This window comes from Methanobacteriaceae archaeon (genome assembly GCA_013403005.1).
In the GTDB taxonomy this organism is placed as follows: Archaea; Methanobacteriota; Methanobacteria; order Methanobacteriales; family Methanobacteriaceae; genus Methanobacterium.
On record JACBOA010000013.1, the window covers coordinates 1 to 57,671 of the forward strand.

The window sequence follows — 57,671 nt, forward strand, 5'->3', positions numbered from 1 at the left end:
TTCCCCGTTACACCTGACGCCTACCAAGCCAGCAACGCCGGGAATGTTGATGCTTTCATAACCAAGATCAACCCCACCGGAACCACACTACAATACAGCACCTACCTCGGAGGAACCAACTACGACTTTGGATATGCTATTGCCGTTGATAATAATGGCAACGCCTACATCACCGGATACACAGAATCCAACGATTTCCCAGTAACACCTGACGCCTACCAAGCCAGCTACGCCGGGAATGTTGATGCTTTCATAACCAAAATCAACCCCACCGGAACCACACTACAATACAGCACCTACCTCGGAGGAACCAGCACCGACTATGGACGAGCTATTGCCATTGATAATAATGGCAACGCCTACATCACCGGAAACACAGAATCCAACAATTTCCCAGTAACACCTGACGCCTACCAAGCCAGCGAAGCCGGGAATGGTGACGGTTTTGTTGCGAAATTTGGTTCTACTATTAAAACTGTAACTCAAAGTTTTAGTAAAACTGGTTTTGCTGGTAAAAATGTGGAGTTAACCGCGCAAGTGGAAGACGATAATGGCAACCCAATCAATGAAGGACAAGTACAGTTCAGTGTAAATGGAAACATAGTGGGAACCGCAAATGTGGTAAACGGACAGGCCACCTACACCTACCAGATACCCGGAACTTGGAAGGCTGGAACTTACCCCATATTAGCAGAATACCTAGGAACAGGAAACTATCAAGCAAGTTCAGCAACGGCTACTTTGACTGTGAATCCTACATCAAGTCTTTATCTGACCATCACATCCGATAAAAACAATCCAATAGCAGGTGACACTGTAACCTACACCATCAAAGTGGGTAACCGTGGACCAGACACGGCCAGTGATGTGGTTATGACCTACCAAATACCCCCGGGATTGGAATTTGCCAGTGCAAGTGTAGATAAAGGAACCTGGACCTACCAACAAGCAACACGAACACTCACCTGGAATATAAATGATGTACCCGTTGGTGACCCCTACCTATGGCTAGACCTAAAATATCTAAAACCCGGAACCTACCAGATTAATCCACGTCTATCCACCACAACCTATGACCCCACAATAGATGAGAACACAGAGAGCATAACAGTGAATGCCGCTGAAAAAATCGGCCCCAGAAGTGAACCAGTTAATGGTAAAACCGTGCCTATGCAAAAAACCGGAACACCACTAACAATTCTAGTATTAGCAGTGTTAATGGTGTTAGGCGGAATTGTCAGCACAAAAAAATAAATTCCCCCCCTTCTTTTTTTCTTTTTCGCTCTTACCCTTATTTTAGTGTAAAATTGTAAGTAATATAAAAACTAGAATATTATGTATGACAAGTGATGCAGTATTGGAATTGTTTATTCCAGATGAGGAAAAAGCTTTAGATGTTTTTAGACACATAAGATGGGCTGAAGGAGTTTATTGTCCCGAATGCAAATCTAATGAGATATATAAAAGAGGATATGTTATTAACAAAAAAGTTAGGCGATATTTCATGTAATAAATGTGGTTTGAATTTCACTGATTTTACTGGAACTATTTTTCGCCAATAAACACCTCCCCTTAGGTGAAATGCTTTATATAATATTGAACCAAGATAAAAAAAGCGTTAATCGATTATCAGAAGAATTAGGCCATAAATGGGAAAGTGTAAACAGAATATCTAAGGAATTTAAAGAATGTTTAGAAAATAATACAGAAGATCCTGTATTAGCAGGAGAAATTGAAATTGATGAAAAAAATTGAAATCAATGAAAATGTACCAATCCGCAGGCATTAAAGGCTTAAAAAAAACTTCCAAGAAAAAGGAGGCCTATAATTAAGAGGCAGATGGAAATATGTGACATAAGACAAACCACCAATAATCAGTTGGTTGAGGAACCAGAAACACCATTCTTAACTGTTTAAAAAAACTTATCCCAAAGATTTAGATACTCACAATAATAGAAACTCATTACAAAGGACCCATAATAGCTTTCACTGATGATTATACATTTTTATACATAATTTAGAAGAACAAGCAGATGTTAAAGAACATCATGTAATTAACCACTCCCCAAAAGAGTATGCAAACATATGAAAAACACGTCTACACATCTGATAACAGACATTCATCACATAAGACAATATTTAAGAATTTTTAGAGGAGTTTCAAAGAATATATCTCCATATGTACGTCAAATTCTTCCAATTTACATTCATCCATGGAGTTAATTAGATGGACGAATCACTACAAATAATTTGTACCTGCACTAAAAAAAGTATGGGTGGGAAAATCTAAAAAAAATACACTAGTTTATATAAGTGATCATAAATAACTCATAAAGATACTTTTAACCTAATCATGTATAATAGGTTTTTCAAAGGATTAGAGGGATCATATATGAGAAATATCATAGTGGAAGAGCTTATTCAGAAGCCCATTGAAGAGCAAGAGATAGAAATCGTGGAAAGGAAGGGTATCGGACACCCGGACAGTATCAGTGATGGAATAGCAGAATCAGTTAGCCGTGGCCTGTGCAATGCTTATCTTGATTATTTTGGTGGTGTACTTCACCATAACACCGATGAGGTGCAGATAACAGCTGGCGAATCCTCACCAGAATTTGGTGGAGGAGATATAATCAAACCCATGGACATCCTACTCACTGGAAGAGGAGTTCCTGAATACGAGGGCAAAAAAATCGGTGTGGACCGAATAGCCATCGGAGCGGCTAAAGAATACCTTAAAGAAGCGCTTATCAATCTGGACGTGGAAACCTGCACCGTGGTGGAGTGCAAGATCGGTCATGGTTCCGGAGACCTGGTGGATGTTTTTGGAAGGAAGGGAATGCCCTCCTCGAATGACACTTCCTTTGGAGTTGGATTTGCACCGTTTTCCGAAACTGAGAGTATGGTAATGGCCATTGAAGAACTCTTAAACTCCAAATCATTCAAAAAGAAATATCCTCAGGTGGGTGAAGACATCAAAGTAATGGGGCTGCGTGATCATGATAAGATCACCCTTACCGTGGCAGTGGCTATGATTTCCAAATACGTTGATGGCCCTGCAAGTTACATGGAAACCAAGGAAGCCTTAAAAGAGATTGTAACCAACCTGGCCCTGGAACACACCTCCCGAGATGTGGAAACTTTCATCAACACTGCTGATGATCCTACCTCAAAAACCGAGGAAGGTTACTACCTCACAGTTACTGGTACCTCTGCAGAAATGGGAGACGACGGATCCGTGGGTCGTGGGAACCGGGCTAACGGACTCATAACTCCTAACCGTCCCATGTCCATGGAAGCCACCTCTGGTAAAAACCCCATCAACCACGTGGGCAAAATATACAACCTCTTATCCACTCAGATGGCCAATGACATCATAAAAGAGGTGGAAGGAGTTAACCAGGCGCACTTAATGATTTTAAGTCAGATAGGCTCTCCTATAGACCAGCCCAGGGCCGCCAGTGCACAGCTCATCCTGGAGAAAGGTTATGAAATGGATCAGGTGAGAAGCGAAGTTCAGGGAGTTATGGACACCTGGCTGGCTGACATCAATCAGATAACTGAAATGTTAATTAAAGGTAAGCTTAGGACCTTCTAAGCTCCTTAATTTCTTTATTATTCTTTATTTTTCTTGTATATTTCTTAAATACCTTTTAATAATTTTTAATTATTTTCCTGGCTTTTTATACTGCCTTTTTATGTTATCATCACCAGAAGGACTCCTTCACCCGGTGAGATCAATGGTATAAAAGGATATAAAAGGCCTAGGAACAAAGTTTCTTATGAGTTGATCATCAAATATTTCACTAAAATATTGATCTTCAAGTTTATCAATGATATTTTACAAGGAGAATGGCAGATGGCAATCAAGGAAGCCCCCCGATCATACCAGTCCAAGGTCATAGAAGAGAAAGTGCAGAAATTCTGGGAAGAAAACCAGACCTATGAAAAAACACGTGATTTGAGAAAAAATCAGCCTAATTTCTCATTTTTAGACGGGCCACCCTACTGCAGTGGCCGGATTCATCTGGGAACCGCCTGGAACAAGATCATCAAGGACTCGTTTTTGCGTTTTAAATCCATGTCCGGATTCAATGTCCGTAGACAGGCTGGATGGGATACCCACGGACTGCCCATTGAACACAAGGTAGAAGGACTGCTGGGACTTAAAAGTAAGAAGGAAATAGAAACCAGAATCGGTATTGAAAACTTCGTGAACAAGTGTAAGGAGTTTGCAGTGGAAAATCAGGCCCTTATGACCCAGCAATTCCAGCTTTTAGGGGTTTGGATGGACTGGGATAAGCCTTACGTGACTTTTGACACCCAGTACATGGAGAGCTGCTGGTGGACCCTGAAAAGAGCCCATGAAAAGGAACTCCTGATTAAGGACCAGAGGGTTATTACCTGGTGTCCCCGCTGTGAAACAGCCCTGGCACTGGCAGAAATAGATTATGAGAACAAGGAAGATCCTTCCATATACGTTAAGTTTCCACTTAAGGGAAGGGAAAAGGAGTTCATTCTGGTTTGGACCACCACTCCCTGGACCCTGCCCGCCAATCTGGCAGTGTGCGTGCATCCTGATTATGATTACGCTTACATCAAAGTTGAAGATCCTGAAACCAAAAAGACAGAGATCTATGTGATGGCCGAAGCCCTGGTGGAGGCCACCTTCCCTGAACAGGATTATGAAATAATCAAAACCGTTAAAGGAAGTGAACTGGAGGGAACTGAATATCAACACCCCCTACCCGGAGAAATCCCATTCCATAAGGATTTCCAGCACCTTATACTGCCTGGCGATCATGTAACCCTAACTGAGGGTACTGGTTGCGTGCACACCGCCCCAGGACACGGTCCGGATGACTTTGAAATAGGTAAAAAATACGGTTTGCCCATATTCTGTCCCGTGGATGAGGCCGGACTTTTCACAGCTGAAGCAGGGAAATATGAGGGTCAGTTTGTTAAAGATGCCGATCCCCACATCATCGCTGATCTGGACTCTCATCACCTCTTATTTAAAGAAGGAATCATTGACCACCGTTATGGGTTCTGCTGGAGGTGTAAAACACCCATCATCTACCTGGCCACAGAACAGTGGTTTTTGAAAGTCACAGCCATCAAAGATAAAATGCTCAGTGAACTGGATAAAGTAGAATGGGTGCCCTCCTGGGCCGGGGAGAGCAGGTTCCGTAACTGGGTGGAAAATGCCAGGGACTGGACCATCTCCCGACAAAGATACTGGGGAATACCCATACCCATCTGGCTCTGTCAGGACTGTGGAAAAATGGAAGTAGTGGGATCCATAAGAGAGCTGCAGGAGAAAATAGTGGAAGGAAAACTGGAAGGAGATTTCATCCACCGACCACACGTGGATGAGATTAAACTGGGCTGCTCCTGCGGGGGGAAGATGAAGCGCACCCCTGACGTGTTGGATGTGTGGATCGACTCGGGAGTGGCAGGATGGGCTGCCCTGCATTATCCCCAGGAAAAAGAGATGTTCCAGGAATGGTATCCCTACCAGTTCATAACCGAGGGACATGACCAGACCCGTGGATGGTTCTATTCCCAGATGGGCTGTGGAGTCATAGCCCTGGACAGTGTACCCTACCAGAAGGTTCTGATGCATGGTTTCACCCTGGATGAGGATGGTAAAAAGATGAGTAAATCCCTGGGTAATGTGGTGGAACCAGATGAGGTAGTGGAAAAATATGGTGCCGATGTCCTCCGCTTCTACCTCTTATGGGGTAACAAACCATGGGATGACCTGAAATTCAACTGGGAGGAAGTGGGCACAGTTAACAAGATGTTCAACATCCTCTGGAATGTTTACGTCTTCAGCACCACCTACATGGCACTGGACGAATTCAATCCTACCATTCACTCTCCCCAAGACCTTAAATTCCGTGATGAAGACCGCTGGATAACCTCCCGGGTGAACTCCGTGGCCCTTGAGGTTACCAGTGCTCTGGATTCCCTGCATCTGCACAAGGCCACCCGCAGCTTAAACCATTTCATACTGGAGGATCTGAGCCGCTGGTACGTGCGCCTTATCCGGGGACGTACCTGGGTGGAAAAAGAAGATCCTGATAAGTTAGGAGCCTACTACACCCTTTACCATGTTCTGAAGAAATTAATAACCACTCTAGCACCTATATCCCCCCATATTACCGAGGAAATCTATCAGAATCTGGTGCGTGGTGGGGAAGAGAGTGCTCCGGAGAGTGTGCACATGCTGGACTGGGAGGTGGATGAAGAGGCCATTAACGAAGAATTAGAGAAAAACATGGAAATTGTGCGAGAAATCATCGAGGCATGTGCCCGTGCACGTGATGTGGCCCGTTACAAACTCCGCTGGCCAGTGAGGGAGATGGTGATTGTTACTGAGGATCCTGAGGTAAGGGGCTCAGTTGAAGCCCTCAAAGAGGTGCTCCTGGAGCAGGCCAACACCAAGGATGTGCGTTGTAGTGAGGAATTTGAAGGTCTTAAAATCCTGGCCACACCCAACATGAAAACACTGGGCCCTAAACTACGTGGAGATGTTCCCCAAGTAGCAGCGCACTTGGCAGAAAGTGACGGTGCAGCAATTCTTTCTACCCTGGAAAGTGAAGGAAAATATGAGATTGAACTGGAGGATAAGACCATCACCTTGGAAGAGGGTGATGTGCTGTTTGAAACTGAACTTCCTGATAACGTGGTCAGTTCTGAATTTGAGGGTGGAAGTGTTTTTGTGGACACCGAAGTCACTCCCGAGATATTATCTGAGGCCATGTCCCGGGAACTTATAAGAAGGATTCAGGATATGCGAAAAGACCTGGACCTGGATGTGGAGGCCACTATTAAGGTTAGCGTGGACTGCAGCCCTGATTTCCAGGAGCTGGTTGAGCCCCATGTGGATTTCATTTCTCATGAAGTACGAGCCGAAGAACTTGAATTTGGCACTGGTGAAGGATATCACAATAAAAAATGGAATATTGAGGATTTTGAATTATCCATAAGTTTCAAGAAATAACTTCAAGCAGGTAAAAAAACTGTAAAATTTTGAAAATTTCTCTATGCAGGCGAATAACATATGATCCTTGATGATTAACTCAAGTGAGGGTGAATGAGATGACTTTAACCGATGCTGAACTGGAATATATCAAAAATGAACTGGGACGGGACCCTAACCCCCTGGAAGAAGGTATGCTGGATATAATGTTCTCAGAACACTGCTCCTACAAGAGCAGCCGACCCATCCTGAAACTCTTCCCCACCGAGGGAGAGAAAGTCATACTGGGACCAGGGGATGATGCTGGTATCGTGGAACTTACCGATGAACTGGCCCTGGTCATGGGTATGGAAAGCCACAACCATCCCTCGGCAGTGGAACCCTATGGAGGTGCCGGTACTGGTATTGGTGGAATAATCAGGGACATCATATCCATGGGAGCCACACCAGTTGCCCTTCTGGACTCCCTGCGCTTCGGACCCATGGAAGACCAGCGCTCACGTTACATCTTTGAATACGTGGTTAAAGGAATCTCAGACTATGGGAACCGGGTGGGAATCCCCACAGTAGGTGGGGAAGTGGAATTTGAGGATAACTTCAAATTCAATCCCCTGGTGAATGTAGTCTGCGCAGGAATTGTGCGTAAGGATGAAATTGTACGAGGCATCGCCCCTAATGTGGGAGATGTATTCGTATTGATGGGTGGCCGTACTGGAAGAGATGGTATACACGGTGTCACCTTCGCTTCAGAAGAACTCACCTCATCCTCAGAACTGGAAAGCCGACCTGCAGTTCAGGTGGGTGACCCATTCACTAAAAAACAGGTAATGGAAGCCACCTTCGAGGCCCTGGAGAAGGTTGAGGTGCAGGGATTGAAGGATCTGGGTGGTGGGGGTCTTACCTGCTGTATATCTGAAATGGCTGATAAAAGTGGTAACGGTGCTCTCTTGGAGTTGACCAAAGTCCCCCTGAGGGAGGAAGGAATGACTCCCTATGAGATAATGTTATCTGAGTCACAGGAAAGGATGGTGTTCGTGGTGAACCGCCAAGATGTGGATAGCTTGCTGGAAATATTCGACAAGTATGAACTTCCCTATGCAGTGATTGGCCAGGTCACTGACACCCAGCGCATGGTGGTCACCAGGGAAGGAGAAGTGATAGCAGACATACCCACCCAGCTTTTAGCAGATCCTCCCATTGTGGAACGCGAAGCAAAAAAACCAGAACCCGATGAAAAATATTCGAAAGTGGAGGAGGGGCCAGTTGATGAAGCCCTTTTGGAGTTGCTTTCCAGTCAGAATATTGCCAGTAAAAAATGGGTTTACCGACAGTACGATCATGAGGTGCAGATACGCACTGTGGTCAAACCAGGAGACGATGCCGCAGTCTTAAGGGTGGATGATGAGAAAGCCTTCACCCTTACCAGTGACTGTAACAGCATACACTGCTACCTGGATCCCTATCACGGAGGAGCCGGGGCGGTGGCTGAGGCCATACGCAACGTGGTGGCCATGGGATCAGAACCCCTGTGTATGGTGGACTGTCTTAACTTTGGCAACCCTGAGAAGCCGGAAGTGTTCTGGCAGTTTTCAGAATGCGTGCAGGGCATGTCAGACATTGCCCAAAGGTTCAATTTACCAGTAATCAGCGGGAATGTCAGCTTCTACAATGAAACCGAGGGAGTGACTGTTAATCCATCACCAGTGGTAAGCGTGGCTGGAATCATGGATCTAAAAGACATAAGAACCATGGAATTCAAGAATAAGGGTGATAAGATCATGGTCATAGGAAGGACCAATCCAGAGATGGATGGATCCGAGTATCATAAGACCATTCACGGCTTAGTTCAGGGAGAAGCCCCCCGTGTAAATATTGAAGATGAATTCGCATCTGCCCAGGCTGTGCTGGGAATAATTAAAAAAGATGATGCTGGAAAGGTAACCGCAGCCCATGATCTTTCCGCTGGAGGATTGGGAGTTGCCCTGGCTGAAATGGCCATCAAGGGAAAAATTGGTGCCACTGTGAATCTCTCCAGTGTTCCTGGAGCGGAAGGTCTTTCACCATCAGAAACACTCTTTTCCGAATCACATGCCCGTTACCTGGTCACGGTTACTGAAGAAGCTTCAGAAAATATTCTTTCTACCCTGAAGGATATGAATGTTCCTTCAGCAATTATTGGCACTGTTGGAGGAGATTCTCTTAAAATAACCTCTGGTGAAGGTGTGACTGAAATTAGTGTATCCGAGCTTGACCATGCCTATCACGGAGTTATAGAAAAATTCATGGCCTGATCTTATGAAAAAAGAACTTTGGAGGCAGCTGATTCACGCATCAGGTGTCTTCATCGTTGTTTTAAGTTACTTTTTACCCCCCAACTTATTAATTATTCTGTGCATGGCCATACTGGTTTTTGTAGAAATAGTATTTCGACTGGATCATAACCACCACATACCCTTTTTTTCCACTATTTTAAGAGTTGCTAAACGCAAACATGATGAGAGAGGATTTGTCTATTTCTTCATTGGTATTATCATAACTTTGTACTTTTTCCAGTTTAACATGGCTATTGCCAATGCTGCCATTCTCATTCTATTGTTTGGGGATTCAGCATCCACCCTTATTGGTAAGAGGTTTGGAAAAATCAGGTTACCCTTCCAGCCCCATAAAACTCTGGAAGGAAGTCTGGCCTTTCTGGTGGTGGGATTTCTGGTATCCCTCACCCAGCTACCCCTGATCCCAGCATTTCTAGGTTCTCTTGCCGGAGCCTTAACTGAAGCCTACAGTCCAGTTGATGATAACGTGCCCATACCCCTGGTGTCAGCACTGGCCATGAGTTCAGTAGTTTATTTCATGATTTAAACCATAACCGAAGCCTTAAATTCTCAAAAATATTCCTATTCAGCAACTACTAGAAAAAATTCAGAAAAAATAAATCTATAACCTAATAGCCCTCTCATGTTTAAAAGATCTCACCGTGCCTACAAAAATAAACAACGAAACCACCAATGTAGGCAAAAGGTAAAGCATGATTTCAGGTTTAATTGTAGGGGATGAGGCCAGTCTCACCATTAAAACTGTGGGAATAAAGTTAAAAACTCCCTGAAAGATATCCGATTTGATGAAAAGGGGAATGAACAGGATAAATGTGGCAAAAACCAGGACCAGGGTTATAGCAGAGTTGGCCTCCTTGGTACTGTCCACCAGCATGGATATGAGTATCCCCACCCCTATAAATGCCAATCCCAAGAAAAACAACACTAAAACCATGAGTCCTGGATTGTATATAGGTACTCGAAGCAGGTCAAGCAAGAGGATCCAGGCAATGCTCTGTAATAGGGAAAACAAGAGTATGGGGATTATTTTACCCAGTATAACCATGTAGCTGGAGAGGGGTGTCATTAAAAGTACTTCAAAGGTTTTTCTCTCTTTTTCCCCCACCACACTATCAGTTACAATGTTACTGGCCAGGAAGAATGGCAATAGGAGTATAAATGGTACTATGAACCCATATATTAATTCCACAAAGTAAGGGCTGTCCAGAGCTAATTTAACCTCTTTGTTCTGATTGAGTTTTATTTCCTGGAAGTTTACTGGATTCTGAATGGCTTTTACCTGGCTTTCATTGAGACCTGCATTTTGTAGGGTTCTTTCCGTGTTGAACTTGTCAACGGCGTTATTGATTTTAGTAGAGGCCACTGGATAGAATACATTGGAAGTGTCCACCTGGACAGATACTTCCCCTGAACTGGAAATATCAACTATGGCCACTAATTTTTTACCCAACTGAGGTTTAGCTTCGGCTGTACTGTTATAATAGTTTAGAGTTAGTTTCTGTTCTTTCAAATATTTAGCCAGGCTGGAATCGTTCAAATCCTTACTTAATCCTATATTAAGGGTGGAGGTTGCCCCCAGCTGATCCAGAAGGGCGGGGTCACTGGCAATAGAGGCTACAGCCACCAAACCCACTGCCCCTATGATTATGAATACCTGAACCAGAACAACCAGTACATATATCCTGTTTTGGAGAATGTCTCGGGCTTCCTTCTTTGCCAGGGCCATTATTTTTCGGGTGGTGCTTGAGATCATGGTTTATTCTAATTTTTTCTTTTTATCCGTCTAATATCTTCCCATCTCTCATTTTAACAGTTTTTTGAGCGTATTCTGCTGCCAGTGGGTCGTGGGTGACAATGATGATGCTCCTACCCTCCTGGTTAAGGTCGGTTAACAGTTCCATTATCAGGTGACTGTTAGCAGTGTCCAGTTCACCGGTGGGTTCATCTGCCAGTATTAAAAGGGGATCATTGGCCAGAGCCCGGGCTATGGCCACTCTCTGTTCCTCTCCACCAGATAGTTGTGTGGGTAGGCGGTCATATTTGCCTTCTAAGCCTACCCGGCCCAGTATTTCCCGGGCCTTTTCCGGGTCTGGTTTCAGCATGGGAAGCATGACATTTTCTAAGGCTGTTAACTGGGATAGGAGGTTGAAACGCTGGAAGACAAATCCGATTTTGTTTCTCCTTAATTTAGCCTGTTTTTTTGCAGATAATTTTTTAACATTTTTTCCATTGAAAATGACCTCTCCCTGGGTTGGCAGGTCAAGTATTCCAGCCAGGTGGAGCAGTGTTGATTTACCAGAACCTGATGGTCCCATAACTGCCAGGAATGATTTTTCACCCAGTTTCAAGTTAACCCCTTGAAGGGCGTTTATTTCCTGGCTACCCATCCTATAAGTTTTCCAAGCTTCATTAATTTCAAGAATATCAGTCATAGCGAAGCGCCTCCACCACATTTAGTCTGGATGCTCTCCATGCAGGGTAAAGGCCTGCTAAAATACTTAAAACTGTGGCTCCACCCACCACTGCTAAAATTAACCAGGGTGGAAGCATGTAAAGTAGTGTTACGTCTTCCATTCCCAGTTGAGGTCCTAAAAAGATTATGGCCAGTTGCATGAGCACTGCCGCGAGAACCAAGCCTATCAGAGCCCCTATGAAACCTAAAAGTCCGGCTTCCATGAGGATGCTTCGCAGTACTTCGCCGTTGGTGAATCCTATGGCTTTTAGAACACCTATTTCTCGGGTTCTCTCGGTAACATTCACCAGCATTATATTCACAATGCTTATAACCCCTACGATTAGGCCTATGCTGGCTATAGCCCCTATGAAGAGCATTATTCCATTCATCATATCATCGATTTGTTTGGTGAAATCAGACTGAGTCATGGCCATGGTCCCGGGAATCTGACTTTCTATATCCTTTTTAGCAGTTTCTGGATCTCCTCTGGCACTGGCAGTTACACTGGTGACTTTATTCTCATTTAAAGGCAGGGCTTTATCAACATCTAAAAAGACAATTCCCATTCCCATTCCAGTGCTCTGCTGTGTGATTCCAGTTACGGTGAATTGTTCATCTTTAATGGTGATTTTACTTCCGATTTTATAATCAAATTTATCAACCAGGGATTGGTCAATAACCACCCCTGTTGACCCGTTTATTTTTACCTGATCCCAGTTGGATATTCCAATAACATAGAGGGGGGTTCTATTAAGGTCTGTGGTGAACTGGGTTTCTTCTTTGATATTATACAATATGGACATGTTTTTTATTCGGGATACTGTTTCCTGGTTAAGATATGCATCTCCACGGGATCCCATGAAAGCACCGCCAGAACTGTTATAGATGGACACATCACCCATCATGGTTTCTGTCTGGTCCTTCAGGTAGGATTTCATACCGGTGCCTGCGCCCATGAGAAGTACCAGGGTGGCCACTCCAATGATTATGCCCAGCATAGTCAGGGCGCTTCTGAGCTTTCTTCTTTTAAGATTTTTAAATGACAGTCTGTAAATGCTCATTTCTTAATTCTCCCCAAATATTCCACTAATTAATTTTTTTTATCTTTTCTTTATCCCTACTAGTTGTAGTGTGAGTTTTACTGGGCCGGGGCGTGGGCCGAATACCACATCATCCCTTTTAAAAAGCCAGGTGGCAATCCAGAAAGATAATGCACTTAAGATGATTACAAAGGTTACTGACATTAGAATTTCGGGTAGGGTGATGGTTTCACCGGAAAATAGTCTCATCACCGTGGTCATAGGGGAAATATTAGCCGAGTAACTTTTTCTGGATACATATGCCAGGGCGGGGACTATTAAAAATCCCACAACTATGATGTAGGCGAAGCTGATTCCTATACCTGCTTCTTTGTAATTTTTGGCATAGGCTGCGATGATGGATGTTAATCCTACTATGGGTATGGCAGTGAGCACCACCAGAAGATAAACCAGAACTACATTTTGTATGGTAAATCCTGCACCAACCAGTACAATCATCCACATAGCCACTTGCAGGGCACATATTCCTACCACGGCTAATCCTTTGCCCAGTAAGATTTCACCCTGGGAAATGGGCATGGCTATGAGTATCTCCCCAGTTTTTCGCTCTTTTTCCCCCACCACACTGTCAATTATTATATTTCCAAACAGGAAAAGGGGTAAAAATAACAGTACAGCCAGCATCACCTTTCTGATAAGCTGCAGGGGCAGAGGTTCCCCTGTTTTTTCTTCCTTTATCCCGGTTTGGGTGCTGGTGTTTTGAGAGTTAATAGATTGAAGGTAGTTCTTGGTTAATGCTGTGGAAACGGTTTTAGTGGTGGAGTTGACTTCATCCCTAATGACACTTTTACGGGGATCGGAGTAATCAAGGTATAAAACCGTGTCCACTACTTCCCCCTTCTGTATGCGCTGCAGTGAATCAGGAGAAACTGAATATAATCCACTGGTTTCGCCTTTTTCAATGCGTAAAAGTGAATTGTTACCATTTGTACTGTAAATATCTATTATTTCAGGATTCAGGGTCTTTTTAAACAGGCCTCCGGGGTCGTTAACATCCAGGGTGGCAAAATCAGTGAGAGAGGGGGTTAAGGATAATCCTTTATCTGATTCTATGTTTGCTGCAAAGGAATTGAACATTATAATTAACATGAAAAGTACGGATAACTGCATGCAAAATATTAGAAGGAATTTCCTACTCTTTAGAGTGTTTTTAAACTCCCAACGGGTTATTATACTGAAATTCAGGTTAAGTTTCATATTATTCTACCATTTAGATGAGATTTTGATTGATTTTTTACTATCCTCATTCCATGGTTTGGATGAAAACATCGTCCAGTGTGGGTTCTTTAGTGTTCACAGAAAATGCCTGCTCACCAAATATGTCTATGATGTTTGATATGTCATTTCTGGAGCGTAGGGAAATGAAAAACTGGTTACCTTCAATGTTTACACTCCTTACTGATTTAAAATTCCTTATTCTGTGTTCATCTATCTTATCCGGTTCATGTACTTTTATTTGTAGGATTAGATCACCATGAACCTTTTTCTTTAATGTTTCTGGTGTTCCCATGTCCCTGATTCTTCCCTGGTTAAGGATGGCCACCCTGTCACATAGGAGATCGGCTTCGTCCATGTAATGGGTGCATAGAATAACGGTTTTATCCCCTTTTAGTTCCTTGATGAAGTTTCGAATGGCTCGTGATGTGGCTGGATCCAGACCCATGGTTGGTTCATCCAGTATTATAACCTCTGGATCATGGATGAGTGCCCGGGCAATGCCTATTCTCTGCCTTAAACCCTTGGAAAAAGTGTTGATTGCATCATCAGCTCGCTTACTCATTCCCACCAGTTCCAGTAGTTCATCTATCCTGTTATTAATCCGATTTTTAGGAACACCATACAGTTCACCGAAGTATTTTAGAAGTTCCCTTGCCTTGAAACGCTCGTAAAGGTTGGGTTCCTCTGGCAAGTAACCGATCATGGATTTTATCTTGATCTGGTCATGGTGGATGCTGTATCCCCCCACAGTTACCTCTCCAGAATTAGGTTGTAATATGCAACAAATAATCCGGATGGCAGTGGTTTTCCCTGCACCATTCGGACCTATTATTCCCAGAAGCTCACCCTTTTCTATCTCCAGATTAAGATTGTCAAGTGCCTTTATCCTGCCAAAGGACTTGTTTAAAGACTCTATTTTAATCATGGTGTCATCTAAGCTCAAATCGTACATCTCCATCCAGGATTTAGAAAATAATATTTCACTTTTATTATTCTGATTCTACCCTCTTAATTTAGTTAACCAAAAACCAAAATCAGCAAAAAAATACTAATTTAAATCCATCCTCTTAAAATAATAACCATCCCTATAAATATCATCACAAATGGGAGAATTAAATGTCCATATTCTCGGATTTTATTACCAATAATCTCATTATTCACTAATTTAAATCCTAATAAACACCAAATTCCCACCAGGATCAAAAAGGTGACTATTATAGTTAGCAAAGATAAAGGATTGCTGGTGGCAAAAATAGGCATGTAAACCCCTAAATTGTCCCCACCATTAGCAATGGTTACTGCAGCCACGGAAAATATGTTATTATTTGTTATTCCCCCATTTTTTTCAAAAAATCCTTCATTTAAATTCTCAACAGGACTTTCTGGATTTTTAAGAGACATGAGATTTCTAATCCCAATAAGAATGGGCAATAACCCTAGAAGACTTATGTAAGCTGGTGGAATTATTAACTGTGCAAAATAGGCTAAAGAACTTATCATTAAAAGAGATATAAATCCCAAATACTGTCCCCACACCACTTCCTTTGTTTGGAACTGGGGATGAGCGAAAAATGCCGCTAAAAGGAACATGTCATCTAAATTAGTGGCTAAAAATGCAAGTAATGCAGTAATGATGGTGACGCTTTCCATTTAAACCTCTAAGATATTTGATATGATATGAATAAATAATGGAATGGTATAGACTATTATAAGTAAACTGTAGATATAAAATGAGATTAGATATTCCATAGAGGGATAATAATAATTTTTTTAAAGTTTTTTTTGAAAAAGTTAATTATCTAACATTTAATCAGACCAAGCAAATTAAAAACTTCTAAAATCAAATTAAAATTTTTAAAAATTTAAATGTGACCATAAATGTTCTTATCAAAACTCATGCCCACCCCAGATGCTAAAAAAATCATCCTTGAGAGTTTAAACCCTTCTGAAGTTGAAAAAATCCGGTTGGAAGATGCTTATAGGAGAGTGATTGCTCAGGAAGTTATTTCCACACTAAATTCACCCCCTTTTGATAGATCTGCCATGGATGGATATGCTGTAATAGCAGAAGATACTTTCGGCCACTCTGAGACTGATCCCCTTCAGTTGAAAGTGGTGGATAGTATAGGTGCTGGTGAAAGGTCACAATTCAGTGTTAAAAATGGTGAAGCTATCCAAATTGCTACCGGTGCTCCCCTGCCTCGTGGAGCCAATGCCGTGGTAATGGAAGAATATACTTATGAAGATGAAGGTAATTTACAGGTGGAAACTTCAGTGGTTCCTGGTGAAAATGTTTCCCCTGCTGGAGAAGAATTTCATACAGGAGAACTGGTTTTAAACCAGGGTACCTTATTAGACCCCCCTGAGTTGGGTCTTGTTGCATCAGCAGGATTTGATGAAGTTTTAGTGTTTAAAAAGCCCCGAGTTGCAGTGGTAATAACGGGCAGTGAACTGGTAATGCCTAAAAATAAATTAAATGGTGCTGAAGTAGTTAATTCCAATCATTTCACCATTAAATCCCTGGTAGAATCCTGTCTTGCTATTCCTGATATGTTTCACTCCATAGATGATGCAGGATTAGTCAAAGATCTGTTTAAAAACTTGCTAACGAATTACGATGCCCTTATCACCACTGGTGGAACTGCTATAAGTAAAGGCGATGTGGTGGTAGATGCAGCCTGTGAACTGGGAGAAGTTCTTATTCATGGAGTGTCTTTAAGGCCGGGCAAACCTTTTGGATTCGCACGAATAAATGGAAAGCCTGTTTTTATGTTATCTGGATTTCCTGTGGCGGCTATGGTTCAGTTCGATGTTTTCGTCCGGGAAGCTCTTTTAAAAATGCAGGGTTTGGATTTCGAACCATTGATTATTGGTAAAAAGGCTGCCCGGAATATACCCTCAACTCTGGGAAGGACTGATTATATCCGGGCTAAGATTGATAAAGATCTGGTTCATCCCCTGAAAATTAAGGGTTCTGGAATAATAAGATCCATGGTGGAGTCTGATTCTTATATTATAATCCCGGAAAATCAGGAGGGAATATCTGAAGGAGAAGAGTGTAAAGTTCTTCCCTATCAATCTCTAAAATCTTAAACTCTAAAAGCTTAAATCATGGGGAGTTTAATATTAATAGAAAGGTGATCCTGTTTGAATGTTTTATTGTACTACCTAATTTTCTTTGCTGCCCTCTATTTTGTAGGAGTTATCTTCAGGAAAAAATTAAAAGTAGATGTTTATGGTCCTATACTTATGAGAAGGACCCAGAAAATGAGGGGATGGATTGATTACCTGGCCAATTTAAGTCCCAGATTCTGGCGTTGGAGCATGAACATAGGCATACCCATATCTATTTTCTGCATGGGTTTCTCTATTTATGGCATTGTTTTATCATTACAATACATGTTTCAAGCCCCCCAGGCTGCACTTCTCCTACCGGGAGTAGACATCCCTGGATCTCCCATATTCATCCCTATTTTTGCCGGGATAATCTCCGTAATTATACTGATGATTGTTCATGAGTTTGGACACGGAATTGTGGCCCGGGCTGATAGGGTGGGAATTAAATCTATTGGTGTGGTTTTGCTGGCAGTACTTCCTGGTGCATTTGTGGAATTAGATGAGGATGATGTTAAAAAAGCCAAAAGATCAGTTAAGCTTCGAATATATGCCGCTGGTTCCATGTTCAACCTGGCAACTGCAGCCATTGCCTGGGTTACTGTTATAATTCTAACTGCTTCTTTTATTCCCTACGCTTTCCAGTCTGATGGTCTGAAAATCACCAGTGTAACTCCTGGCGGCCCCTCGGAAGGCGTGCTTAAAGAAGGGATGGTTGTAACCAGTATTAATGGAGTTTCGGTTAACAACCGGGAAGCATACACCAACCTAATTTACAAAACAAAACCCGGAGACCAGCTAACTTATGTTACAGATAAGGGTACTTACACCATTACCACCACTGCACAACCCTATAATGCATCCATTGCCTACCCCGGAACTCGTAGTGAAACTCATTTGAAGGTTAAACCGGAAGTAGCCAATATCTATGGTGACACCCTCCCCTGGTTCTTGTACAATCTGGCAGATATAGCTCGCTGGGTGTATCTCTTAAACTTGATGGTGGGATTGTTCAACCTCATACCCATGAAACCCCTGGATGGGGGAATAATATTAGAGGAACTCCTGGGATACAAAATGCCAGAAAAGGTAGCAGGTAAAATAGTTTCAAGCGTGTCTGTAATTATGATCGGAATTGTAGGCTTACTCATTATATACGGAACAATCCCCGGAATAATGAAGATGTTCTAGGCCTCAAATCCCCTACAGAATTTTTTTTTAAGCATGAATAAACTCCTAAGATCCACCAACACTTGCATGAATTCTTCTTTAAACTCTTATTCAATTTTCATAGTCTAAAGATACCTATGAGTTCCTATCTAAATTCAGATTGGTGTTAATATTCAAGAAAATATAAAATAAATCAGTTAATGTTTTCTTTTGAATTAAAAAGCGTCTAATTAAAGATAAAAGGATGGTGAATTAATTAGGAGGATGAAAGATTATGATCATCCTCCTGAGGAGGGGTTTGATTAAATATTCACCACAAGCCGAATTAAAGGCTTTGTGGAAATTGATGCTTAAATTCATGAACAAGCAAAAGAATAATCAGATTATTCATTTCATCTAGATAAGTGTCTTCTTTTAATTTTTTAATTTATTTGCCTTAATTAATGATTATTTACCTAAAAAAAGAGAGAATTAAAAGTATCTCTCCAAAATCCCTTTTAGCATCCTGGCGTGTCTGGCCTCGTCCCGTGAGCTTTCATCAAAAAAGTCATGTGCCGGGTCAATTTCACACTCTTTAGCCTTTTTTGCTGCTGCTTTTTTCTCATTGTTGGCCATGGTTTCACCCTCCAGCATCATTTCCAAGTTCTCCTTGAGGGTGGGTTTTATCACTGCATTCATTTCTCCAAACTTGGCTGCGTGTTCTGCCTCTTCCCAGGCAATGGTTTTTAGAACTTCAGCCACCTCCGGCATACCTTCTCTTTGAGCCTGCCTAGCCATGGCCAAGTACATTCCCACTTCCTGGGTTTCTCCATTGAAATTGGCCTGTACTGCTTTTTCCAGATCAGTTCCTTTACAAATTCCAATTTTATGTTCATTTATCAATTCCATTTTAAATTCCTCCAATTCTTGTTAAAACGGTTTAATTTTCTTAAATTTTCCTAATTTTTTAATCAAATATCAATGATTACTGAAAGCATCTTCTACTCTGGCCATTAATTCTGGGAAGTTTCCAGGGTAAGCATTATCAACTAAAGCAACCTTATTATTCCCAATACTAAATATACGTTGTAGCTAGTTTTCTAGTGTGTAACCATGGTATTTTCGGATATCCCAGTCAAGGGCACCAACCCAGTATATTCCTTCTTTGATTCTTTTCCACTCTGCTTTCATGCTTTTTCACCAATTGATCTTTGATCTTTCTAAAATTTTTTGTGGACTTGATACACATTGGTTCGGATGTTCCCGAACGTACGTTACTATACGAACCACCATTTATATATTTTACTGTTCGTATGAAAGCGAACGTACTTATATATGCGAACGTTTAATATAGTAAGTGTGCAAATTATCATCATTAAATGGTCAGACATCTCTAACTGGCCCTTATTATTTGAGGGATATATATGGCCCCTGTAGAAAGCAAAAGCGGAATAAAAATATTTTCCACCAATTCTGGGATTAACATAATTCAAAGTCCGATTAAGGCACAGATCCTATCCCTGCTCAAAGAGGGGGGAATGAGTGGATCCCAGATAGTTTCATCCACCAAAAGATCCAAATCAACCATCTCGGCACACTTGCAGGATTTGGAAGATAACGGGATAATAGACTGGGTTATAGATCCAGAAGATCGTAGGAGGAAGATTTATTACATCAATTCCCGGTATTTAGGTGATGTTTCCCCGGAAAACAAAATTGAAGACAACATTGACCACTACCTTCAACAACAGATTTTAGAATCAGAAGATCCGTTAAAATTCTTCAGGTTCATGTTCAGAGCTATAAGAGTTTCCCTTATGGATGAAGGTATAAATATTGACCCAATATTACGCAATGCAGGTTTCAAAGTTGGCGAAACTTTCTATGAGAAATTAGAAACCCCGGATATCAATCAATTTATTGAAAACATCATTAAATTCTGGGAAAAGAACCAGTTAGGTCGGATAATAGTTAAAAGTACTGATCCCCTTATTATTCAGGCCTATGACTGTTTTGAATGTGAAGATCTGCCGCAAATTGGAAGGCCGGCTTGTGCTTTTGATTCTGGTGTTTTGGAGGCCTTTTTCTCCCGATTCTTCCAGGAAAAGGTGGAAGTGGAAGAGGTTAAATGTTTCGCCCAGGGTGATGATTACTGCCAGTTCATGGTTAAAACACAGCCCTCAAGAACATAAATGATTTATTGCTGTTAATAGGTGGTTAAAAGAAATAAATGGCCAGAAATGATACTTCAAGAGCAATGATGAGTGAAACTTATTTATTGATTATTTATTTGATAAAAAAAACTTAAATTTTTGTTAGAAATTCTTTAATGGCATCTGAAGTCTTTGATATATCTTTTGTACAGCCGTAATGTCCCCATATAGAATTATAAAGGAATAGTTCTGAATTTTCTAATCCCTCGTGTAAGGGGTTGATGCTGTACTTTTCATCTACAATCTGATCCTGATGTATCCCCAGTATAAGGCAGGGAATTTTGATTCGGGATATTTTATCACCTAAATCATGTCCTAACAGGGCATAATTTCTCCATACCAGATCATTGACATCCCACTCTCTGGCATCAGCTTTTCTATCCCTCACTCCCTGGATGAATTCATCTCTAGAATCAAAACATTCTTCATAGTTTTCAGGAGATAATGACCAGAGGTAACTCAGATATGCTGCTTTTTCCAAGGCCTTAACTGGATTTTGAGCATAATTACAATTTTTATATTCACAATCTCCCATAATGATTTGATTCATTAGTTGGTAAACTCCATACATCCGGTTTGAAATTCTGTGACTGGTGCCATTGAGTATCAGGAAATCCATGAAGTCAGGATATTCCAGTGCCCAGTTTAGAGCTTGAAATCCCCCCATAGATGTGCCCATAATACCCCTTAGATGTTCAACCCCCAAACCATTACTTATTAACTGATAATGTGATTTCACCATGTCCTTGATACTGTATTTAGGGAATTTCATCCCCAAACCAGTGGTTGAAGGGCTGGCTGAACCTGGAGAACCAAAAGCAGTGGGACTGATAACAAAGAATTTGCTGGTGTCAATGGCCTTACCCGGTCCAATTACGCTGCTTAATCTTTCCACAGATGTGCAGTCCCCACTCCAGCCATGCAGGTATAGAAAAGCATTTATAATTTTACCATTCTCATCCAGTTCTTCAACTCCTTGGGTGGTATATTCAAGGTTTAAATTTTTGAGAACCTCACCTGACCCCAATTGAAAGTCTTCTAGAATGAAATTTTTGATTTCTAACATGAAAATGGCCTCTAAACAAAAGCATCTATCATGAACTTTTGATTGACTCTGACCTATTAAGCTGAGCTATAAGAAGCTGAGCTATAAAATTATTATATCTCATTGGAATCTTTAAATTTGACTATGGTAGTTGAAAGGTATTTTCCGTTCTTTGCAAAGCCTTCAAAAATTTTTTCATTATCCATTCCACAATTTTGAACCGAAATAACCCTTTTATCCCTTGGATCCTTACTGATAATTTCCTCAAGCATTTCTGAGTGACGTGAGGTTTTCATAATGACTGCGGTATCAGCATGATCCATTATTTCCTCCAGTCGCTGGTCCACCTTAGGCACCACCACCATTATCTCATCCTTTTCACCCAGAGTGATGCCTGCACTGGCTGCACATCCCGTGAATGAAGTTATTCCCGGTATCATCTCCACATTATAACCCTTATCCTTGATTATCCTGGCTACATAGGAAAAAGTGCTGTAAATTGAAGGATCGCCCAGTGTAATAAAGCAAACATCACGTTCCATTTCCAGTTCACTTATCATAATTTCTGCAGCTTCAGCCCAGTAACGTTCCAACTCCCCCTTATCCTCTATCATTGGAAATAAAGGTTCAATAACCACATATTCACCATCCCTAGCATCAAGAATACCCTGAACAATTGAAAGTGCCACACTGGGCTTATTCTCAGATGATTTGGGAGCGCATATGACCGGCACAGTTTCCAATGTCTTAACTGCCTTAACAGTGAGTAATTCAGGGTCTCCAGGACCCACCCCAATACCAATGAGTTTCCCTTTATTCATACTTAAACACCACTAATTAAAATAATAAAGCAAATGTTATTTCACATTTTAATGACTATTTTAAATCTCATCCCTATTATGATTCAAATATCCATTTCTTAATTACTGAAATCTTCAGTCCGACCAATTTGATGTAATCCTTGTGTGACTAAGATTCACGGGACATAAAAATATATGCTCATGATGAAAGAATGAAAGGCAATGTAATCAAGACTAATTAAAGCTTTGCTAATTCAATTGAAAATGCTACTTGAGACTAACTGAATCTTTATCATGACTTATTAATAACAATGATTGAATGAATAAATGATTGAATGATTACCAGTATAAATATAAATCATTTATAATTTTAATTTTGATTCAATTCATAGCTAATACTATTAATAACTTAATTTTATAGAGTATTATTAACAATGCTGGGAAATGAATCTTTTAAAAGGTATTATCTAGAATAAAATTAATATAAACCCTTTTAAATGATATTATAATGCTTTAACTTAAATAAACACCATTAAAGCTGGTATAAGATTTTAATTTTAATAGAACCTCTTTTAAGGGTTTTGAAACTTTACCTATTTATACCATTACTAAAATATAAATCACCATGGATAATGGCTTTTTCTGTAACAAGTGCGGAATGATAAAAGACCGCTGCATATGCCCTCCTGGTAACTATTCCCCAGTTGAAACACCCAAAATATCAACATCAAGACTCAGAGCCCTTAAAAGACAGTACCCTGATATAGATGAGGATATCATTGAAAAATTTCCCTTCGAATCACCTCGTGAGGGTCAGCTGGAGATAATCGCTGAGATCCGCGATGCTATTGAACTCGGTTATTCCCACATAATCCTGGAGGCTGGAACTGGAACCGGTAAATCCGGAGTGGCCACCACCCTGGCCCGGATCTATCAGCCTGCTTATATTCTAACCATGACCAAACAATTGCAGGCCCAGTATGCTGCAGAGTTTGGCTATCCCCTGGTTAAAGGTCGAGGGAATTTTTTATGCCAGAACGAGGGTTTGGAAGTTAGTTGTGATATGGGAACCTGTCAAACTGTCCCCAGCACCCAGAAATTCGTCTGTGACTATGGAATCAGCAAATCCCCCTTTGATGGCCAGATGCATGCCTTTCAGGATGCCTTCGGATCACCCATATATTTCCGTTCCAGTGACCGGTGCCGTTACTGGGACCAGAAGGCCCAGGCAGTGGAAAGTTCCATAACCTTGATGAACTATGACTACGCCCTCCTGGAATTAAACTATGTGAAACATTTCGGAAAACGCAACCTCATGGTCCTGGACGAGGCCCATAATCTGGAAGATAAACTTATGAGACGTTTAGAGGTGAATCTTTACAATCGTAGATTAGAGCGTGAAATCAAAAAGACCATTCCCCCAAGCATGATGTCTCTTAAAGACCCTGAAGAATGGATATTATTTGTTGAATCACTTTACGATGATTATCAGAACATAGACCTTAAAAAAATTCCTAAAAACAAGGCAGACCGTATAAATCGCACCAAGATGAATTTGAGTGAACTTTCACGTAACCTTGAGAACAATCCTGATAATTGGGTGGTGGACACCAGTCCAGGAGGAGTTTCATTCAAACCCCTGCGGATTCACACCTATGCAAATGACCGGCTTTTCAACCACGCAGATATAAGACTATTTATGAGTGCCACCATTCTGGATCAGGATCTATTCTGCCAGTGGCTGGGTATAGAACCCGAGGAAACATATCAATTGAAAATAAAGAGTGTTTTCCCACCATCATCCCGGCCAGTTCACCTTAAACTGGTGGGGAACATGTCACACCGACTGATTAAGCGCACCGCCCCTAAAACACTGCCCGTGCTTGAGAAAATCATAGCACACCATAAATATGAAAAAGGACTTATTCACACCCATAACTACAAGTGTCAGCAGTATATTATTAAAAATCTAAAAAATCCCCGTTTAATGAGCCATAACCCTAAAAACAGGGAACATGTTCTGGGGAAATTCGAGGTGAGTAAAGAGCCCATGGTCCTGGTGAGCCCATCCATGAGTGAAGGAGTGGATTTACCGTATGAAAAGTGTCAGTTCCAAGTTATCTACAAAATACCATTTCCTTATTTGGGCGATCCGCAGATAAACCAGAGAAAACAGCAGGACCCCTCATGGTATGCTTATAAAACAATTATGACTCTTCTGCAAGCTTATGGTCGTGGGATGCGGGCGGAAGATGATTATTGTGAAACTTATATCCTGGATGGTAACTTTCGCATGTTACTGCGCAGCCCACTTTACCGGAAACTGGTGCCCAGCTTCTTCAAAGATGCCATACAACGAGAATAAGTTCCCCCTGATTATATCCAGTAAAAAGATAGTTTTAATATAAAGTTTCAATAAACCATGAAGCATCATAGGAATAATCATCATTATTTCCCTGGCAATACTTAAAATGAGAGGTATAATTAATGTCCGAACTTTCTAAGGTGGACATATACAAACAGATTGATGTTCTAAGGCAAAGTTTGCTGGACCTTACCATGAGGAACCAGCTCTTGAACTTCCGACCCCGAAGTATGACCGTGGAAGTCAAGGACGGGGATCTGGCTGAGATATACGACCGTCTGGTTCTTAAAAAAACCAAGAGAAAGCTTTTACAGTTCATTCCACGGAACGAAGGCACAACAGATAAGATTACTCTTAACAGAGAAAAATCTGATTTTGAAGAAGAAAACATAAAGAATGACTCCCTTAAAACTCTAAGCGTATCTGAAACAACTTCAAGAGATGAGGAGAAAAATCTGGAGAGAGAAAGTGTTTCTAGTGTTGAAAATGGAACCATAAAAATAGATACCTCTGATTTAATAGATGGACCGGATTCAGCAACATCTCCTGATTCAGATGGGGAAAATATAGATGATGAAGGACCCATCAAACAAGAACATGATTCCACCGTAAGCACAGATTCTGAATATGTTAGCACGGAAAAATCACTGCTGTGGGATTCACCTTCACCAGACCAGGAAACCCTGGAAAAAAATAAAGAAATCTTCCTATCCACTAATTTAACTCCTTCCGAGCTTCAACGCCGACTCTTTTACATTAATCAACGTGCCAGATCAGTGATGGAAGAACAGGGTTACAACATTTTATACCTGGCCCTGGGATTTTTAAAATGGAAAGAAGAAAACGGGAATGGCTTTCGTGAAGCACCATTACTGTTAATACCCGTAGAACTGGAACGTAAACGAGTTAAGGGTTCTTTTAAGCTCCGATGGACTGGGGAGGATATAATTGCCAACATATCCCTGCAGGCCAAGTTACTGGATTACGGGGTGGAATTGCTAGATTTTGAAATGCCCCACACTCCTGAAGGTGTAGAAGAATATTTAGAACTGGTTAGAGAATCCATTTCCCATAAAAGCGAATGGAAAGTCTTGGAGAAGATTTTCCTGGGTTTTTTCAGTTTCACTAAGTTCGTGATGTACAAGGACTTGGACCCTGAAAGCTGGCCTGAAGACATGCCCCTGGAAGAAAACCCCCTTATAAAAGCCATTTTTGATCCAGTGGAAGAAGATTTGGAGGCAGGGTTTAAGGAAGAACATGTCGATGAAGAACTCTCATCTGAAGATGTTTACCATGTTTTAGACGCGGATTCATCCCAGATAGCAGTTATAGAGGATGTGAAAAACGGCCGGGATTTGGTGGTAGAAGGACCCCCAGGAACAGGTAAATCTCAGACCATAGTGAACCTTATAGCAGAATTACTGGCACGAGGAAACACTGTGCTCTTTGTAAGTGAAAAAATGGCTGCTCTTGAAGTGGTTAAAGGTCGTCTGGATAGTGTTGGACTGGGAGAATTCTGTCTGGAACTTCACAGTAAAAAGTCCAATAAAAAGGATGTTCTGGAAAAACTGGAAAGTGTGCTAAGAAAACCCAATCCCCTAGACCTGGCACTGGAAGAAGATCTGAGCACCATAGAAGAGTTAAAAACTGATTTGAATGAATATGTGGCTCTGATCCATTCACCCTACGGTGCCATAGAGTGGACTCCCTACCAGTTTTTTGGACTTAAAGAGAAAGCCCTACACCATTTTGAAAAAAAAGGAAATAAATTACCGCGTTTCACAATGGATGACAGTGAATATTGCACTTTAAGAGAATGGCAGCGTACATTAAACAAATTTAAAGAATTAGGAGAATTATATAAGTTAGTGAAGCCTGTGGCCTACAATCCATGGAATTCAACCAGTCCAGATCCCATATTACCTGCTGAAGAAGAAGAAATCGAAGCCCTTTTAAGTGAAACTATTGAAAAATTGAATAAACTTAATTTAAAAGCTGAAAAACTTTCCAAAATAGCTGGAATTAAGATACCTGTGACTCTGGAAGAGATGGAACACTTAATTGCGGCTGTGGAAATAGTATCATCTTTCCCCTCCCTGGAAAGAGATCTTATTCTAAACACCCAATGGGACTATGACAAACTCAAAGTATACAATCTTATTAAAAGCCTTGAGGAATTCAAATCCAAGGAAAAAGGCCTTAAACGATTTAAAAATGGTGTTCTGGACGAGGATATTATATCACTTCAGAGGAACTTCCAAGAACAGAAACCTAAACTTCTCAAATTCTTAAGTGGAGATTTTAAGAAGGCCAAAAAAAGAATAGAAAAACTTTACCAGGGAAAAATTCCTGATGATGATGAAATAATACTTCAGGATTTGGAAGAGCTCATAAGATGCCAGGAACTACTGCTTAAAATTAGAAAGCAGGATGAACTAGCCCGATCACTCTTTGGTTCCCATTGGAAAGCTGAGAAAAGTGAAGCTGAGAATCTTAAAAATATATCTGAATGGATCCTCAAGTTTCGCAAAGCCCTTGAAGAGGGCAGGATAACTGAAAAAATTGTGCTGATACTGGACTCTGCAGAACAGCACGAAATAAAAAGGATCATCCAGGAAATGCACCGGTATTATGACCAGATCCTTCAGAACATGACCCAGTTAGATGGCTTCCTCCACTTTAATCATGATTCAGTATTTGGGGAAAACCTTACCAAAAGCCCCATTGAATATTTACTATCCCCGATTTCTCTTTTGAAATTGGGATTATCCAGTTTGCAGAACTGGTCCCGTTTCAGCTCATCCCGACTGGAGTGCCTGGAAACAGTGGGCTCTAAACTGGTGGAACTGGTGGATAAAGATGAAATAGAATCAGAAGATATTATACCCTGCTTGGAAGGTAATTTTGCAGACTCCATGCTGCGTAATCTCTTTTTAACGGAACCCACACTCTCCCGTTTCGTGGGAGAGGTTCATGAGAAAAAGATAAAAGAGTTCAGAGAACTTGATAGTAAAATAATAAAACTTAACCGCTTCCGAATAGCAGAGAAACTATACGAAAACCGTCCCTCAATTTCGAGCACTGCCTCACCACGTTCTGAACTGGGAGTTCTGAAAAGTGAATTCTCCCGTAAAAGGGGACATATGCCCATCAGGAAATTGTTATCCATCTGTGGTGGAATAATACAAACCATTAAACCCTGCTTTATGATGAGTCCCCTTTCCATTGCCCAGTACCTGGATCCCTACAGTGTGAAAAATCTGCGATTTGATTATGTAATTTTTGATGAAGCCAGCCAGGTGAAACCTGAAGACGCCTTAGGAGCACTTTTAAGGGCCAAGAATGCTGTTATTATGGGAGACACCCGGCAATTACCACCTACAACTTTTTTCGACATCTTGATTAATGTGGATAGTGATGATTATGACCTGGCAGTTCTGGCAGATATGGAGAGCATATTACACCTCTGTAAACGCAGCTTTCCCTCGAAAATGCTCCGCTGGCACTACCGCAGCAGGCACGAATCACTCATTGCAGTTAGTAATCAGGAATTTTATAACGACAACCTACTGATTTATCCCTCACCCAGCCAGGACTCCGATGAGTTGGGGCTGAAACTGGTGCACTTGCCAGACACGGTTTATGATCGGGGTAAAACTGCCACCAACCGTGCTGAGGCCAAAGAAGTTATTAAGGCTGTTTTTGAGCATTACCAGAGATATGGAGATACCAAAAGTCTGGGGGTGGGAACCTTTAACGTGCGCCAGCAGCAAGCCCTCCTGGAAGAACTGGAACTGCAACTTAAACTCAACCCCAGAATGGAGAAATACTTCAACCACAACTTGGAAGAACACTTCTTCATTAAAAACCTGGAAACGATCCAGGGAGATGAAAGGGACGTTATACTGGTTAGTGTAGGTTATGGATTCGATGCCGAAGGACGTTTGAGTCATAACTTCGGACCGGTGAACCAGGACGGGGGTGAGAGACGTTTAAATGTTTTGTTAACCAGAGCTCGGGAAAAATGTGTTATCTTCTCCAACTTCAGAGGAAAAGACTTGCAGTTGACAAGTACCGCACCTTTTGGCTTGCGTGCGCTCAAGGAGTTCCTGGAATACGCTGAGAAAAAAACCCTTACTAGGTCTGACCCCATTCAAAAAACCGTTGATTCTGCCTTTGAAGATGGAGTTTATGAATTTTTAGTTGAGAATGGATATGAAATTCATCGTCAGGTGGGTTGTGCTGGATTCAGAGTAGACATGGCCATTGTGGATCCAGAATACCCTGGACGTTACCTGTTGGGAATTGCCTGTGATGGATATATGTATCAGACCAGCAGGGTGGCCCGGGACAGGGACCGGCTGAGACAGCAGATTCTGGAAGGTCTGGGATGGAGATTATACCGTTTATGGTCCACTGACTGGTACCGGAACCGGGCCGAAGCCCAGAAACGATTATTAACCACAATTGAAGAACTTCTTTCTGAAGAACGTAAAGAAGAAGAGACCATTCCTCCCATAATTATCCCAGAGACTGAAGAAATCCAAGAACTTGAATTTGATACCTTAGAATCAAAAACTGAAGATAAATCCGAAATTGAAGTTCAGGACCAGCCTCAGGATGAAATACCAGAATACCAGATGTGTGAGGATCCAGGTGTGAATGTAACTGGAGACCTGCACAGCCAACCAGTGGGTGATGTGGCCCGGGCAGTTATGCAAGTAGTTAAAGATGAAGGACCCATCCACTATGATGAACTTGTTAAGCGTGTGAGAACATTCTGGGGACTCAGTAGGGCAGGGCGACGTGTGAAGAGTGTTATGAAGGAAGCAGTTCATTTAGGTGTGTTGGATGGTCAGATAATTCAGAAAGGAGACTTTTTGTATTACAAAGATGCTCCAGTGGTGGTGCGCAGGAGAACTGGTAAACCTCCTGCCCGTATGGATCTGATAAGTCCCGAGGAAATTGGTATGGCCGTGAAAATGGTGCTAAAATCCCAATACGCCACTGAGATGGATGAACTGATACGTGAAGTTTCAAGGCTCTTCGGAGCCAAAGTAACTAGAGGTCCAGCCATAACTCGGATAAAAAGTGTGATTAAAGATTTGATCACCGCAAAGGAGATTGAAAAACGCTCTGATGGGATGATTGATCTTATAAGAGGATAAATTTTCATGGTATGGTCTTTGTTTAAGAGATTTGATTTAAAATTGCAAGTTAACCACCATTATGATGCCCCTTTTCCGAATCACTCTGCATTTTAGCCGTTTTAATGTAAAAATAGTCTTCTTACTTTAATTTTCAAAATTTTCAAAATTCTTAAAGGCAATATTCATCCTGATTAAAATGCCCTTTTTCAAATAAATGCCATTTCAAATCTTCAAGGAGATATATTATCTTAAAGATCATCTAGAAAATTCCATACAAATTCCACATAACCTCTTTCTAACGGCTTAAAGTTTGACTATTCCAGCAGGTTTCATAGCAAGTTTCTCCAATTTCCTTAAAAGTTCTATATTTAACTTTAAAAAGGCTTTAAAGTTTATAAGTGGTTAAATTAAATATAAGGACATTATTTTAAAACCATTAGTGTAAAAACATAAAATGAGTATTATATAGAAGATAACTAAATGAATTAAGAAGAATAAAGGGGATTTTGATTGATGGAACAGAAAGCACAACCCAACCGATTTACTGAGGCACTTGGTGAAGAAGTTGATTCTGCCTTTAAAAAATTAGCCGCTGAGATATTAAAAGATGGTGCCCTATCTTTAAAGGAAAAAAGCATCATTGCTGTGGCCTGTGCCATTGCTGTGCGATGCGATCAGTGCACCAGGGTGCATAAAAAACAGGCTCTTAAACTGGGAGCAACCAAAAATGAAATCCTGGAAGCTGCTGCAGTTGCTGGACTGGTTCGTATGGGTTCTGGATTTAATACAGCCTACACACTTTTAGAAGAAGATTCTGAACCTGGCAAAAAATTACATTTTAAACCTCCGAAAAAACATGGCAAAATGAATAAGGCCGAACCAAACCGTTCGAAAACTCCTGAAAGAAAGCCCGACGGATATCTGAGCAGTATTATAGAAAAAAAATCGTCAAATAAAATTGAAAAAGAATAAGCGGACCTGGGGGGATTTGAACCCCCGACCTTGGGATCCGAAGTCCCACGTCATATTCCAGGCTAGACTACAGGCCCATAATAAATATGGTATTTTAATAGGCAAGTGACTAGTTAGGTCCTTTTCACTTATAAAACTATTCCTATGATGCTATAATTACCATTATTTGGGGGCTTTTGTTCACCATTTAAAGTGTTCAACATTTAAAGAATAGAATAAACCCCATAATTAACCATATAAAACAATACATTGTAAGTATTTTAAAAAAGAAAAATATTATTACTGATTTGGAGGAAATTAGTTTATCATGCCCCATTTCAGTTTATCATGACTTATTTCACCCTTTCAGTAATAATAACCAATATATTTTATTTTATCCGTTTAATTTTTAAACTGGCAAAGATTCATCAGATATACCCACACCCTCCATCAGAGATTCTCCAGGTTCATCTATAGTTTCTTTATAGATTAAAGCATAAGCTCTAGCTATAAATAGATCCATGTAGGGACAAACAATTATAGAAGCTAAAAAAATTCCTAGAATAGGTATAACAGATAATAAAACTGCTGCAGCCGCCAGAAGAATATTGATAACTCCCAGAATAATCATTATCACTATGAGGTTTAACCATCCTATTTTTTTTATTTTACTTGTGATCTCGGCAAATTCCAGGGCTGCATCTATTTTCCCCTGATAGGCCATATTGGAAAGGCCAATTACCATGATTAAGGTAACCCCGAATAATAATATCCCACCCACAATCAGGACAAGGGCCCCTGAAATCTTCATAAGAGATGACCCAACAATTACCATGAAGAAACCAAGTCCTATTATCATGGCCGGGATAAATCCATAAATTATTGCCACTACGAATACTTTCAGCCCATCTAAAAGCATTTGAGACCATTTATTAAATGTCGGGGCTTCATTTTCTCCTTTTATAGAAGTTTCCATTGCCCGTAGTCTATATCCCATTATAATAAAGTATGCTATAATCCCCGGAATTATAAGAATTAAAAGCAGCACTGAAATTCTGCTAAACCGACTTACACCAATAATACAAAACTGGTAAATCAAAAAAATTAAACCAAAGATCAGCAGGCGTTTCCAGTTAGAAACTGGATACTTAAACGATTCTGATAAAATGTTACCCATTTCCACTAAATCAACTCCTTAATAGATAATACCAAATAGGTATTACATTAGGAGTTGAGTCCTTATCATTAATAAATGTTATTATAGAAACAAATAGTAATACTGTTTATATATGGAGTTAAAAAAAATTAGGGGAGTTCTGTAAGTTAAGGGGTGTTGGACAGTTCATCAAAAATTTAAATTATTTTATTATAGTTCTATCAACAAATAAATACCCATTAAGGCAAAGATTATTTGTAAATATCACTAGCCCTCCCCAAATAACTTTACACCCAGTTCTTTTCAAGGGAATAAAAAAAAATTAAATAACAAATTTAAATAACAAATTTTTCAAGAAATTAATACGTTTATAATGTGTTAGGTCATAATACATTAAATATTTCACCATCTATGCCTTCTTTGTTCTTTATAAATCATTTTTTGCCATAATATTCAATTTTTAAAGGATCTGCTATTACCGCACCAATCAATATCCCCATGGATATGGCCACAAAGGTTAGAACCACCATAATCAGATTACTGGCAGAGGCAGGATATGCTTCACTTGCCAATGCAGCCAGAGTAATGAATCCCAGGGATCCTGGAACTAGAATCCAAAAAGAAGGTATGATTGACACATAATAAGGAGTTTTAAGCCTTGAACGTTCCAAATATGTTCCCACTATAGTCATAGTGGCAGAACCCAAAAATGCACCAAAAAGACCACCCAGAAGGTAATTACCTACCTGAAGTCCTGCAAATGTGGAAAATAACACAATAAAAACCCCTAACATATCACGATTGCGGATAGACATTAAAAGGTACATTCCCCCTGTGAAAATCAGGACTCCCGCATATGGAGCCCACCAACCCAGAGGAACAGCTAGATATGCCACCATATAAGCCCCTGGAGAAAGACCTACCACTTGAATTCCCATAATAACTCCGAAAAGCAAAAGAAGAAGTATTACAACTCCCTGAATCAGTCGACTGGCCCCTGATATAACATTGTTAGCAGCCAGTTCGTACATACCAGTTGCCAGCACAGCTCCGGGAATAAAGTAGGAAAGAGCTGGAACCAGTATAGTGAGTGATCCTCTTACCATTCCCTGCTTCACACAGAAAAAGAAGATTGCAGACACCATAAACGCGGTTAAAACAGGTGAAATAAGATTAAGCCTGGGTTTATCCTCAGAATATCCGATTATTAACCCCACAATAGCCCCTAAACCCCCACAGAGCAGTAATTCATTGATTGTGGGCAATAGTAGCATTCCCAAGCCAATGGAATAAATAGCATACCCCAGAATGTGTCTTATGTAGTTATGCTGGCGTTCGGCGTAGATTATTTCTTTAATTCTGTTAATACCCTGTTCTGGAGATATTTCAGCTTTTTCAGCCCTGTATATTAACTCGTATAACCGTGAAACCTGGTCCAATGGTAGCATTCCTGGTTTCTGTCCTGTGACTGCCAGGGCCTTGGAACTCCCATCTGAGATCTTGATAAGCACAAAGGTAGGAAAATCAATCACTTCCTGAGCTTTTACACCATAGGCCCGGCATATATTCTTTAAAATAGTTTCAATAGTCATTACCGCAATGCCTGCTAAAGTCATAGCCCTGGCTATCTCGGTTAAAAACTCCAGAAGTTTAGGAGGAAATTCACCCTCACTGGAAATGTTAGAAGGATTTATATTAGACGAAGTTCTGTCTGGAACCATTCAGATTACCCACCCCATATTAACAGGATTAATATACATATAGATGTTTCAATACATCTAATTGTTTTTTAAAGGATTATATTTTAGTTATAATGTAAGACTTAGATATAATGTAAGATTGTAAAGTCCACCCTGAAATTGTATGTTGACCATTAGGGGATGTATTTGATTGTGAAGTGTAGATTTTTTTAATGATGGGAGATAATAGGTTACTGGTATTTCCTTCAGAATCAAATTGAACAGATATTATTAAATCACAGATAAAAAGGATTTTTGGAGATTATAATGCTGGCAAAACGCATCATACCCTGCCTGGACTGCGATCTTAACGTTCCGCACGGCCGGGTAGTAAAAGGAATTGAATTTAAACAAATCCGCTACGCTGGAGAGCCTGTGGAACTGGCCACCAAATATTACGAGGATGGAGCAGATGAAATCGTGTTTCTGGACATCACTGCCTCCCATGAACGAAGGGAGACCATGGCCCATGTGATAGAGGCCACCACCGAGAACGTGTTCGTGCCCATCTGTGTGGGTGGGGGAATCAGAAAGCCCCAAGACTATGTGAACATGCTCAAGGCCGGTGCGGATAAATGTTCAACCAACACCGCAGCCATACACAACCCAGATCTAATAAACGAGGCTTCCAAGGTGGTGGGTAGTCAGGCCTGTGTCATAGGTATAGATGCCAAACGGCGCTACGTGGATGACCCTAAAGAGAAAGATGATCATGTGATAGTTGAAACTCCACAGGGTTACTGCTGGTATGACTGCAGCATCTACGGTGGTCGCGAATTCACAGGTATAGATGCGGTTAAATGGGCTATGGAGTGCCAGGAACGTGGCGCTGGTGAGATCCTCCTCACCAGCATGGACCGGGACGGGACCAAGGACGGTTATGATCTTCCTCTGAACCGGACTATGAGTGAAATGCTGGATATTCCCATAATTGCATCGGGTGGTGGTGGTAACCCGGAACATATCTATGAAGCTCTCACCAAAGGCAAAGCAGATGCCGCTTTAGCTGCCAGCATCTTCCACTTTGATGAGTATCCCGTGCAGGTGGTGAAGGAGTACTTGAAGAATAGGGGTGTTGCTGTTCGAATATGAATTCCCTACAAATTAACTCTCACCACATATCTAAACCATCACCAACTGTCACCAACCATCACTTCCCTCAACAAACTCTACTCGAGGCGTAGAATTTGAAGAAACGAAAACACGTCTTCCTGGATGATAAGGCCAAAATCGATAGATTAAAGCGGAAGTTAAAAAAATACGAACGATATAAATCTTATGGTGAGAAAACCCCTGAAGAAGATTTCCGTCTCCAGGAGAAGCTGGCCATGCTCAGTGTGGTTGCCAGTAACTTCATGATGACCGGTCACAGCCCCACCATGGTCCTGACCAAAAGAGAGGACGGGGACGAGGTTATGATGCCTGTGGGTGGTGGTCAGAAGGACCGGGCCCGTGAGATCATCTGCCAGGCAGATTTCCGTAAACTCTACCGTGGGGGTAAAGGCCGTAAAACTGATCCTCTAATGATCATAACTGCCATCTGCATGTACGTCATGAGACAGGATAACCCACGAAGAGGCGATATAAGGTATTCCAACGATTTTATTAGGAAAGTTGGAGTAACCAAGGAAATATATCAGCATATAAGTCAAAAACTGGAAGATAATCAAAATTCGTGATTTTTGATGTGTCGCTCTATATAGTGAAGCAAAATTTTAGCAGTGCCTACTTCTTTATTTTAATTTACCACTCCAGCCCTGAAAAATTAAATAATATTGAAATTTTTGAAATTTTCATCTTTTCAGATACGCTCTTCTATATAGCGATATAAAATTTTGCCTAGTTCTTTTTCAATTGTTTTCAAGATTTTAATCCCTTGATAAATTATTTTTTCCATAATTATTTTTCCATCAAATTCCATATCTGAAAAGCAAACTTGAATTGTGATAATTGCTCTTACGGGTATGCTATCTGAAATAAGGTCACTATTAAGCGTTTACTTAATATTTTTTTCTGGCAAGATATAGTGGGTCCATAATTGCAATACGAAGATTGAATCTATTAGGGGGCAGTTTCAATTTTTATCATCTATACTCATTAAGTAATGCTAATAGTCATGATGCTTTTAAAGTTTGGACAGATTCAGCCTTTAAATATTTTTATTGTTTGTATAATGACACTTCTAATGTCCAGAATCTGAAAATTGACAAAAATCAGCCCCATAATATACATAAAGTTTATATATGGGTTAAAAAGATAATTATAATTCACACCAGGGGGACAATTGATTTTCCAAGAGTTCCTATAAAATGGGGGTTTACAGTTTAAATCCATGGCGATTACTGTAGAAAAACAAGGGACCAAATACATTGAAACTGATCTTAAAGGGAGTCAACTCCTTCAATCTTCTCAACTAAACAAAGGTACTGCTTTTAGCTCTAAGGAAAGGGAATTATTTCATCTTATTGGACTTTTACCCCATTCCGTGGAAACTTTAGATGATCAACTCCAGCGGGCTTATCAACAGTTCACAGAACAGGCTGATGATCTTCAAAAAAATATTTTTCTAAATAACCTCTACAACACCAATGAAACTCTTTTTTTCCGTCTTATCCAGGAACACATCCAGGAAATGATGCCCATTATTTACACCCCCACTGCGGGTCTGGCCATTCAACGCTACAGTGACGAATTCCGAAAACCACGCGGAATTTATCTATCATACCCAGACCGGGAGCACATCGATGAAATTATTGATGAATGGGATGAAGATGAAATTGACCTAATCATTCTAACAGATTCTGAGCAGATACTGGGAATTGGAGACCAGGGAGCCAATGGAATAGGAATTTCAGTTGCCAAACTGGTGGTTTACACCTTGTGTGCCGGCATCAACCCCCGTAGAATGCTCCCTATTATGATTGATGTCGGCACCAATAATCCCCATCTGTTGGAAAATCCACTATATCTCGGCTGGCGCCATCCCCGTATAAACCGTGAAAAATATCATAAATTTGTTGAAACCGTGATTAATGCTATAAAAAATAAATTCTCCCATGTTTTCCTCCAATGGGAAGATTTCGGTAAGAAAAACGCCAGATACCATCTGGACAAGTATCAGGATGAAATGTGCACCTTCAATGATGATATACAGGGTACCGGGGCTGTTGCCATGGCCGCTCTTCTCAATGCTTTGAAATTATCCGGTACCCCCTTATCTCATCATCGGGTGCTAATCTACGGAGCTGGGACCGCAGGATGTGGAATTGCCGACCAGATATGGGAAAATATGGTAAAGGCCGGGATGAACCACCGGGAAGCATACAGTCGTTTCTATCTTATGGACAGCCAGGGACTGATAACTTCCCACCGGGAAGGTATAGATTATTTCAAAGTTCCCTATGCCCGTGAAGATTTAGAATTTTTGAATGCAGAGATAGATCTTAAAAACCTGTTAGATGTGGTGCGCCATGTGCAGCCCACTATTCTCATTGGCACCAGTACCGTGCCCGGAGCCTTTAACCAGGAAGTTATAACTGAAATGGCTTCCCATGTGGAACGACCTATAATATTCCCCTTATCAAATCCAATAACACTCATAGAAGCCCTTCCCAATGACATAATCCGATGGACTGGTGGTAAAGCCTTGATTGCCACGGGAAGCCCCTTTGATGATGTAATATTCAATGAGGATAGTTTTCCTATTTCCCAGTGCAACAATGCCCTGATATTCCCTGGACTGGGTTTGGGTATCATCAGCTGCCAGGCGGAAAGAGTTACCTCTGGAATGATGGATGCCGCCATAGGAGAACTTGCCAGTGCAGTTGATTTGAAAGATTCCCGTTTGCTCCCTGAAATTTCCGAGCTCAGGATAGTTAGTAAAAAAATAGGCGTTGCTGTAGCCAGACAGGCTATCCTGGAAGGAGTAAGCAGCTATTCCCTGGAGAATGTTGAAAAAAGAGTGGAATCTAACATCTGGAAGGCAGCTTATGTACCTTACAAACCCCTTAATCTGAAAAATTCCAAATAATTTACAATTTTTACAATTTATTCTTAATCCCAACCATGTTCCATTTTATATTAGGATAGTATCAAAAACCTTTATTCATCTTATCTATGCCCTTTACTACACTCTATTCAATGTCCAAAAATAATTTACCTAAGGAGTATTAATTAAGAGAATCATAATTATCGATTGTATTCAATATTACCAATTCAAAGATTTATAAAATAATTGAGGCTATAAAACATGTCCATAGTTGTAAACACCACCACTCCTGAAGGAATTATCCTGGCAGCTGACAGCCGACAGTCATATAGAAATATGAAAGGAATGGCCCGCGTCGGAAGTGAAAACGCCGTTAAACTTTTCCAGATTAATAGTAGAATCGGTGCCGGCATCGCCGGGCTGGCCTTCCTAGTTGAAAATGGTGTTCCCAAGAATCTTAGCCAGTTCATCGAAGAATTTAAACACGAAGATGGAGTGGAAGACATGGAAGTTGAAGAGGTGGTTCAGGGACTTTACCATCTGTTTAACCGGAAATATAACTGGGAAGATCAGTTAAATGATCTGGAAGCCAGCATTGGAAATGATCTGCAGTCCAAGGGTCTTAAAATAATCAATGTACAGAGAAAGGATAATCAGGTGCACTTCACCTTTCAGAACCCACAGGGAATTGTTGAAGAAATAAATGCAGGCCTGGACATCATAGAGGTTCTGGTTGCTGGTTTTAATCGGGATGGATCTCATCAGGTTTTCAGTTGCCGCATCCCGGGTCAGGTGCAGAAACTTAGGGACAGTTACCAAATTGATAAACAGTATGGTAGTTCCTGGATTGGGCAGGGAGACGTTATCACCAGGATAGTTTTAGGATTTGACGGACGCATTGTTAATTTAGACTTTGTGAAGGACGCTCTGGGAACTCTTGGCGAGGCAGAAGTTCAGAGGCAGCTTCAGGGGATGGAGTATAATATCCAGTGGGGAACTATGACCCTGCAGGATGCTGTGGACTTCGCCACCTTGATGATCCATACCACCAGTGCCATTCAAAGATTTTCAGATGGTATAAATGCAGACCCTGGTGACATGCCTGGAGTGGGAGGGCCCATTGATGTGGCTGTTATCACCCCGGACCATGGTTTTGTCTGGTTGAAAAAGAAGAAACTGAACTTCGAAGATGTTGAGGTTGATCTGGACCGTTGCCCATACATTTAATTAATAGAATAGTTATTTGAATAGTTATTTCGAAAATTTCATTAATTATCGGGTTCATAAAGTGATAAGAAGATCTAAATAAGCTTATATAGAAAGAATCTTACCTATACTAATCCTTAAGTCAGTTTGATGTTTAAAAAATGGAGTTGAAGAGATGTCTGATCTATCCAGTCTCTTAGCAGTGACCATACCCCTCTCCTGGGCAGCAGCAGTTAGTCCGGTGACTTTTTCCATTTTCCTGGTGATAATGTCCATGGCCAAAAAACCCAAGTTAGCTGGATTTTCATTTTATCTGGGTGCCATTGTAGTCCTGCTGGTAACTGTTTTCATGGGAATTTTTCTGGGTCAGAAGTTAAGTTCTTCTGGTCTCACCGATCCTGCCACCATGACTGCCATAGATCTTTTCCTGGGTGCAGTCCTAATTCTTCTAGGTATTCGGAACTTCGCAGCCAAGGGAGATAATAAAGGAGGGAATATGTTAAAACACTTGCAAATAGATGAAAATGCAGGTACTTTCCGACAGTTCTTTAAATACTTTATCATAGGAATAGTTGCATTTATTATGAACTTCAGCACGGCTATTTTCGTCCTGGGCGTTGGTCGGAGCATAGGAGTAGCCAACTCCGGGTTAAGCAACGATACCATAGCTGTAATTATCCTAATCCTCATAGCACTTTTAATTATAGAAGTTCCCCTTCTTTTCTTTGTGATTTTACCTGAAAAAGCTCATGCAGTTCTGGGACCAGTTGATAAATGGATAAACAATCATGGAAACATTGTAACTGGACTGTTCTGTATTTTCATAGGTATCTTTGTGATCTACAGTGGCCTGCAAAAACTAGGAATATGACCCCTCTGAAAAAGGGTGGAAAAATAGTTTTCTGTCTTAAAAACATCCAGAATTGTTATAAAATGAAAGCAATCCCATTTGGTAAGTATGTTGAATCTTTTCAGACCTTTGGACTACAGCGAAGAATACGGTAATCAGTTGGAACACTTAATTCAGATGGAAATTAACACCTGGAAATGTTTTTAAAGTCCGGATATTAGCGCCGGAACCTGATTTAAACGAGGTACATCTCTTCTGCTTTTCTGTACAGTTCGTCCCTGAACTTGGGATGTGCAATTTTAATTATCGCCTCTGCTCTTTCTCTGGTGGATTTTCCCTTTAAATTAACCGCACCATACTCGGTTACCAAGTAATGGGTGTCCATACGGGGGGTGGTGACCATGGCTCCCGGGTCTAAACGATCCACCACCCTGGAAATGGTACCGTTTTTGGCAGTGGAGTAAAAAGCGAGTATTGATTTACCATCCTTAGAATCAAAGGCCCCTCTCACAAAATCCAGTTGTCCTCCTGTTCCACTGTACTGATGTCCAGCCAGATACTCTGCATTGCACTGTCCCAAAAGATCCACCTGAATTAGGGAGTTTATGGATATCATCCTATCATTTTTGGCTATAACTGCTGGATGATTCACATAGGAGCAGGGATAACTCTCCATGGCCGGGTTTTCATTCATGAATTCCAGCATCTCCTGATCTCCCTGAGCCACAGTGAAAACATGTTTACGAGGGTGCAGTGTTTTCTCTTCCCCTGTAACAACTCCTTTTTTGATAAGCTGAACCATTCCCGGGCCGAATACTTCTGTATGGATTCCCAGGTCTGAATGATTTCCCAACTGGTCAGAAACAGCATTAGGGAGGACCCCTATTCCCATCTGAATGGTTGCACCATCAGGAACCATTTTGGAGATGATTTTACCAATAGTGTCTGCTTCTGGCTGCTTTTCCCCGCAGGGGAAATCAGGGATGGTTACATGGTTCTCCACCACGGCATCTACTTCAGAGATATGGATCAAAGAATCACCAAATACTCGTGGCATGTTCTGGTTTACTTCTAAAATTAAAACACGTGCTGCCCGGGCAGCAGTGGATGTGAAATCATTGGCAGTTCCAAAAGAAAAATACCCGGCATCATCCATGGGAGAAACTGTGGTAATGCACACATCCACACCTATATACTCCTCCAGAAGCCTGGGTATCTGGTGGAGGTGGTTGGGAACGTAATAATTCAAACCAGTGCTTACCAGACCACGGGTACCGGAATCCACGAATCCACTGTAGGCCTCCACACAATCCACCAAATCCGGTGCCAGGATGGTGGAACAAACCGAAGATAATGGAAGGACGGAAAACATCCTTATTTTTTCCAGATCACCCTCTCTTAAACGAGAAGCCACTGCCTCCAGTAGTGCAGGTGGTTCGGCCATGGTTAATCCATGAACCAGCATGTCTCCTTTTCTAATAAGTTTAACTGCTTCTTCTGGAGTGGTTAACTTCCTTTGATAATCGTTTTTATACATTTTAAACCCCCTATCCTGGTTTAACAGTGCAAGTATTATAAAAAATGTTTAATATTGTATTAGATTTTTTTCTGGTTTTAGGCTTTTTTGTGGTATTCATCAGATCCTAACCCTAAAAGATACCCTCCGAATACCAGTATCCATAAGATAATGGGGTAGGCCACCCATCTTTCCACTCCCCCACCACCCAGTAAGGGGATGAACATGCTGGCTGTGAAGAGGAAAAACAGGCAAATACCTCCGAATATGATTGCTATGTATTTAAATGGTGATTTGATTAACCTTGAGGAGTAAATAGATGATAATCCTCCGCTTGTAAATGCCATCAGGGAGAATATGGGGTGCATGGGTGTCATGTTTCCCGGGAATATACCCACTCCCAGAACCCCCAGTCCCAGTAATCCTATTAAAATTCCTGCTATTTTTTCATGATAAACTCTGATAAGGTAGTAATCTCCCAATATTATCAGGACCCCTGCAATTATCATGGTTAGATTGAATATGGTTGCTGAGGGCTGGGTTATGATGCTATTAGGAGGTACAGTAGCTCCCAAATCACTTATCATACTATTGGCTGTAGTGTAGGTCAGTTCTTCCGGATAAAATATTTCTCCAGTTATTATGCCCATTAAAACAACTGAAGCAGCCAAAATAAAGAGAATTCCTGCCTTTGAAAGTTTTAATTTATTGGATTTATCACTTTTTTGCTTCATAAGCATCCCCCCATGTTCAAGATATCTCTTGAAATTCTTTTATTCACTTACTCATTTTCCATCTGTCTTTCCATTACCATCAAAGTTTAATATCCGATGTGTCTTTTTCCGTTGCATCCAAGTGACTTATTTCTTTTAACAGTTCCAGGGTGATTCCTATCTTTTCCTAGTTAATAATTTTATAGTAATTACGCGTGTCTTTTTAATTATATCCCAACTATATCCATATTTTTGCTATTTGACAGAGTGAAACCGGACCCTAATTAGACTTATTCTTATCTTTGCGGTTTTCAAATGCTTTGATAGCGTCATTTACTCCTCCGTAGAGATTCTCTTCCCCCAGGATATTTAAAAATCCGGAGCGTTGGAATTGATTCCTTAAACTGGGAAAAACTGTGGTCATGACCAATAGCACGCCCATCTCATCCAGAATGATTTTCAATTCTTTTAACATCTGTACAGAGGTGTAATCAATGCCAGTGAATCCCCCGGAATCTAAAACAAACCATTCAACTGGATATTCCGAGCATTTAACCAGATTAATAACTTCTTCCTTCAGTTTTTCTGCATTGGCGTAATATAAATCCCGGTTGAATCTGTAAACGATCAATCCTTTTTTGGTGTAAACACCAAGAATTACTGGAACGAAAGCCCAATCTCCATTTTCATTACGGATTAAAATACTGTTATTCGGCCTGTAAGAGTGGCTCAGGTGTAAAAGGAGAGATATTACCACTGCTACCACAATTCCCCATAAAACACCCACCAGAACCACAGTAATAAGAGTTATGATTGCCAGAACAAATTCTGCTGGTACTTCCCTATATATATCCTTCAAACTCGATATATCAACCATTTCCAGGCCAATCAGGAATACAATGGTGGCCAGAGTGGCGTTGGGTAAGAGAGAAATTGGTTCGGTTAAAAATATCACCACGAAGAGAACCACAGCTGCAGTTACCAGAGTAGCCAGTTGACTGCGGGCTCCGGAGTCTATGGCAATCTGAGTCTTGGTGGGACTACCATTCACCACGAAACTGCCAGTTAAACCAGCTGCCAGGTTTGATAAACCCAACCCCAAGATGTCCTGGTTCTCATCCAACTCATCAGAACACTTAACACTGTAAGCCCTGCTAGTTGCAGCACTCTGGGCTATTATTACAATAAAACAGGCCCCGGCAGCGGTGAAGAGGGCATAATAATCCAGAGTAGAAAATGGGGGTATGATGATGCTGGGGATGCCACTGGGAACCGAACCCACCACAGTTACCCCGATCTGGGTAAAGTCATAAATGAAACTGATTATGATGGTTCCCATGACTGCGATGAGTGCTCCTGGGATTTTCCGGTTAATTCTCCGAGTTATAAGAATAATGGCTACCACTGATACAGATACCATTAGAGTGGTGAGGCTGGTTTGTGGTAAATTGGAAATGAATGAGGTTATTCTGGGTAGGGTATCTATTCCAGTGGTGCTTATGCCAAACATTGCCCCTAACTGGCTTATGGCCACCTGGATCCCCACTCCGGTGAGGAATCCCACCAGTGCAGTGCGAGATAGGAAATCTCCTATAAACCCCAATCCAAAAATTCTAGCAGCTAGCAGGAATAATCCACATAATATAGCCACTGCAAAAGCCATGGATATGTACACTGGACTACCTGGTGCAGCTGCAGTTACCAGAATTCCGTACATTATCGCGGCTGTGGCTGAATCTGCACCCACAATAAGATGACGTGATGAACAGAAAATGGCAAAAACTGCCATGGGGATTAAAATGGTATATATACCTGTGATGATGGGCATTCCTGCAATTTTAGCATATCCCATGACTTCAGGGATGAAAATGGCAGCCATGACTATGCCAGCAATGATTTCAGGCAATAAACTGGAACCATCAATGGGTAGCACCCCCTGTAATAAGGCACCCTTTAGCCTTGCAATTATTTCACTTATGCAATCACACCCTAAATACCCAAGCATATTAGTAACTAAAAGAAATCATAATCTTTTAAATTCAAATTTCTACAATAACACTTATATCAATTATTAATAATAAAGTCACCCTAAAAGTTTCAAATACCAATAGATGTTATTGAAATCAGGAAAAAAGACCATGAACACCTTTAAAATCTTTTAAATATTTTATAAATTTAGTAAAATCTAAAAATCTATTAAAAATCTTTTTAATAATGGCTTAATAATGTTTTTGTGTGAAATATTGAAAATTCCCGAATAATCTGCAAGTTGACATCAATATTAGTCGAAAAAATTTTTAGGGATAAGTTTTTTAAAAATCAATAAAAATGACTATAATTGATGATAATTGAATTTACCATTTCAAATCACGGACTGAAAGGACCACTTAATTTACCTCTTACTATCAACAGTGGCCAGACCAGCCAGCCCCCATGGAAAAAAACTAATTCACACTTTCAGGAACTTATTCTAGTTGATGGTATACCCTGTCTAGTTAAAATTAACTCTGATGACATTCCAAGAGAAGGTCAAATTAGAATAATTGCGGAACACCCTGAAAATCTGTCAATTAAAAGTATTGAAAGTTCTGTTCGGGAAATATTTGACCTGGACTATGATCTGAACCATTTATACCGCTTTTTGCAGGAAGATCCGAAACTGGCACCTACCATTGACTTTTGCAGGGGTCTTAGACTATTCAAAGCCCATAATCCTTTTGAATGCATAATATCCTCTATATCCTCATCAAACTGCTCTATTAAGCGTTGGACGCGTTCCATCGACGATGTTAAAAGGAAATGGGGGGACGGGTATCGTTTTAGTTCGGGTGATTTTTACACCTTCCCCACTCCAGAAGTTCTGAGTAAAGTACCAGAACACGACTTAGAAGAAATGCAACGAGCAGAAGACAATCTACCAGATGATTTCATTTTTGACAGAAATCTTCGCTCCTGTGGTGTTGGTTACCGGGCTAAATACATTATCAAGGCATCTGAAATGGTTCAATCTGACATTGATCTCCAGAAACTGGCCAAGATGAAGTATGAAAAAGCCTTTGACACCATCCTTGAATTACCTGGAGTGGGTCCTAAAGTGGCGGACTGTATCCTGCTCTATGGTTTTGGAATGGGAGAAGCCTTTCCAGTGGATGTGTGGATTAAAAGAATCATAGAGCATTTATACTTTTCTAAAGAAGAACTGAAACCAGAGATTGTACGGGAATTCGGTAGGGAAAGTTTCGGTGACTTTGCAGGGTATGTGCAGCTTTATCTATTCCATTACGCCCGGAAATCCGGACTTTTAGAATCACTGGCTAAAAAATGAAAAAGTGGGGAATGATTTTATTGGTGAATGAATCCCATTTAAGGAATTAGTAACAATCCTATTCTTCTGCATTTTTCAGATCATGGATACTAATGATCAAAAATATTGCAAAAGCTATGATACCCACGTAGTTATACATTGAATTCTGATTGAGAATGAAAGTCTGGAAAATAAGAATAATTAGTATAATAGAAATCATGATAACTGCTATCTGGCTTAAGTTCTTATTCATACACAAATACCTCCTGAATTGCTCTGGAAAACATTTTATTAATTAAAGTATAGTTTATCTCGCTCCGGGAAAAAGGTTATAACAACATTTTTTATGTAGAATCCCATCACTGGCCTATCCAATTCAATAGATTTTTTATTTATTAATTACTTTTATGGATTTATTATAAATTTTCAGCTTACCAAGTCAGCTGGTAATCCCTGCTGCAGACATTTCTCCAGGATCCTTTTAAGCTTCCTCTGGTTTAGTGGCCAGGCCATGTAAAGTGCTGCTTTTAACTTTAAAAGAGCTGATGGTGCAGGTGGTTCCATGAGTTTACGCATCTTGGGTGTGTCTGGGATCCCTGCTAAGTGTAAGATATTAGGAAGGGCGTCGGCATAATAAACTGACTCAGCAAAACCTTTTCCCAGTAAACGGCCTTCAGGGTTTCTGATATAAACTCCACCTTCACTGTACTGGGCTCCGCTGGCATTGTAACCAGTTTGCCCTCCGCTTACTATGGGGGTCATGGTAAATCTGCGGATATCCTCTGGTAACATGTCCTGGAACTGAAAATTCCACTGGTTGGGATACCAGGTATTGGTGATGAAGTAATTCAGAGGATCGGATGATTTAACACTCTTAACCCACTGGTCGATCTCCAAGGTCCCCTTCACATCTACCACCTTAGAATTTTCATCAATGTACTGTCCCTTTACTGCCACGGTCATGGTGCCTGGTGGTTGTTCACCGGTTTGCCGGTAGTATTCCAGATTTTCATCAGTATGGGGTGCGTACATGGTCATTTCCCGGTCTCCTTCAAACTGGGCCATGAACCAGTCCCATCCCCTGGAATGGGAAGTTTTTGTGAGGATATTGGCTGCTCGTGCTACTTTACACCTGCTGTTACCTAATGGTTCCAGGGCGTTGCCCCACTGGTGGTCGAACCAGAACTGTCCCTGGGTGAGGATAATCTCCTCTCCATCCAGTTTGATAATACTACCCGGCTCCAGGCGGAGGTTAGTTGCTGAATAATAAAGAGTACCAACTTTACAGCAGCAGGGAAGGCATCCTTTGTTTCCCTGGAGAAGGAAATCCTTTTTTGATGATAATCCAAGGTCCACTTCCATCTCCACATCATCTTCCCCTCCCTGATTAACCCCCCAGGCCTGCACCCTTAGGGGGAAGAGCTGATCCTCTCTTTCGGAAAGGATTCTGTTCTTGCCTGCTTGATAATGGAAGGGTTCATTGGAAAATTTCAAAAGTCCCGTGGTTCCGGCAATGGCAAATGGTCGGGCCTGGAGGTGTTCTTCACCAGCCTGAGCTATGGCCAGTTGCATTTCAAATATTTGATTATCCCAATCACTTAAACCAAAACTGTGGGCCATCCCAGGGGGTAGTAAAGAGTAGCGGTAGAATGAGACCAGAATTCCGTATTCTCGTCTGCGAGTGTCGCGACAGTTACCTACAAAGAAGTGCCAGCCCACCTGGTATCCCAGTTGCGGGGCGAAATCCCGGGGAAATTCTATGTTTGATTCATCAGGGATATCCTGATATCCCCGGCTGCTATCCATCCCCAAGAGGTGGTTCATGGCATAGGCCTGTAAAAATGTTAGCGAATCACAGTGCTCCAGGAGTTTTTCGTATCTTTTCCTGTAACTGGGTGTGAAAGAATCAGGATTCTCCAGAAGTTCACTTATTCGATGGTGCATTCTCTTTCCAAATGCATCGGGACTGTTTTTCTTACTGAGAATGCGTTTCCTTGCAGCTTTAGGTACATCTTTAGCCTTGAATTTTTTCATCCAAAGGGCTAAGGCAATATTTTCTCTTGTTAAATCATCCAAATCATTGAGTGCATCTTTTACCATTGAACAAGCTCCACCAAGTAAATCTAAACCTATGATTGATTGAACAATTGCAGGATAAAGTTTATTCATGGGGATTTATTAGACTTATGCCAATTTTTTACTGTCACCATGATCTTTTCAGTTCATACCCTGATAGTAAAAGAAGAATGAAAAGAAATGAATAAAATTATTACCATATATCTGCATATAAGCATATCCTATAGATAATGAGTAAGAAATAATCGCTGCTAATGATGAATAAGGAACTGATTAGATGGGAGAACTTCAAAAAAAGCTTGATAAGATCCAAAAGGAGTTTGAAACTTCATATGCAGAGATTATGGCATTTTTAGAGGATAGATACTGCTGGAAGTGTCCCATGCGCACTAGCCGCACCCAATCACGCTGTGGTGAGGTACACGCCGGAAGAGTTCTTCAGGAAAGTGTTGAGGAAGGTACACATTCTCATTTAAAAAATTTGAAGATTCCCGAAGCAGAAATAGAAGCACTGCTACTTAGAATAATGAAAAAGAAAATTAAACGACAGGGCGGGAAACAACGGGAAAATACTTTTATCTTTAAAGTACATAGCAAACAGAGTCCAGACTTGAGACCAGGAACTTATTTGCAGGTTAAAATTAACCCCCGTAGATTGAAACCCGGTGAAGAAATACTGATCTCTCCTGAACCATTAGAAAATCCAGTTTTGGGGTCTGTAGCCCTGATTACTGGTTTCCCATTTATTATAGTGCCCGTGCAGAAATTCTTCCATGAAGGCAATTTCTGGTACGTTGAAGTTGAAAATAACCGTATTATTCCTTTAGAATCTGTCTTTGCTGTCTTATTAAAGAATTTGAAGCAGGGCAATTCCCTGCTTGATTAATAAATAATTATAATGCTATTTTAATGATAAAAAAACTATTCACAAAATATTTATAAAAAATTTTATAAAACTTTCAAAAATGAATAAATAATCTTATAGCAAGTGTTTATTATGCATGGGGGTGATTCAATAGAACAGAATGAGGAAATGGATGTTTTCCGAGCCAAAATTTTGAACATGCTCCCGGTTAGCAGTTTGAAAGAGATTTCTGATGTGTTTTTCCAAGAAACCAAGAGGTTGCTTAAAAGCAGTAGCTGTTATGTGGCATTTGTGGACCCTAAAAATGGGGATAGTGTAGGAATTTCATTTTCTCACCTTACAGAATCCTGTCAAATGTATGAAAACATTGGTGAGGCCAGATTCAAGGTATTGAAGGATGGTAGTTACGGTGGACTGTTAGGTTACTCCCTGGACACAGGTGAATCCGTATTCGTCCATGATATAAAGAGTCACCCCGCAGCACATGGGCTTCCCCCGGGTCATGAACCAGTTAATCAATTTTTATCAGTTCCAGTGGTTTATGAAGGACAAATTATTGGTCAAATTGTTGCCGGGAACCCTGTAGAAGATTACACCCCGGAACACGTGGAAATTGCTGAAAAAATTGCAGAAATCTATGCAATTGTTCTTAAAGAGTTATTATACTCAGAGTAGAACTTAAATCTGTCTTAAAATATAGTTTTATAATAAATAAAAGAAAAAAGGGAGAAAATAGGGAGAATATTATTTTTTCCGATAATTGAACTTCGCTCCCTTAAAAAGGCCACAAACCACCAGAATTAGAGCCGGGGCAAGTATCCATAGGGGTACACCGGTTTTTTGCATGGTCACAGTCTTAAAACCTGCATTGACATATCCGGATTCAGAGGAAGAACTAACCGTTGCCAGGAGAGATCCGGGTGCAAGATCCTGTTCTCCACGGTCCCGGACAAATATATCCGCATATCCATTGGTGTCACTTGCAACCAGGTTAGTGGCGAGTGACTCAAATGCCACATAGCGACCGTTTGCACTGATGGTGGGGAAAGTATAAAATGGGCTGTTTCCATTGCCCTGTTCTCCTGCAGCCCCTACACTAACCCGTTCCATGGTCATGGTAAACAGATCACAGACGAAAATATCGAAAAACCCGTTGGTATCGTCCGGAACCAGGTTGGTAGCCGATGAAGAAAAAGCTACATATCGGTTGTTGGCACTAATCACCGGGAAGGTGCTCCAGCCACCAGTGGCTTCTGTTCCTCCCATACCCACACTGATACGTTGGGTTTGATGGGTTATTCTATCATAAAGGAACACATCAGCCAATGCGTTGGTGTCATCAGGCACCAGGTTGGTTGCCTGGGAATAATATACCACGTACCTGCCATCAGCACTGATGGCGGGCCAGGCACTCACTGCATTGGCTTGTACTCCTCCAGGTCCTAAATTCACTCGCTCAGTCAAGTGTAAGATGCGGTCATGCACAAACAGATCATTTTGCCTGTTTGTATCATCCGGCACCAGATTAGTGGCTGCTGAGTCGAATACCACGTACCTGCCATCAGCACTGATCCAGGGGCAGCAATTACCACCACTCCAAGAATTTCCCTGTGCACCTCCCGGACCCAGACTAACACGCTCCATTAGCCCCGTATCCCGGTCATATACAAATACATCAGCCCGGTTGTTAGTATCATCCGCCACCAGATTGCTGGCATAGGACCAGAAGGAAACGTAACGGCCGTTTTCGTTTATGGCACACCATACACTCATACCATTAGATTGAGCACCAGCCCAACCTTTGCTTACCAGTTCTGTGGTGTGAGTGTAACGGTCATGGACAAATATATCAGTTTGCTGGTTGGTGTCGTCTGCAACCAGGTTAGTGGCCTCTGAATTGAAGACTACGTACCTGCCGTTAGCACTAATAAAAGCACACCTGCTGTCGTCATTTGCTTGAACTCCTCCCGGCCCTACACTGACACGTTCCGTGGTATGGCTGATTCGATCATGCACAAAGATATCATAGGCCTTGTTGGTGTCATCAGGAACCAGGTTGGAAGCACCTGAGGTGAAAGCAACGTACCGGCCATCAGCACTGATAGAAGCACTGGCACTATCCAGATCACCTTGTGTCCCATCTGAAGCTATAGAGACCCTTTCAGTGGTAGGATAAGCTGCCGTGGACTGACAGCATAGAAATAAAGAAATTAGGACGCTGAAGGTAATTATTAACCATATTTTCACATTTTCACCCCCCTTTACAATTATTAACCATATTAATGAGGATATTTTTAGATTAACCTCTGATTATTAGATTAATCTTAATCCATGCTTAACTATTTTTAAAATAAATCTTTAACTTTCAAACCCTCTCTTAGTATCTGTTCTTCACTAGTAATATTTCTTTGCAAGGTCAATTTAATAGAAAATACTAAGTATTAAGAAGACTTCCGTAGATGCTCATGTGCTACTTAAAAAATATCTCACCAGTTTAATAAGCTAAAAACCCTAAAATATAATTTAATAAAATCCCTGTTTATTTTAAATTGTTAAATATCAAATGGTTTCTTTTAACCGCATTAGTATGAAAAATGATCTGTCTGATTGAGGGATTATGATCAAATAAAGAAAATTAAGAAAAAATAGAAAATGAATAAAAAATTAGATTTAAAAAATTAGATCAAATAATTTACTCATCAGTTACTGTGACCTTATTCATCACATCTCCAGGTTTAATGGCGTTAACCACTTCCATTCCCTTAACCACTTTCCCGAAAACGGTGTGCACACCATCCAGGTGGGGTTGTGGGGAGTGGGTGATGAAGAACTGGCTGCCACCAGTGTCCTTACCAGCATGGGCCATGGATAATGCACCAGTTCCATGCTTATGGGGGTTTATTTCACATTTTATGGTGTAACCGGGTCCTCCAGTTCCATTACCCTTGGGACATCCGCCCTGGATTACAAAGTCAGGTATCACCCTATGGAAGGTTAGTCCATCGTAGAATCCACTGTTGGCCAGTTTTTCGAAGTTGGCCACGGTATTAGGTGCTTCGTTTTCAAAAAGTGTGAGTTCAATATTTCCTTTATCAGTTTCGATAACTGCTTTTTTCATAATATATTCACCAAGAAAAAATTTAATTTACTCGTTTATAAAGTTTGATGCGTGTTTTCCTTAATTTATGAAAATGCTTTATTGATACGATAAGATAAAAGTTCCGTTTTAAACTTAGAAACCCTAAAAAAACTGATTTAGGGTTGATGTGGGTCCAGAACACCCTGATGACCCATCATTGATGAAATAAGCATTCCAAGACATCCGGCTACAATCCATGCTATTCCAGCTAAAAAATCCCCTTCATATAGCATATAGCCACCAATGCCCAATAATATAACAGCGCATACTAGAATAATAGTTTTCCGTATTTTAACTGCCTTGATAGGTTTTCCTAGTTGGGGAGAAACTGACAGGAAGATCACACCCAATGTGATCCATGTAACTGCCTGAGAAGTTTGACCCATGTAAAGAGAATAAATTCCTATAAGCAGGAGAATGATTGAACCTGTATATAAAATGATTTTTTGATTATCCATAACATAACCCTCCAAATAAACTTAATTTTCGGACTAATGTGAATTTGATAGGTTTCATCTACAACTATAGTAATATAACTAGGAACCCATTAGTTATTAGATCTTCATAGAAATATTCACATTTGGGGTTTTTTGAAATATAATCTTTATAAACCTTATCCATATAACAATTATTAAAGAGAGGCAATTAAAGAGAAGCAGGATTGAAAATTCATCCCCATCTTCCCCATCTTATATAAACACTGAATTTATTGCTTTATGATCAAGGGCATTAAAAATGAAAAAATGACAGGATACCTCTAGGATGGTTAAAATACCTTAATTAAGTTTTTGTGAGTGATATTATGAATACTGAAGAAATTATGGCTTTAGATAAAGATTATGTTATGCAAACTTACGGCCGGCAGCCATTGGCTATAAAAGAGGGTAAAGGAGCTGTAGTTTGGGATATGGAAGGTAATCCATACATAGACTGTGTGGCAGGGATTGCAGTTAACAATGTTGGACATGCCCATCCTCATGTGGCCCAAGCAATTAGCAAGCAGGCTCGCAAACTCATTCACACTTCCAATCTTTACTATACTGAGGAACAGGTTCTCCTGGCCAAACTCCTGGTGGAAGTATCACCCCACCAGAAAGCCTTTTTCTGCAATAGTGGAGCAGAAGCCAATGAAGGATCCATTAAACTGGCCCGGAAATTCACAGGTAAAGGGGAGATAATAGCCATGGAAAACAGTTTCCACGGGCGAACTATCACCACCATCACCGCTACTGGTCAGCATAAGTACAAAAAGGGATTCGGCCCACTCACTCCCGGATTCAAACACGTGCCTTACGGCAACTTGGAAGCAGTAAGCCAAGCTATCACTGATGAAACTGCTGCCGTGCTAGTGGAACCTGTGCAGGGAGAAGGTGGGATAATAACCCCTCCTGATGGTTATCTGGCAGAGTTGAAGAAAATCTGCCATGAGAATGACGTCCTCTTAATATTTGATGAGGTGCAGACTGGTTTTGGACGAACTGGGGAGATGTTCGCATCCCAGACCTTCAAGGTTACTCCAGACATAACTGCACTGGCCAAGGCCATTGCCGGGGGTTTCCCCATGGGAGCCATACTGGCCAGTGAAGAAGTGGGTAGTGCATTCCAACCCGGGGATCATGCCGCGACATTCGGTGGTGGGCCACTGGCTTGTGCGGCTGGTTTGGCTTCGGTGGAGACCATTCGAAAAGAAGGTTTACTAATAAAGTCTCGGGAAAATGGAGCATACTTTAAAAACGAGTTAAAAGAGCTATTCCTGGATCATGGATTGGTGGAAGATGTGCGGGGAATAGGATTAATGCTGGGATTAGAGATGGACATCCCCTGCGCCAGTATAGTTGATGCCATGCGAGAACAGGGCGTTCTGGTGAACTGCACTGCGGATACTGTCCTAAGATTTGTCCCTCCATTAGTTATCAGCAAAGAGCAGATCGACAATGTTACTGATCGCTTAGATGAAGTTATAGGACGATTATCCGATTAAATTATAATATTAATGGATATTAATGTATAATATCCCCTCACATTTTCTTTTTCGAAATTTTCTTTTTGGAATATTTTTTTCTAAAAAAACCGGAAGTGAATTATACACTTCAATGATCACAATGATTATATACTGGTAAATGGATAAATTTAGTGTTTACTTCTTTTCGGAGGAAAATTTTTATGAACTTACACTTTAAGACCAATGAAAAAGGCAATCTGGACATTGGTGGTGCCGATGCTCTTGAACTTGCCCAAAATTATGGAACACCTCTTTATGTAATAGATGAAATGAGAGTACGGGAAAACTACCAGAAAGTACAACAGGCATTCAGTGCAGAATATGAGGACTTCCAAATATTCTACGCTGCCAAGGCCAACACCAACCTGGCAGTTATGCGGATACTGGAGCAGGAAGGTAGTGGTATTGATGCTGTATCCCCTGGAGAGATATACACCGCTCTTCTGGCAGGTTTTGAACCAGAACGGATTCTTTTCACTGGGAATAATGTTACCACCGAGGAGCTAAAATACGCCCTTGAGGCTGGAGTGCGCATAAACCTGGACTCCGTATCCATGCTGGAACGACTGGCAGAACTTCCTGGAGCAGAGGGGACAAAAATATCCTTCCGTGTGAACCCTATGGTGGGAGCTGGCCATCATGACCACTGCATAACTGGTGGTGAGCTTTCAAAATTTGGTATTATGGAACATGAAGCAGTTGAAGTCTACCAAAAATCCCAGGAGCTTGGTTTCAATCCAGTAGGAATTCATACACATATTGGTTCCGGTATTCTTGATCCTGAACCATTTAAACTGGCAGTTCAGGTGCTGATGGATGTGGCGGGACGAGTGCATAACGAAGCTGGGGTGAAATTCGAGTTCATAGACTTCGGGGGAGGTTTAGGAATACCTTACACTCCTGAAGAATCTTTGCTGGATATTGAAAACTTTGCTAAGGAGATAGTAGCTCTTTACAAGGATAAATTAAACGAACACAGTATTGGTAACCCCACCATGTGCATAGAACCCGGAAGATACATTGTAGGAGACGCAGCCTATCTTTTGACCAGAGTAAACACTGTTAAACAGAGTTACAGGAAATTTATAGGAGTGGATGCTGGTTTCAACACACTGTTACGTCCCACCATGTACGGATCCTACCATCACATACTGGTGGCGGACAAACCCCTGGCAGAGCCTACAGAGAGCGTTGATGTGGCCGGGAATATCTGTGAATCTGGAGATCTTTTCGCCAGAGACCGGCCCCTGCCTGATATCCAGGAAGGAGATGTTCTGGCTATTATGAATGCTGGAGCGTACGCTTTCAGTATGGCCAGCCAGTACAATTCAAGACCAAGACCAGCTGAAGTTATGGTAAGTGATGGTCAGGCAGATGTAATCCGGGAAAAAGAGACCTTTGCTGACCTTTTATCCAAACAAAACCTTCCTTTGAGGTTTTTAAAATGAGTGAAAAAATAATTCTACTTTTTCACAAAATGCATGGTCTGGGAAACGATTACATAGTAATTGATGAGTTCACAGAAGAGCTCATACCAGAGCAGAAGAAAGCAGAAATCGTCCGGCAACTTTGCACCAGAGGTTTCTCCATAGGGGCTGATGGCGTTATATTCGTATCTCCATCTGACACCGCGGACATAAGATTCAGGATATTCAACAGTGACGGTAGTGAAGCTGAGATGTGTGGAAATGGAATTCGCTGCTTTGGTAAATATGTTTATGAAAATGATGTTCTGAAACAGAATAAGATGAGTGTGGAAACCCTGGGAGGAATCAAAAAACTCGTATTAAAAGTTGAAAGAGATTTTGTGGAATCTATTAGGGTTGATATGGGAAAATCTACCTTCAATACCCTGGATGTACCCATGATCACTGATTATGATGAATTCATTGATCAGGAGCTTGAAGTTGACAGTGAATTGATTAAATTAACTGCCATTAATGTTGGTAATCCACATGCAGTTATATTCACCGAGAATTTAGACGAAGTTGACTTGGACCGTCTGGGTCCTCTTATCGAGAATCATGAAGCATTTCCCGAAAGGACTAACGTACATTTTGTGAATGTTATAAATCCTCAGGAAGTGGAAATGCTCACCTGGGAAAGAGGAGCTGGTTTTACCATGGCTTGCGGCACTGGAGCTACCGCTACGGTTATTTCCGGGTATAAAATGGGCCTCCTTCAAAAAGATGTTCTGGTACACCTCCCTGGAGGAGATCTGGAGATCTCAGTATATGAAGATGCAAACGAACTGGGTGCATTCATGGAAGGGGACGCTGTTAGTGTGTTTGAAGGAATAATGGAGTTGGAATTATAATATACAAGATTAAAATGACTCCATCCACCATCTTACATAATTAATTAAATTCTGTAAAAAAAACATATACAGGAAGTGTTTGTTTGGCCTTAAAAGACTGGTCTGATGATTTAAAATCTAATGGAGTTCCTTTTATTTATTGTGCTCCACCAGGCCCTAAATCCAGGGATAATATTCTGGAAGCAAAAAAATATGTAACCAGTTACTGGGCAGGTCAAGGGAAAAGTGGAAATGGTTGGGATCTGCCTTTAACTGTTAAAAGAGTTGCTAACAGCCTAATAGAAGATGTGGATGGTAATGTTTATATCGACTTAAATTCCGGTATCTCGACTGCCAATTTTGGGTATAACAATCCTTTTATCTGGAGCCGTGCCCAGAAAATCATGGAGGAATACGGGATCCTGGGGATTTTCCCCTCCAATGATTACAATTTACCCCTCATGACAGCTGCCAGTAAAAAAATCCTGTCAACGGTTCCTAATGGCCACAGATACAGAGTTCACTATGCCTGTGATGGAACTGAAGCCAACGAGGCTGCACTGAAGACTGCAATTAGTTATACTGGCCGATCGTGTGTAGTATCATTTATGGGTTCCTTTCTTGGGAGGACCATGGGTTCTTTATCCTGCATGGCCCAGAAATCCAGGGATGCGGACACTTTCCGTTCACTTCGCTCCAGTAACATCTACTTTGCTGAAGGAGCCAACTGTCCCAACTGCTTGTTCTGTGATAGTCCGGATAGTTGTAATGGTTACTGTATTGAAAAATTCCTTAAGGATAGAGTTTTAACCTTTCAGGTAAGTCCAGAAGAAGTTGCTGCTTTCATAATGGAACCATACATTACTGGGGGTTTGATGAACCCGGCTCCACAGGAGTTTTTGAAATGTGCCCGGGAGATCTGTGACCAGTATGGGATTGTACTGATTTTCGACGAGGTGCAGAGTGGTATGGGTCGCAGTGGCCGGATGTGGGTTCATGAACACCATGGGATTGAGCCTGATATCTTCACCAGTGCCAAATCACTGGGAGGGGGTATTAGTCCCCTGAGTGCGGCTTTCATAAAGGAAGAAATAATGGAAGAAGTTCCAGCTTACCATGGATCCACCTATGGCGGTGCACCCATCTCCTTAGCAGGTAACATGGCTGCCATGGAGTACATGGACCAGAATAAACTTCTGGAAAGAGTTAATAAACTTGGTAAAATTATTGAAAACCGATTCCTTGAATGGACAGATTACTCTAATGTTTGGCAGACACGTGGCTGGGGATTGTTAAAGGCTGTGGACTTCCGGGAAGACAAAAACAAACCACTGGTAGACTATAAAAATAAAATTCAGGGTGAGTTATTCAAGAAGGGTGTAATCACCATGTCTGGTGGTCAGGGCAGATATCTTTCCATGTTAAGGATAATACCTTCATTCACCATTCCCCTAGACCAATTGTCTATAGGTCTGGATATTTTTGAAGAAATTATCAGTAAAAATTAAGAAGCGCATGTTTTAGTGATGATAAGGCACGTGAAATCAATTTAAATGCTAATTTTTTCGTTTTCGGCACTTTAAGCCTTATTTTTTTTATTATTTTAATTTAGAATTTAACCATCAGGAAGCTTATCTTTCAATTGAAAATAAAAATTGATAAACCCAAGTAATTGATAAAACCTAGCCCCAAAAAAAGACATGGGATCATGAAATATTTAGGATAGTAAGATTTAGGATAGTAAGTCAATTGTAAAGATTTAAATAACCATTATTGTGACTTAATTTCCTCTAAAACTTCTTTTAAGACAATTGCATTGTTTTGATCTGCACCACCAGCTGTGTATACTAATGTTACAGTTTCTTTTTCTTTTTCCAATTCAAGAATCTGGTTTAGAAATTCAGATTTGTCCTTTAACTCTTCTCTGTATTTATCTTTAA

General features: G+C 40.9%; 45 protein-coding genes and 1 tRNA gene (1 of these 46 running past the window's edge). 25 read left to right on the forward strand and 21 right to left on the reverse strand.

The annotated features are described in order from the left end of the window. The 7 genes from HVN35_08820 to HVN35_08850 form a co-directional block, all read left to right on the forward strand. A partial coding sequence (locus HVN35_08820; GenBank protein NYB52644.1) for an SBBP repeat-containing protein occupies positions 1-1,254 on the forward strand: 1,254 nt, incomplete at its 5' end. Positions 1,255-1,339: 85 nt separating this feature from the next. Next, positions 1,340-1,510, forward strand: a complete 171-nt coding sequence (locus tag HVN35_08825; protein ID NYB52645.1) for a transposase — start codon at positions 1,340-1,342, stop codon at positions 1,508-1,510. A gap of 71 nt (positions 1,511-1,581) precedes the next feature. Then, positions 1,582-1,755, forward strand: coding sequence for a hypothetical protein (locus tag HVN35_08830; protein NYB52646.1), 174 nt, complete (start codon positions 1,582-1,584; stop codon positions 1,753-1,755). A gap of 637 nt (positions 1,756-2,392) precedes the next feature. Then, positions 2,393-3,598 carry a methionine adenosyltransferase gene (locus HVN35_08835; protein NYB52647.1) on the forward strand — a complete coding sequence of 402 codons (1,206 nt, stop codon included), beginning with the start codon at positions 2,393-2,395 and terminating at the stop codon, positions 3,596-3,598. 261 nt (positions 3,599-3,859) lie between these two features. Next, positions 3,860-7,009, forward strand: coding sequence for an isoleucine--tRNA ligase (locus tag HVN35_08840; protein ID NYB52648.1), 3,150 nt, complete (start codon positions 3,860-3,862; stop codon positions 7,007-7,009). A gap of 98 nt (positions 7,010-7,107) precedes the next feature. Then, positions 7,108-9,279 carry a phosphoribosylformylglycinamidine synthase subunit PurL gene (gene purL, locus HVN35_08845; protein ID NYB52649.1) on the forward strand — a complete coding sequence of 724 codons (2,172 nt, stop codon included), beginning with the start codon at positions 7,108-7,110 and terminating at the stop codon, positions 9,277-9,279. Between the two features lie 4 nt (positions 9,280-9,283). Further along, positions 9,284-9,847, forward strand: coding sequence for a phosphatidate cytidylyltransferase (locus HVN35_08850; GenBank protein ID NYB52650.1), 564 nt, complete (start codon positions 9,284-9,286; stop codon positions 9,845-9,847). Between the two features lie 75 nt (positions 9,848-9,922). Here HVN35_08850 and HVN35_08855 read toward each other — a convergent pair whose 3' ends face one another. The 6 genes from HVN35_08855 to HVN35_08880 form a co-directional block, all read right to left on the reverse strand. After that, positions 9,923-11,074, reverse strand: coding sequence for an ABC transporter permease (locus tag HVN35_08855; protein NYB52651.1), 1,152 nt, complete (start codon positions 11,072-11,074; stop codon positions 9,923-9,925). Positions 11,075-11,096: 22 nt separating this feature from the next. Continuing rightward, on the reverse strand, positions 11,097-11,753 hold the full coding sequence (locus tag HVN35_08860) for an ABC transporter ATP-binding protein (protein ID NYB52652.1): 657 nt from the start codon (positions 11,751-11,753) through the stop codon (positions 11,097-11,099). After that, positions 11,746-12,774, reverse strand: coding sequence for an ABC transporter permease (locus tag HVN35_08865; GenBank protein ID NYB52653.1), 1,029 nt, complete (start codon positions 12,772-12,774; stop codon positions 11,746-11,748). Before HVN35_08865 ends, HVN35_08860 begins: the two co-directional genes overlap by 8 nt. Before the next feature lie 102 nt (positions 12,775-12,876). Next, complete coding sequence (locus HVN35_08870; protein NYB52654.1) at positions 12,877-14,073, reverse strand: ABC transporter permease; 1,197 nt, start codon at positions 14,071-14,073, stop codon at positions 12,877-12,879. A 46-nt stretch (positions 14,074-14,119) separates the two neighbouring features. Next, positions 14,120-15,019: an ABC transporter ATP-binding protein gene (locus tag HVN35_08875; protein NYB52655.1), complete on the reverse strand. Its 900-nt coding sequence runs from the start codon at positions 15,017-15,019 to the stop codon at positions 14,120-14,122. A 128-nt stretch (positions 15,020-15,147) separates the two neighbouring features. Further along, on the reverse strand, positions 15,148-15,744 hold the full coding sequence (locus HVN35_08880) for a cadmium resistance transporter (protein NYB52656.1): 597 nt from the start codon (positions 15,742-15,744) through the stop codon (positions 15,148-15,150). 228 nt (positions 15,745-15,972) lie between these two features. Here HVN35_08880 and HVN35_08885 point away from each other — a divergent pair, with 228 nt between their 5' ends. After that, positions 15,973-17,187, forward strand: coding sequence for a molybdopterin molybdotransferase MoeA (locus HVN35_08885; GenBank protein NYB52657.1), 1,215 nt, complete (start codon positions 15,973-15,975; stop codon positions 17,185-17,187). Positions 17,188-17,241: 54 nt separating this feature from the next. Further along, positions 17,242-18,399 (forward strand): site-2 protease family protein, encoded by a 1,158-nt coding sequence (locus HVN35_08890; protein ID NYB52658.1) that lies wholly within the window; start codon positions 17,242-17,244, stop codon positions 18,397-18,399. Between the two features lie 450 nt (positions 18,400-18,849). On the opposite strand, the gene HVN35_08895 is transcribed toward HVN35_08890, so the two are convergent. Beyond that, a complete protein-coding gene (locus HVN35_08895) occupies positions 18,850-19,266 on the reverse strand; it encodes a rubrerythrin family protein (protein NYB52659.1) in 417 nt (138 codons plus the stop codon). Positions 19,267-19,781: 515 nt separating this feature from the next. Here HVN35_08895 and HVN35_08900 point away from each other — a divergent pair. Further along, positions 19,782-20,549, forward strand: a complete 768-nt coding sequence (locus tag HVN35_08900; GenBank protein NYB52660.1) for an ArsR family transcriptional regulator — start codon at positions 19,782-19,784, stop codon at positions 20,547-20,549. A gap of 112 nt (positions 20,550-20,661) precedes the next feature. On the opposite strand, the gene HVN35_08905 is transcribed toward HVN35_08900, so the two are convergent. Then, complete coding sequence (locus HVN35_08905) at positions 20,662-21,636, reverse strand: alpha/beta fold hydrolase (protein NYB52661.1); 975 nt, start codon at positions 21,634-21,636, stop codon at positions 20,662-20,664. 92 nt (positions 21,637-21,728) lie between these two features. Then, a complete protein-coding gene (cobI, locus tag HVN35_08910) occupies positions 21,729-22,436 on the reverse strand; it encodes a precorrin-2 C(20)-methyltransferase (protein ID NYB52662.1) in 708 nt (235 codons plus the stop codon). A 604-nt stretch (positions 22,437-23,040) separates the two neighbouring features. Here cobI and HVN35_08915 point away from each other — a divergent pair. The 3 genes from HVN35_08915 (at position 23,041) to HVN35_08925 (ending at position 30,902) form a co-directional block, all read left to right on the forward strand. Further along, positions 23,041-24,780, forward strand: coding sequence for an ATP-dependent DNA helicase (locus HVN35_08915; protein ID NYB52663.1), 1,740 nt, complete (start codon positions 23,041-23,043; stop codon positions 24,778-24,780). Between the two features lie 122 nt (positions 24,781-24,902). After that, positions 24,903-29,948 carry a DUF3320 domain-containing protein gene (locus HVN35_08920; protein ID NYB52664.1) on the forward strand — a complete coding sequence of 1,682 codons (5,046 nt, stop codon included), beginning with the start codon at positions 24,903-24,905 and terminating at the stop codon, positions 29,946-29,948. 495 nt (positions 29,949-30,443) lie between these two features. Continuing rightward, entirely contained in the window at positions 30,444-30,902 is a 459-nt protein-coding gene (locus HVN35_08925) for a carboxymuconolactone decarboxylase family protein (protein NYB52665.1), read from the forward strand. 1 nt (position 30,903) lies between these two features. On the opposite strand, the gene HVN35_08930 is transcribed toward HVN35_08925, so the two are convergent. The 3 genes from HVN35_08930 to HVN35_08940 form a co-directional block, all read right to left on the reverse strand. After that, a tRNA-Arg gene (locus HVN35_08930) sits at positions 30,904-30,979 on the reverse strand. A 311-nt stretch (positions 30,980-31,290) separates the two neighbouring features. Further along, a complete protein-coding gene (locus HVN35_08935; protein ID NYB52666.1) occupies positions 31,291-32,064 on the reverse strand; it encodes a DUF4013 domain-containing protein in 774 nt (257 codons plus the stop codon). 407 nt (positions 32,065-32,471) lie between these two features. Further along, entirely contained in the window at positions 32,472-33,758 is a 1,287-nt protein-coding gene (locus HVN35_08940) for a threonine/serine exporter family protein (GenBank protein ID NYB52667.1), read from the reverse strand. 285 nt (positions 33,759-34,043) lie between these two features. Between HVN35_08940 and hisF the strand changes: the two genes are divergently transcribed. The 5 genes from hisF (at position 34,044) to HVN35_08965 (ending at position 39,841) form a co-directional block, all read left to right on the forward strand. After that, the gene (gene hisF, locus HVN35_08945; protein ID NYB52668.1) at positions 34,044-34,868 is read left to right on the forward strand and encodes an imidazole glycerol phosphate synthase subunit HisF; all 825 of its coding nucleotides are present in this window, start codon (positions 34,044-34,046) and stop codon (positions 34,866-34,868) included. Between the two features lie 95 nt (positions 34,869-34,963). Continuing rightward, positions 34,964-35,455 (forward strand): hypothetical protein, encoded by a 492-nt coding sequence (locus tag HVN35_08950; GenBank protein NYB52669.1) that lies wholly within the window; start codon positions 34,964-34,966, stop codon positions 35,453-35,455. Between the two features lie 653 nt (positions 35,456-36,108). Then, on the forward strand, positions 36,109-37,806 hold the full coding sequence (locus tag HVN35_08955) for an NAD-dependent malic enzyme (protein NYB52670.1): 1,698 nt from the start codon (positions 36,109-36,111) through the stop codon (positions 37,804-37,806). Positions 37,807-38,025: 219 nt separating this feature from the next. Further along, complete coding sequence (locus HVN35_08960; GenBank protein ID NYB52671.1) at positions 38,026-38,991, forward strand: hypothetical protein; 966 nt, start codon at positions 38,026-38,028, stop codon at positions 38,989-38,991. 154 nt (positions 38,992-39,145) lie between these two features. Then, complete coding sequence (locus HVN35_08965; protein NYB52672.1) at positions 39,146-39,841, forward strand: GAP family protein; 696 nt, start codon at positions 39,146-39,148, stop codon at positions 39,839-39,841. A 214-nt stretch (positions 39,842-40,055) separates the two neighbouring features. Here HVN35_08965 and HVN35_08970 read toward each other — a convergent pair whose 3' ends face one another. The 3 genes from HVN35_08970 to HVN35_08980 form a co-directional block, all read right to left on the reverse strand. Then, complete coding sequence (locus HVN35_08970) at positions 40,056-41,357, reverse strand: acetyl-CoA hydrolase/transferase family protein (protein NYB52673.1); 1,302 nt, start codon at positions 41,355-41,357, stop codon at positions 40,056-40,058. A gap of 77 nt (positions 41,358-41,434) precedes the next feature. Continuing rightward, positions 41,435-42,070: a DUF998 domain-containing protein gene (locus tag HVN35_08975; protein NYB52674.1), complete on the reverse strand. Its 636-nt coding sequence runs from the start codon at positions 42,068-42,070 to the stop codon at positions 41,435-41,437. Positions 42,071-42,329: 259 nt separating this feature from the next. Further along, positions 42,330-44,054, reverse strand: coding sequence for a SulP family inorganic anion transporter (locus HVN35_08980; protein NYB52675.1), 1,725 nt, complete (start codon positions 44,052-44,054; stop codon positions 42,330-42,332). Positions 44,055-44,390: 336 nt separating this feature from the next. Between HVN35_08980 and HVN35_08985 the strand changes: the two genes are divergently transcribed. Next, positions 44,391-45,374: a DNA lyase gene (locus tag HVN35_08985; protein ID NYB52676.1), complete on the forward strand. Its 984-nt coding sequence runs from the start codon at positions 44,391-44,393 to the stop codon at positions 45,372-45,374. A gap of 58 nt (positions 45,375-45,432) precedes the next feature. On the opposite strand, the gene HVN35_08990 is transcribed toward HVN35_08985, so the two are convergent. Beyond that, complete coding sequence (locus HVN35_08990; GenBank protein ID NYB52677.1) at positions 45,433-45,606, reverse strand: hypothetical protein; 174 nt, start codon at positions 45,604-45,606, stop codon at positions 45,433-45,435. Positions 45,607-45,779: 173 nt separating this feature from the next. After that, positions 45,780-47,453, reverse strand: a complete 1,674-nt coding sequence (locus HVN35_08995) for an ATP-binding protein (GenBank protein ID NYB52678.1) — start codon at positions 47,451-47,453, stop codon at positions 45,780-45,782. Between the two features lie 253 nt (positions 47,454-47,706). Between HVN35_08995 and HVN35_09000 the strand changes: the two genes are divergently transcribed. Next, on the forward strand, positions 47,707-48,315 hold the full coding sequence (locus HVN35_09000) for a hypothetical protein (protein ID NYB52679.1): 609 nt from the start codon (positions 47,707-47,709) through the stop codon (positions 48,313-48,315). A 147-nt stretch (positions 48,316-48,462) separates the two neighbouring features. Next, on the forward strand, positions 48,463-48,969 hold the full coding sequence (locus HVN35_09005; protein ID NYB52680.1) for a GAF domain-containing protein: 507 nt from the start codon (positions 48,463-48,465) through the stop codon (positions 48,967-48,969). 69 nt (positions 48,970-49,038) lie between these two features. Here the strand turns inward: HVN35_09005 and HVN35_09010 are convergent, their stop codons facing one another. From HVN35_09010 to HVN35_09020, 3 genes are all read right to left on the reverse strand, one after another. Then, positions 49,039-50,541, reverse strand: a complete 1,503-nt coding sequence (locus tag HVN35_09010) for a PD40 domain-containing protein (protein ID NYB52681.1) — start codon at positions 50,539-50,541, stop codon at positions 49,039-49,041. A gap of 445 nt (positions 50,542-50,986) precedes the next feature. Continuing rightward, a complete protein-coding gene (locus HVN35_09015; protein ID NYB52682.1) occupies positions 50,987-51,412 on the reverse strand; it encodes a peptidylprolyl isomerase in 426 nt (141 codons plus the stop codon). Between the two features lie 137 nt (positions 51,413-51,549). Beyond that, a complete protein-coding gene (locus HVN35_09020) occupies positions 51,550-51,891 on the reverse strand; it encodes a hypothetical protein (protein NYB52683.1) in 342 nt (113 codons plus the stop codon). A gap of 344 nt (positions 51,892-52,235) precedes the next feature. On the opposite strand from HVN35_09020, the gene HVN35_09025 reads away from it, so the two are divergent. From HVN35_09025 to HVN35_09040, 4 genes are all read left to right on the forward strand, one after another. After that, entirely contained in the window at positions 52,236-53,414 is a 1,179-nt protein-coding gene (locus tag HVN35_09025) for an acetylornithine transaminase (GenBank protein NYB52684.1), read from the forward strand. 182 nt (positions 53,415-53,596) lie between these two features. Continuing rightward, the gene (gene lysA / locus HVN35_09030; protein NYB52685.1) at positions 53,597-54,883 is read left to right on the forward strand and encodes a diaminopimelate decarboxylase; all 1,287 of its coding nucleotides are present in this window, start codon (positions 53,597-53,599) and stop codon (positions 54,881-54,883) included. Then, positions 54,880-55,752, forward strand: a complete 873-nt coding sequence (locus tag HVN35_09035) for a diaminopimelate epimerase (protein NYB52686.1) — start codon at positions 54,880-54,882, stop codon at positions 55,750-55,752. Before lysA ends, HVN35_09035 begins: the two co-directional genes overlap by 4 nt. Positions 55,753-55,835: 83 nt before the next feature. Continuing rightward, positions 55,836-57,239, forward strand: a complete 1,404-nt coding sequence (locus tag HVN35_09040) for an aminotransferase class III-fold pyridoxal phosphate-dependent enzyme (protein NYB52687.1) — start codon at positions 55,836-55,838, stop codon at positions 57,237-57,239. Between the two features lie 262 nt (positions 57,240-57,501). Here the strand turns inward: HVN35_09040 and HVN35_09045 are convergent, their stop codons facing one another. Continuing rightward, a protein-coding gene (locus HVN35_09045; GenBank protein NYB52688.1) for a DUF488 family protein crosses the window boundary here: on the reverse strand, positions 57,502-57,671 show its end. 187 nt of this gene lie beyond the right edge of the window; the window shows 170 of its 357 coding nt (coding positions 188-357); the start codon falls outside the window, past its right edge; it ends in the stop codon at positions 57,502-57,504.

What these genes read in the sequence shown, in the direction of transcription:
- HVN35_08825 (NYB52645.1), top strand. Translation starts at nt 1,340, where the DNA reads ATGACAAGTGATGCAGTATTGGAATTGTTTATTCCAGATGAGGAAAAA.
- HVN35_08830 (NYB52646.1), top strand. Translation starts at nt 1,582, where the DNA reads ATGCTTTATATAATATTGAACCAAGATAAAAAAAGCGTTAATCGATTA.
- HVN35_08835 (NYB52647.1), top strand. Translation starts at nt 2,393, where the DNA reads ATGAGAAATATCATAGTGGAAGAGCTTATTCAGAAGCCCATTGAAGAG.
- HVN35_08840 (NYB52648.1), top strand. Translation starts at nt 3,860, where the DNA reads ATGGCAATCAAGGAAGCCCCCCGATCATACCAGTCCAAGGTCATAGAA.
- purL (NYB52649.1), top strand. Translation starts at nt 7,108, where the DNA reads ATGACTTTAACCGATGCTGAACTGGAATATATCAAAAATGAACTGGGA.
- HVN35_08850 (NYB52650.1), top strand. Translation starts at nt 9,284, where the DNA reads ATGAAAAAAGAACTTTGGAGGCAGCTGATTCACGCATCAGGTGTCTTC.
- HVN35_08855 (NYB52651.1), bottom strand. Translation starts at nt 11,074, where the DNA reads ATGATCTCAAGCACCACCCGAAAAATAATGGCCCTGGCAAAGAAGGAA.
- HVN35_08860 (NYB52652.1), bottom strand. Translation starts at nt 11,753, where the DNA reads ATGACTGATATTCTTGAAATTAATGAAGCTTGGAAAACTTATAGGATG.
- HVN35_08865 (NYB52653.1), bottom strand. Translation starts at nt 12,774, where the DNA reads ATGCTGGGCATAATCATTGGAGTGGCCACCCTGGTACTTCTCATGGGC.
- HVN35_08870 (NYB52654.1), bottom strand. Translation starts at nt 14,073, where the DNA reads ATGAAACTTAACCTGAATTTCAGTATAATAACCCGTTGGGAGTTTAAA.
- HVN35_08875 (NYB52655.1), bottom strand. Translation starts at nt 15,019, where the DNA reads ATGATTAAAATAGAGTCTTTAAACAAGTCCTTTGGCAGGATAAAGGCA.
- HVN35_08880 (NYB52656.1), bottom strand. Translation starts at nt 15,744, where the DNA reads ATGGAAAGCGTCACCATCATTACTGCATTACTTGCATTTTTAGCCACT.
- HVN35_08885 (NYB52657.1), top strand. Translation starts at nt 15,973, where the DNA reads ATGTTCTTATCAAAACTCATGCCCACCCCAGATGCTAAAAAAATCATC.
- HVN35_08895 (NYB52659.1), bottom strand. Translation starts at nt 19,266, where the DNA reads ATGGAATTGATAAATGAACATAAAATTGGAATTTGTAAAGGAACTGAT.
- HVN35_08900 (NYB52660.1), top strand. Translation starts at nt 19,782, where the DNA reads ATGGCCCCTGTAGAAAGCAAAAGCGGAATAAAAATATTTTCCACCAAT.
- HVN35_08905 (NYB52661.1), bottom strand. Translation starts at nt 21,636, where the DNA reads ATGTTAGAAATCAAAAATTTCATTCTAGAAGACTTTCAATTGGGGTCA.
- cobI (NYB52662.1), bottom strand. Translation starts at nt 22,436, where the DNA reads ATGAATAAAGGGAAACTCATTGGTATTGGGGTGGGTCCTGGAGACCCT.
- HVN35_08915 (NYB52663.1), top strand. Translation starts at nt 23,041, where the DNA reads ATGGATAATGGCTTTTTCTGTAACAAGTGCGGAATGATAAAAGACCGC.
- HVN35_08920 (NYB52664.1), top strand. Translation starts at nt 24,903, where the DNA reads ATGTCCGAACTTTCTAAGGTGGACATATACAAACAGATTGATGTTCTA.
- HVN35_08925 (NYB52665.1), top strand. Translation starts at nt 30,444, where the DNA reads ATGGAACAGAAAGCACAACCCAACCGATTTACTGAGGCACTTGGTGAA.
- HVN35_08940 (NYB52667.1), bottom strand. Translation starts at nt 33,758, where the DNA reads ATGGTTCCAGACAGAACTTCGTCTAATATAAATCCTTCTAACATTTCC.
- hisF (NYB52668.1), top strand. Translation starts at nt 34,044, where the DNA reads ATGCTGGCAAAACGCATCATACCCTGCCTGGACTGCGATCTTAACGTT.
- HVN35_08955 (NYB52670.1), top strand. Translation starts at nt 36,109, where the DNA reads ATGGCGATTACTGTAGAAAAACAAGGGACCAAATACATTGAAACTGAT.
- HVN35_08960 (NYB52671.1), top strand. Translation starts at nt 38,026, where the DNA reads ATGTCCATAGTTGTAAACACCACCACTCCTGAAGGAATTATCCTGGCA.
- HVN35_08965 (NYB52672.1), top strand. Translation starts at nt 39,146, where the DNA reads ATGTCTGATCTATCCAGTCTCTTAGCAGTGACCATACCCCTCTCCTGG.
- HVN35_08970 (NYB52673.1), bottom strand. Translation starts at nt 41,357, where the DNA reads ATGTATAAAAACGATTATCAAAGGAAGTTAACCACTCCAGAAGAAGCA.
- HVN35_08975 (NYB52674.1), bottom strand. Translation starts at nt 42,070, where the DNA reads ATGAAGCAAAAAAGTGATAAATCCAATAAATTAAAACTTTCAAAGGCA.
- HVN35_08980 (NYB52675.1), bottom strand. Translation starts at nt 44,054, where the DNA reads ATGCTTGGGTATTTAGGGTGTGATTGCATAAGTGAAATAATTGCAAGG.
- HVN35_08985 (NYB52676.1), top strand. Translation starts at nt 44,391, where the DNA reads ATGATAATTGAATTTACCATTTCAAATCACGGACTGAAAGGACCACTT.
- HVN35_08990 (NYB52677.1), bottom strand. Translation starts at nt 45,606, where the DNA reads ATGAATAAGAACTTAAGCCAGATAGCAGTTATCATGATTTCTATTATA.
- HVN35_08995 (NYB52678.1), bottom strand. Translation starts at nt 47,453, where the DNA reads ATGGTAAAAGATGCACTCAATGATTTGGATGATTTAACAAGAGAAAAT.
- HVN35_09000 (NYB52679.1), top strand. Translation starts at nt 47,707, where the DNA reads ATGGGAGAACTTCAAAAAAAGCTTGATAAGATCCAAAAGGAGTTTGAA.
- HVN35_09005 (NYB52680.1), top strand. Translation starts at nt 48,463, where the DNA reads ATGGATGTTTTCCGAGCCAAAATTTTGAACATGCTCCCGGTTAGCAGT.
- HVN35_09015 (NYB52682.1), bottom strand. Translation starts at nt 51,412, where the DNA reads ATGAAAAAAGCAGTTATCGAAACTGATAAAGGAAATATTGAACTCACA.
- HVN35_09020 (NYB52683.1), bottom strand. Translation starts at nt 51,891, where the DNA reads ATGGATAATCAAAAAATCATTTTATATACAGGTTCAATCATTCTCCTG.
- HVN35_09025 (NYB52684.1), top strand. Translation starts at nt 52,236, where the DNA reads ATGAATACTGAAGAAATTATGGCTTTAGATAAAGATTATGTTATGCAA.
- lysA (NYB52685.1), top strand. Translation starts at nt 53,597, where the DNA reads ATGAACTTACACTTTAAGACCAATGAAAAAGGCAATCTGGACATTGGT.
- HVN35_09035 (NYB52686.1), top strand. Translation starts at nt 54,880, where the DNA reads ATGAGTGAAAAAATAATTCTACTTTTTCACAAAATGCATGGTCTGGGA.